General features: G+C 63.1%; 53 protein-coding genes and 2 pseudogenes (2 of these 55 only partly in view). 34 read left to right on the top strand and 21 right to left on the bottom strand.

The annotated features are described in order from the left end of the window. Positions 1–44, bottom strand: the 5' portion of a protein-coding gene (gene petA / locus NKJ28_RS09835; protein WP_023674218.1) for a ubiquinol-cytochrome c reductase iron-sulfur subunit. The gene continues 466 nt to the left of window position 1, outside the view; only the first 44 of its 510 coding nucleotides appear in the window; its start codon is at positions 42–44; the stop codon falls past the left edge of the window. Between the two features lie 430 nt (positions 45–474). Here petA and NKJ28_RS09830 point away from each other — a divergent pair, with 430 nt between their 5' ends. Together NKJ28_RS09830 and NKJ28_RS09825 are read left to right on the top strand one after the other, a co-directional pair. Continuing rightward, positions 475–1,059 carry a glutathione binding-like protein gene (locus tag NKJ28_RS09830; RefSeq protein WP_352635277.1) on the top strand — a complete coding sequence of 195 codons (585 nt, stop codon included), beginning with the start codon at positions 475–477 and terminating at the stop codon, positions 1,057–1,059. 341 nt (positions 1,060–1,400) lie between these two features. Further along, positions 1,401–2,465: an alpha/beta fold hydrolase gene (locus tag NKJ28_RS09825; protein ID WP_023674221.1), complete on the top strand. Its 1,065-nt coding sequence runs from the start codon at positions 1,401–1,403 to the stop codon at positions 2,463–2,465. 77 nt (positions 2,466–2,542) lie between these two features. Here NKJ28_RS09825 and guaD read toward each other — a convergent pair whose 3' ends face one another. The 8 genes from guaD to add form a co-directional block, all read right to left on the bottom strand. Then, a complete protein-coding gene (guaD, locus tag NKJ28_RS09820) occupies positions 2,543–3,910 on the bottom strand; it encodes a guanine deaminase (RefSeq protein ID WP_023674222.1) in 1,368 nt (455 codons plus the stop codon). A gap of 100 nt (positions 3,911–4,010) precedes the next feature. Beyond that, complete coding sequence (locus tag NKJ28_RS09815; protein ID WP_023674223.1) at positions 4,011–4,874, bottom strand: aromatic ring-hydroxylating oxygenase subunit alpha; 864 nt, start codon at positions 4,872–4,874, stop codon at positions 4,011–4,013. Positions 4,875–4,897: 23 nt separating this feature from the next. Beyond that, a complete protein-coding gene (locus tag NKJ28_RS09810) occupies positions 4,898–6,298 on the bottom strand; it encodes an 8-oxoguanine deaminase (RefSeq protein WP_023674224.1) in 1,401 nt (466 codons plus the stop codon). Positions 6,299–6,305: 7 nt separating this feature from the next. Then, positions 6,306–7,241, bottom strand: coding sequence for an ABC transporter permease (locus tag NKJ28_RS09805; RefSeq protein WP_023674225.1), 936 nt, complete (start codon positions 7,239–7,241; stop codon positions 6,306–6,308). Between the two features lie 10 nt (positions 7,242–7,251). After that, positions 7,252–8,304, bottom strand: a complete 1,053-nt coding sequence (locus NKJ28_RS09800) for an ABC transporter permease (RefSeq protein WP_352635274.1) — start codon at positions 8,302–8,304, stop codon at positions 7,252–7,254. A gap of 2 nt (positions 8,305–8,306) precedes the next feature. Beyond that, the gene (locus tag NKJ28_RS09795) at positions 8,307–9,911 is read right to left on the bottom strand and encodes an ABC transporter ATP-binding protein (protein ID WP_051406067.1); all 1,605 of its coding nucleotides are present in this window, start codon (positions 9,909–9,911) and stop codon (positions 8,307–8,309) included. A gap of 116 nt (positions 9,912–10,027) precedes the next feature. Then, the gene (locus NKJ28_RS09790; protein ID WP_031211089.1) at positions 10,028–11,149 is read right to left on the bottom strand and encodes a BMP family ABC transporter substrate-binding protein; all 1,122 of its coding nucleotides are present in this window, start codon (positions 11,147–11,149) and stop codon (positions 10,028–10,030) included. A 27-nt stretch (positions 11,150–11,176) separates the two neighbouring features. After that, a complete protein-coding gene (gene add / locus NKJ28_RS09785; protein WP_023674229.1) occupies positions 11,177–12,217 on the bottom strand; it encodes an adenosine deaminase in 1,041 nt (346 codons plus the stop codon). 223 nt (positions 12,218–12,440) lie between these two features. Here add and NKJ28_RS09780 point away from each other — a divergent pair, with 223 nt between their 5' ends. The 21 genes from NKJ28_RS09780 to NKJ28_RS09680 all read left to right on the top strand — a co-directional run bounded on the left by NKJ28_RS09780 (position 12,441) and on the right by NKJ28_RS09680 (position 35,193). Next, positions 12,441–12,743, top strand: a complete 303-nt coding sequence (locus NKJ28_RS09780; protein ID WP_352635271.1) for a hypothetical protein — start codon at positions 12,441–12,443, stop codon at positions 12,741–12,743. 23 nt (positions 12,744–12,766) lie between these two features. After that, positions 12,767–13,462: a Rieske 2Fe-2S domain-containing protein gene (locus NKJ28_RS09775; RefSeq protein ID WP_352635269.1), complete on the top strand. Its 696-nt coding sequence runs from the start codon at positions 12,767–12,769 to the stop codon at positions 13,460–13,462. After that, positions 13,459–14,094 carry a glutathione S-transferase family protein gene (locus NKJ28_RS09770; RefSeq protein WP_352635267.1) on the top strand — a complete coding sequence of 212 codons (636 nt, stop codon included), beginning with the start codon at positions 13,459–13,461 and terminating at the stop codon, positions 14,092–14,094. The genes NKJ28_RS09775 and NKJ28_RS09770 overlap by 4 nt, the downstream gene beginning before the upstream one ends. 36 nt (positions 14,095–14,130) lie before the next feature. Next, positions 14,131–15,933, top strand: a complete 1,803-nt coding sequence (locus NKJ28_RS09765) for an adenine deaminase (RefSeq protein ID WP_352635266.1) — start codon at positions 14,131–14,133, stop codon at positions 15,931–15,933. Beyond that, on the top strand, positions 15,934–16,854 hold the full coding sequence (locus tag NKJ28_RS09760; protein ID WP_352635264.1) for a LysR family transcriptional regulator: 921 nt from the start codon (positions 15,934–15,936) through the stop codon (positions 16,852–16,854). 90 nt (positions 16,855–16,944) lie between these two features. Beyond that, positions 16,945–17,445 (top strand): thiamine pyrophosphate-binding protein, encoded by a 501-nt coding sequence (locus NKJ28_RS09755; protein WP_352635262.1) that lies wholly within the window; start codon positions 16,945–16,947, stop codon positions 17,443–17,445. Continuing rightward, positions 17,442–18,050: a thiamine pyrophosphate-dependent enzyme gene (locus NKJ28_RS09750; protein WP_352635260.1), complete on the top strand. Its 609-nt coding sequence runs from the start codon at positions 17,442–17,444 to the stop codon at positions 18,048–18,050. The genes NKJ28_RS09755 and NKJ28_RS09750 overlap by 4 nt, the downstream gene beginning before the upstream one ends. A gap of 7 nt (positions 18,051–18,057) precedes the next feature. Then, positions 18,058–19,623, top strand: coding sequence for a GMC family oxidoreductase (locus tag NKJ28_RS09745; protein ID WP_352635258.1), 1,566 nt, complete (start codon positions 18,058–18,060; stop codon positions 19,621–19,623). A gap of 39 nt (positions 19,624–19,662) precedes the next feature. Next, positions 19,663–21,036 (top strand): amidohydrolase family protein, encoded by a 1,374-nt coding sequence (locus NKJ28_RS09740; RefSeq protein ID WP_352635256.1) that lies wholly within the window; start codon positions 19,663–19,665, stop codon positions 21,034–21,036. A 14-nt stretch (positions 21,037–21,050) separates the two neighbouring features. Further along, entirely contained in the window at positions 21,051–21,917 is an 867-nt protein-coding gene (locus tag NKJ28_RS09735) for an aromatic ring-hydroxylating dioxygenase subunit alpha (protein WP_352635254.1), read from the top strand. Continuing rightward, complete coding sequence (locus NKJ28_RS09730; RefSeq protein ID WP_352635252.1) at positions 21,914–25,063, top strand: molybdopterin cofactor-binding domain-containing protein; 3,150 nt, start codon at positions 21,914–21,916, stop codon at positions 25,061–25,063. The genes NKJ28_RS09735 and NKJ28_RS09730 overlap by 4 nt, the downstream gene beginning before the upstream one ends. Beyond that, entirely contained in the window at positions 25,060–25,548 is a 489-nt protein-coding gene (locus NKJ28_RS09725) for a (2Fe-2S)-binding protein (protein ID WP_352635250.1), read from the top strand. Before NKJ28_RS09730 ends, NKJ28_RS09725 begins: the two co-directional genes overlap by 4 nt. Continuing rightward, on the top strand, positions 25,545–27,050 hold the full coding sequence (locus tag NKJ28_RS09720) for an aldehyde dehydrogenase family protein (protein WP_352635248.1): 1,506 nt from the start codon (positions 25,545–25,547) through the stop codon (positions 27,048–27,050). The genes NKJ28_RS09725 and NKJ28_RS09720 overlap by 4 nt, the downstream gene beginning before the upstream one ends. A 207-nt stretch (positions 27,051–27,257) precedes the next feature. Further along, positions 27,258–28,430: a galactonate dehydratase gene (dgoD, locus tag NKJ28_RS09715; protein WP_352635246.1), complete on the top strand. Its 1,173-nt coding sequence runs from the start codon at positions 27,258–27,260 to the stop codon at positions 28,428–28,430. Positions 28,431–28,435: 5 nt separating this feature from the next. Beyond that, the gene (locus NKJ28_RS09710; protein WP_352635244.1) at positions 28,436–29,212 is read left to right on the top strand and encodes an SDR family oxidoreductase; all 777 of its coding nucleotides are present in this window, start codon (positions 28,436–28,438) and stop codon (positions 29,210–29,212) included. 30 nt (positions 29,213–29,242) lie between these two features. Continuing rightward, positions 29,243–30,226, top strand: coding sequence for a substrate-binding domain-containing protein (locus NKJ28_RS09705; RefSeq protein ID WP_352571183.1), 984 nt, complete (start codon positions 29,243–29,245; stop codon positions 30,224–30,226). Between the two features lie 97 nt (positions 30,227–30,323). Next, positions 30,324–31,844 carry a sugar ABC transporter ATP-binding protein gene (locus NKJ28_RS09700; RefSeq protein ID WP_352635242.1) on the top strand — a complete coding sequence of 507 codons (1,521 nt, stop codon included), beginning with the start codon at positions 30,324–30,326 and terminating at the stop codon, positions 31,842–31,844. Then, positions 31,841–32,842 (top strand): ABC transporter permease, encoded by a 1,002-nt coding sequence (locus tag NKJ28_RS09695; RefSeq protein WP_352635240.1) that lies wholly within the window; start codon positions 31,841–31,843, stop codon positions 32,840–32,842. Before NKJ28_RS09700 ends, NKJ28_RS09695 begins: the two co-directional genes overlap by 4 nt. A 2-nt stretch (positions 32,843–32,844) precedes the next feature. Continuing rightward, positions 32,845–33,645, top strand: coding sequence for a FadR/GntR family transcriptional regulator (locus tag NKJ28_RS09690; protein WP_352635238.1), 801 nt, complete (start codon positions 32,845–32,847; stop codon positions 33,643–33,645). A gap of 5 nt (positions 33,646–33,650) precedes the next feature. Next, positions 33,651–34,526 (top strand): aldose 1-epimerase, encoded by an 876-nt coding sequence (locus tag NKJ28_RS09685; protein ID WP_352455822.1) that lies wholly within the window; start codon positions 33,651–33,653, stop codon positions 34,524–34,526. A gap of 202 nt (positions 34,527–34,728) precedes the next feature. After that, complete coding sequence (locus tag NKJ28_RS09680; RefSeq protein WP_352635236.1) at positions 34,729–35,193, top strand: cupin domain-containing protein; 465 nt, start codon at positions 34,729–34,731, stop codon at positions 35,191–35,193. A 65-nt stretch (positions 35,194–35,258) separates the two neighbouring features. Here NKJ28_RS09680 and NKJ28_RS09675 read toward each other — a convergent pair whose 3' ends face one another. From NKJ28_RS09675 to NKJ28_RS09650, 6 genes are all read right to left on the bottom strand, one after another. Further along, positions 35,259–35,762 carry a sarcosine oxidase subunit gamma family protein gene (locus tag NKJ28_RS09675; protein ID WP_352635234.1) on the bottom strand — a complete coding sequence of 168 codons (504 nt, stop codon included), beginning with the start codon at positions 35,760–35,762 and terminating at the stop codon, positions 35,259–35,261. Then, on the bottom strand, positions 35,755–38,706 hold the full coding sequence (locus NKJ28_RS09670) for a sarcosine oxidase subunit alpha family protein (RefSeq protein WP_352635232.1): 2,952 nt from the start codon (positions 38,704–38,706) through the stop codon (positions 35,755–35,757). The genes NKJ28_RS09675 and NKJ28_RS09670 overlap by 8 nt, the downstream gene beginning before the upstream one ends. Beyond that, positions 38,703–38,984, bottom strand: coding sequence for a sarcosine oxidase subunit delta (locus NKJ28_RS09665; protein WP_352635230.1), 282 nt, complete (start codon positions 38,982–38,984; stop codon positions 38,703–38,705). Before NKJ28_RS09665 ends, NKJ28_RS09670 begins: the two co-directional genes overlap by 4 nt. A gap of 13 nt (positions 38,985–38,997) precedes the next feature. Next, positions 38,998–40,254 (bottom strand): sarcosine oxidase subunit beta family protein, encoded by a 1,257-nt coding sequence (locus tag NKJ28_RS09660; RefSeq protein WP_352635228.1) that lies wholly within the window; start codon positions 40,252–40,254, stop codon positions 38,998–39,000. 10 nt (positions 40,255–40,264) lie between these two features. After that, positions 40,265–41,413 (bottom strand): M24 family metallopeptidase, encoded by a 1,149-nt coding sequence (locus tag NKJ28_RS09655; RefSeq protein ID WP_352635226.1) that lies wholly within the window; start codon positions 41,411–41,413, stop codon positions 40,265–40,267. A 74-nt stretch (positions 41,414–41,487) separates the two neighbouring features. Then, on the bottom strand, positions 41,488–42,678 hold the full coding sequence (locus NKJ28_RS09650; RefSeq protein WP_352635224.1) for a M24 family metallopeptidase: 1,191 nt from the start codon (positions 42,676–42,678) through the stop codon (positions 41,488–41,490). 237 nt (positions 42,679–42,915) lie between these two features. Between NKJ28_RS09650 and ehuB the strand changes: the two genes are divergently transcribed. Genes ehuB through NKJ28_RS09625 form a run of 5 tightly spaced genes read left to right on the top strand, consistent with a single transcriptional unit; the run spans position 42,916 to position 46,728 of the window. Continuing rightward, a complete protein-coding gene (ehuB, locus tag NKJ28_RS09645; protein ID WP_023717021.1) occupies positions 42,916–43,785 on the top strand; it encodes an ectoine/hydroxyectoine ABC transporter substrate-binding protein EhuB in 870 nt (289 codons plus the stop codon). Between the two features lie 54 nt (positions 43,786–43,839). Next, entirely contained in the window at positions 43,840–44,568 is a 729-nt protein-coding gene (gene ehuC / locus NKJ28_RS09640) for an ectoine/hydroxyectoine ABC transporter permease subunit EhuC (protein WP_352635222.1), read from the top strand. After that, complete coding sequence (gene ehuD, locus NKJ28_RS09635) at positions 44,565–45,224, top strand: ectoine/hydroxyectoine ABC transporter permease subunit EhuD (RefSeq protein WP_023674259.1); 660 nt, start codon at positions 44,565–44,567, stop codon at positions 45,222–45,224. The genes ehuC and ehuD overlap by 4 nt, the downstream gene beginning before the upstream one ends. Further along, the gene (ehuA, locus tag NKJ28_RS09630; RefSeq protein WP_352635220.1) at positions 45,221–46,000 is read left to right on the top strand and encodes an ectoine/hydroxyectoine ABC transporter ATP-binding protein EhuA; all 780 of its coding nucleotides are present in this window, start codon (positions 45,221–45,223) and stop codon (positions 45,998–46,000) included. The genes ehuD and ehuA overlap by 4 nt, the downstream gene beginning before the upstream one ends. Beyond that, positions 45,997–46,728: a GntR family transcriptional regulator gene (locus NKJ28_RS09625; RefSeq protein ID WP_352635218.1), complete on the top strand. Its 732-nt coding sequence runs from the start codon at positions 45,997–45,999 to the stop codon at positions 46,726–46,728. The genes ehuA and NKJ28_RS09625 overlap by 4 nt, the downstream gene beginning before the upstream one ends. A gap of 125 nt (positions 46,729–46,853) precedes the next feature. Here NKJ28_RS09625 and NKJ28_RS09620 read toward each other — a convergent pair whose 3' ends face one another. Beyond that, entirely contained in the window at positions 46,854–47,285 is a 432-nt protein-coding gene (locus NKJ28_RS09620) for a VOC family protein (RefSeq protein WP_352635216.1), read from the bottom strand. Between the two features lie 93 nt (positions 47,286–47,378). After that, positions 47,379–47,615: a helix-turn-helix domain-containing protein gene (locus tag NKJ28_RS09615; protein ID WP_352635214.1), complete on the bottom strand. Its 237-nt coding sequence runs from the start codon at positions 47,613–47,615 to the stop codon at positions 47,379–47,381. A gap of 27 nt (positions 47,616–47,642) precedes the next feature. Here NKJ28_RS09615 and NKJ28_RS09610 point away from each other — a divergent pair. Continuing rightward, a pseudogene (locus NKJ28_RS09610) lies at positions 47,643–47,888 on the top strand (adenylate cyclase); the annotation flags it as partial. A gap of 42 nt (positions 47,889–47,930) precedes the next feature. Here NKJ28_RS09610 and NKJ28_RS09605 read toward each other — a convergent pair. The 4 genes and pseudogenes from NKJ28_RS09605 to NKJ28_RS09590 form a co-directional block, all read right to left on the bottom strand. Then, positions 47,931–48,701 (bottom strand): annotated as a pseudogene (locus NKJ28_RS09605) (tetratricopeptide repeat protein). A gap of 276 nt (positions 48,702–48,977) precedes the next feature. After that, positions 48,978–49,169 carry a hypothetical protein gene (locus NKJ28_RS09600; RefSeq protein ID WP_502902171.1) on the bottom strand — a complete coding sequence of 64 codons (192 nt, stop codon included), beginning with the start codon at positions 49,167–49,169 and terminating at the stop codon, positions 48,978–48,980. A 273-nt stretch (positions 49,170–49,442) separates the two neighbouring features. Next, positions 49,443–49,835 (bottom strand): GFA family protein, encoded by a 393-nt coding sequence (locus tag NKJ28_RS09595; RefSeq protein ID WP_352571209.1) that lies wholly within the window; start codon positions 49,833–49,835, stop codon positions 49,443–49,445. A gap of 167 nt (positions 49,836–50,002) precedes the next feature. Further along, positions 50,003–50,851 (bottom strand): beta-keto acid cleavage family enzyme, encoded by an 849-nt coding sequence (locus NKJ28_RS09590; RefSeq protein ID WP_023674267.1) that lies wholly within the window; start codon positions 50,849–50,851, stop codon positions 50,003–50,005. 96 nt (positions 50,852–50,947) lie between these two features. On the opposite strand from NKJ28_RS09590, the gene NKJ28_RS09585 reads away from it, so the two are divergent. The 5 genes from NKJ28_RS09585 to NKJ28_RS09565 all read left to right on the top strand — a co-directional run. Continuing rightward, a complete protein-coding gene (locus NKJ28_RS09585; protein WP_023674268.1) occupies positions 50,948–51,853 on the top strand; it encodes a MurR/RpiR family transcriptional regulator in 906 nt (301 codons plus the stop codon). Beyond that, complete coding sequence (locus tag NKJ28_RS09580) at positions 51,850–53,181, top strand: aspartate aminotransferase family protein (RefSeq protein WP_352635211.1); 1,332 nt, start codon at positions 51,850–51,852, stop codon at positions 53,179–53,181. Before NKJ28_RS09585 ends, NKJ28_RS09580 begins: the two co-directional genes overlap by 4 nt. A 93-nt stretch (positions 53,182–53,274) precedes the next feature. Next, positions 53,275–54,228, top strand: coding sequence for a TAXI family TRAP transporter solute-binding subunit (locus NKJ28_RS09575; RefSeq protein WP_352635415.1), 954 nt, complete (start codon positions 53,275–53,277; stop codon positions 54,226–54,228). A gap of 56 nt (positions 54,229–54,284) precedes the next feature. Further along, the gene (locus tag NKJ28_RS09570; RefSeq protein ID WP_352635209.1) at positions 54,285–56,885 is read left to right on the top strand and encodes a TRAP transporter permease; all 2,601 of its coding nucleotides are present in this window, start codon (positions 54,285–54,287) and stop codon (positions 56,883–56,885) included. A gap of 88 nt (positions 56,886–56,973) precedes the next feature. Next, positions 56,974–57,314 carry the 5' portion of a DMT family transporter gene (locus NKJ28_RS09565; protein ID WP_352635207.1) on the top strand. It continues 565 nt past the right edge of the window, so only the first 341 of its 906 coding nucleotides appear in the window; the start codon lies at positions 56,974–56,976; its stop codon lies off the right edge, out of view.

Here is a 57,314-nt window from a genome sequence, read left to right as displayed (position 1 = left end):
AGGTCGGCCATGATGGCGACTCCTATTGTCGGAAGCTGCGTCATCGCGTTGGTGGCAATCGAGCAAAAGCAGACCACGGCTTTCGCGTTTCCAGTCTGCTCGTGCCGCGCGGAATATGCCGGCCGAGGCCGGTGTGAGCCATCGTGCCAACGGCACGTGCGTCCAATACTTTCGTTTAGGATTTCCTGAGCGAAGGACTGGCCGGGCCGGCGATGTTGCCATCATGGAAGGTTCTGGATTCCTCCAGATAACCGTTGGCCGCTGAGCTGGCATACGTCCCAGCATTGCGCACGGCGATCCAGAACTTCACCCCGACCATACCTCGGCATAGGCACGTCTAGCTGTCGGTGTCGTAGTCGTCGTCTCCGCCAAGTGCGAGTTTCTGGAGCGGTTGTCTCGCGTGGCGCGGGGCAGGTTTTTCGCTCGGCGACGACCAATTGCGGGATTCAATCGGGTTTAGAAAAGGGAAAAGCGGTGAAACTCTACTACAGCCCTCTCGCCTGCAGCCTGGCGGACCACATCGCTCTGGAAGAGGCCGGTGTTTCCTTCGAGCGCGAAAGTGTGAACCTCAAGACCAAACGGACAGGCTCCGGGGATGATTTCACAACCGTCACGCGCAAGGGCTATGTTCCAGCCCTCGTGCTGGATAGCGGCGAAACGCTGACGGAAAATATCGCCGTCCTCGACTGGATTGCGTCGCAATACCCGCCACTGGGAGTGGCGGGGCCGTTGGGCCGTACCCGCCTTCTCGAAGCGCTGACCTATGTCTCAACTGAAATACACCGAAGCTTCAAGCCGATGTGGCACCAAAGCAGCGCTGCCGAAAAGGCCAGGGCGAGCGCGACGATTACGAGCCAACTCGAGTTCTTCGCTGACGGGCTCGAGACCGACTATCTGTTCGGCGACAAACCCGGCGTCGCGGATTTTTATCTTTTCGTGATGCTGCTTTGGGCGGCCCGCTTCCACGTCCCTGTTCCCGCGCCTTTGCAAGCCCTTCGCGTCCGAATGGCTGCCCGACCGGCCGTGCGCATCGCAATGGATCGCGAGGGCCTCGTCTGAAGCCGAGGGCGACTTCGAGCATAAGATCAGATGCAACATGTCCTCTCGCCCAAACAGAAGATCAGGAGTCATTCTCATGCTGCCGTTCCTTCGGATGCTACATCCAGCCGCTTCCAAGCGCGGCGACGGCCTAAGTCTCGAATTTCTGAGGAGGGAAATCGAGGAAACGCTTGACCTGACCGGCATTCAATCAGAGTTCGCCGCACTGCCTCCTGGCCGAGTGGTTACAATGGTTGGTCCGCCGCCCGCAGTCACCATCGAAATAGGCAACATTTCCGGTCGGCCGATGAGGCGGGCGGGTCCGGTCGTTCCTGCTTGTTGGTCATTACAGAGGCTTCATCATGAATGCGAGTAAGGGTCCCGAGACGGTCGATCATCGCCGCCGACGCATTGTTGGTGCTGCGGCAGTGACGTTCGCCGCCACCGAACTCGGCTTGAGCGTGCCGGCAAAGGCGGCAGCCGCTAGGACGGTCGAGGCGAGGGCATCTGCTACGCAAACCACGCAGAAATCATTCGGCTCGCTCGGGCAGGTCAATGCCGGAAATCTGAGCGTCGGATATGCGGAGCTGGGGCCCGCCGAAGGTGCCCCAGTGATCCTGCTTCATGGCTGGCCTTATGACATTCACACCTACGCCGATGTCGCTTCCCTGCTTGCCGCAAAGGGGTACCGCGTGATTGTGCCCTACCTGCGCGGCTACGGCACTACGCGCTTCCTGTCGGACGAGACGATGCGCAACGGCCAGCAGTCGGCGCTCGCCGTGGATACGATCGCCCTGATGGATGCGCTGGGGATCGAAAAGGCCACGATCGCCGGCTGCGACTGGGGCGCTCGAACGGCCAATGTCGTTGCCGCGCTCTGGCCTGAGCGTTGCAAGGCGATCGTCTCGGTGAGCGGCTATCTCATAGGAAATCAGCAGGTCGGCATGGTGCCGCTGCCACCGGAGACGGAGCTTCAATGGTGGTATCAGTATTACTTCGCCACGGATCGCGGCCGCGCCGGCTACGAGAAATACACGCGCGATTTCGCCAAACTCATCTGGCAACTCGCTTCGCCGCAGTGGGATTTCGACGATGACATCTTCCAGCGCAGCGCCGCAGCACTGGACAACCCCGATCACGTCAGCATCGTCATTCACAATTACCGCTGGAGGCTCGGGCTGGCACAGGGCGAGCCGGAATATGACGTTCTGGAAAACCGGCTGGCCGAAGCTCCCGTGATCACAGTGCCGACCATTACCCTTGAGGGTGATGCCAATGGCGCACCCCATCCCGACAGCAGTTCCTACGCCAAGAAATTCTCGGGCAGATACACGCACCGGATCATCACCGGCGGTATCGGCCACAACTTGCCTCAAGAAGCCCCGCAAGCCTTTGCCCAGGCTGTTATCGACGTCGGCGAATACTGATCAAAATCCATGACGTGCCCCGACCGTAAGGAATAACACGGGAAGATTCCTGGTTCTCGGCACAGCCTCCCGTCCGCTTAGGCGAGAACAGCTCTCCCGCCGACCCAGACCGACGCGATGTTGGCCCTGGAAGCGGAGTAGACGATCTTCTGAAGGATGCCGTCGCCGTCGTCGAGTTCGTCCCACAGGTGAATTGTGCCTCTGGGCGCGGCGGTGTCGACCAGGATCGCATCGAAATGGTAGCCAGGCGAGAATCGCCCCACAGGCAAGCCGAGTGCCGCGCCACCGCCTGCCGTCGCCAGGTGGAAGGACTCGCGAAAGTCGACGCGTGCTGTTCCGGCCGTGCCGCGCGTCTCGGCCGCTAGCGCCGGGTCGGTGCCGGTTTCCAGCATGCGCGACGACATGACCGTCGCGCGCATCGCATCGAACATCGAGGCGCTCGGTCCCCCGGAAATGTCGGTGCCGAGCCCGACCTTGACACCCTTCTCGAGGGCCGCCCTCAACGGGAACACGGCGCCTGCGAAGTAGGCGTTGGAGACGGCGCAGTGCGCCACGGCCGCCTTGCGCACGCGGATCGTCTCCATGTCGGCAAGCGTAATGAAATTGGCGTGCGCGAGCACGCTGCCGGCGCGCAGCAGGCCAAAGCGATCAAGGCTAGACGTGTCGCTGATCCCGTGGCGCTGCAGCACGTAGCCATGCGCCCAGTCGCTCTCCGAGCAATGCGTCTGCACATGGCAGCCGCATTCCTGCGCAAGCGTGCCGAGCCCTTCGAGGGCGGCGTCGGTACAGGAGGGGATGAAGCGCGGCGTAATGACCGGCTTTACCCGTCCCGTGGCATTGTCTGGATGCCCATGCACGTAGTCGATCAGAGCGCGCGTGCCATCGATGGCCTCGTCCGCCGAGGTATCGCGATAATAGGCCGGGCACTCATCGGGATTGTCCATCGCCACTTTGCCGACCAGCGCACGTTGCCCGCGTTCGAGGCAAATGTCGACGAGCAGCCTTGTCGCGTCCTGGTGGATGGTTGCGAAGTAGAGCGCTGTGGTCGTGCCGTTAGCGATCAGGTCGTCGACCAGCAGGCCGTAGCTGCGCCGCGCGAAGGCGAGATCGGCGTAGCGCGCCTCCAGGGGAAACGTGTGTTTGTGGAGCCAGGCCTCGAGCGGCACGTCCAGAGCCCGGCCGAGCTGCGGATATTGTGGCGCGTGCACGTGAAGATCGACGAAGCCGGGCAGCAGATAACTCTGCGCCGGCAAGGTCGCCAGCGAACCGGTTCGGCGCGCGGCCTCCAGCGCCTCGTCATAGCCGGCATCATGCGGATGCAGCACCGAGGCGATGATGCCTGATTGATCGATTGCGATCAGGGCATGGCGCAACTCTTCCACGAGCCCGCGCTCCGGAGCGTGAAAGCCGCTGGCCAGAAGCGTCTTGCCGCTCAGGTCGCTCACCTGTCCTCCGCCGAAGAACAGCTACGCACTGCCGTCGCGAAGCGCCAGAGCGCGATTGCCCGTCCGTCGATGCCGATGACAATAGCGGAAGGGCTGCCGCTCATGCGGCTTGCGCCGTCGTGCCGTAGGTGATGCCCTTCTCCTTCAGCCAGCGGCGATAGGCGATCGACGAGCCGTCGGCCCGCGTCGGGATTTCCGCGCGCGGCTCGAGCGGCAAAAGAAGTGGCCGTTGGTTCTCCAGGATGATGCGGTCCTGCAGGAAGATAAGCTGCTGGAACTGCACAAGTTCGGTCGTGGTCGATACGTCGTCGATCAGGAACATGACGGGGTGCGCGCGGCAGCGGTCCGGATCGAGGGGCTGCACGAACAGACAGATCACGTCCCACCGGGTAGCCGCGTTGGGGCAGGTCTTGTAGAGCATCACCGCGAAAGGATTGGCGACCCGGTACATGTATTGGGTCATGATGCCGCCGGTCGCCGAGAGTGCCGCCTGCGGCTGGAAGAATTCGCAGTTGGTCGCCCACACCTCATCCACGTCGCGGCGGATTTCGGTTGTGTAATGCCGCACTTCCGTGTGCGGCTCGGCGCCCAATATGTCGGTATGGACGAAGGGGAAATGCGCCATGTCGAGGAAATTCTCGACGATGCGCAGGCCGGACGCCTTTACCGCGATCGCTCCGCAAACGACAGGCCGGCGATCGTCCTCATAGGCCTCCGGGATCGACAGCACATCGCCGGCCGGCATGCCGAGCGTGATCCATAGATAGCCGTAGCGTTCCCTGGCCGGGACTTGGCTGCCGTCGCCGGCACGCGACACATTGACCGCGCCTGCCGTATCGCGGGCTACCAACAGATCGATGCCCAGAAGCCGGTTCGCCATCGTGCCGACCGGAATCTCGTTCAGCGCGTCAATGCAATACCATTGATCGAGGGCCGCCTGCTCCGCAGCTCGCTTAATGGTCATTGTTGCGTCCTTCCTGTGCTATCTCACTGCCGATAGATGCGGTCCATCACAGCCCGGTGGTCGGCCATCGCCGCCTCGACATCGAAAGAGGCGAAGTCACCTCTCGCGATAATCTGCCGGCCGTTGATGTAGGAATAGTCGACCTTGAAGGGTCCGCAAAGCACCAGCGCGGCGAGCGGGTCGCGCTCGGTGCCGGAAAGGCCGAGTTGGCTGCGTTTGACCGCGATGAAGTCGGCGCACATGCCGGGCGCGAGATGGCCGATGTCATTGCGACCGAGCAGGGCAGCGCCGCCGCGCGTCGCCATTTCGAGGGCCTCGCGCGCGGACAGCGCCGTCGGCGTGCCGCCGAAACCGCCGCGGCCGCCGGGCTTTTCGGAGAGGTAGTGGTGCGGCGCGACACGCTGAAGCATCAGCGCCAGCCGCGCTTCCATGAACAGGTTCGACGTGTCGTTCGAGGCCGAGCCGTCGACGCCAAGGCCGACCTTCACGCCCTTGTCAAGCATCTCGCGGATCTTCGCGATGCCCTGGCCGCAGCGCATGTTAGCCGACGGGCAATGGGCGACCCCGGTGCCGGTTTCGGCGAAGCGGTCGATCTCGTCGCTGGTCATGAAAATCGAGTGGGCGAACCAGACGTCGTCACCGAGCCAGCCGACGGATTCGGCGAACTCGACCGGCCGCTTGCCATAGATTTCGAGGCAGTACTTCTCCTCGAAAAGCTCTTCGGCAAGGTGCGAATGCAGGTTCACGCCCTTGTGGCTGCGCGCCAGCGATGCCGCATCGCGCATCAACTCCGGAGTCACCGAGAACGGCGAGCAAGGAGCCAGGATGATTCGGCTCATCGAATGTCGCGACGCGTCGTGATAGCTGCCGATCAGCCGTTCGGCATCCTTCAGGATATCCTCTTCCTTTTCGACGCAGCGATCCGGCGGCAAGCCGCCCTGGCTTTCGCCGCGCGACATGGCTCCACGCGCAGCGTGGAAACGCAGACCGATATCGCGGGCCGCACCGATCGTCGCGTCGAGCGTGCAATTGTTGGGCAAGATGTAGAGGTGATCGGAGCTGGTCGTGCAGCCCGAATGGATGAGCTCGGCCATCGCTACGCGCGCCGAGACGCCTATGGCATCGTCGTCGAGCTCGGCCCAGATCGGATAGAGCGTCTTCAGCCAGACAAGCAGCTCGTCGTTCTGAGCCATCACACGGGTGAGATTCTGGTACATATGATGATGCGTGTTCACCATGCCCGGCATGACCACATGGCCCGATAGGTCGAGCACCTCGTCGGCACTGGAGGCACTGAGTTCCGCGGTGGTGCCGACCGCTTCGATGACGTTGTCGTCGATCAACAAGGCGCCGTCGGAAATCTCGCGGCGCGTACCATCGAAGGTGGCGAGCAGATCGATGTTCTTGACAAGCAGGCGGGGCATGATGGTCTCAACGCATGTCGCGGAAATAGGGTTCGCCGAGAGCAGCCGGCGCGGCCATTACCCGGCGCATGCGCTGCCAGGCAAGCACCGGCACGATGATCAGGGCGATCGTGCCGAGATAGGGCAGCATCGACAGGATCGGCGCCGCGATCGGCCAGTTGCGTGCTTGGCCGACGAAGCCGAGAGAGGTGATGAGACCGAACAGCAGAGCGGCCAGCACGGCGTTGAGGGGCCGGTAGCCTGCGAAGATGACGAGAGAGACGGCAATCCAGCCGCGGCCGGCCACGACGCCTTCCGACCAGGAGGGCACGAAGGCAAGCGTGAGGTAAGCGCCGGCGCCGGCCGCCAGCGCCGAGCCCGCGGCGACATACCAGAAGCGGATGCTTTGCACCGAAATGCCGGCGGCGTCGGCTGCCGCGGGGTTTTCGCCCACCGCGCGCATGTTCAGCCCGTGGCGCGTGCGGAACATGATGTAGTGCAGCACAACCGGCAGGACGATGTAGATCAGGTAGACAAGGATGTTCTGCGTGAAGATCGCGCGACCGAGCAGCGGGATGTCGCTAAGATAGGGAATAGCGATCGGCGCGAAGGTCGCCGGCGCCGGCATGCCGGAATAGGCGCGACCGATCGTTGCGGCCATGCCGGTGCCCATCAGCGTCAGCGCCAGGCCGCACAACACCTGGTTCGCTTTGACGACGACGGTGCCAAGAGCGAAGACGCAGCCAACGAGGAAACCGACGGCAAGCGCAAGGACGAAGCCGAGCATAGGGTGCGGCGTGGCGACGACGACCGCGATGCCAGTGATTGCACCGAGCGCCATAAGCCCTTCGACGCCGAGATTGACGACACCGGCGCGCTCGGAGAGCGTCTCGCCCAGCGCCGCCAGCGCCAGCACGCCGCCGGCGAGAATGGAGGTCTGGATCAGTCCGGCGATCATGTCCATGGGTGTTTCCTCAGCTCGCGACCGGTTCGGTCCGCGTGATGCGGTAGTGAGCGAGTTCGTTGCCGATCGCCGTGAAGAACAGGATCAGTCCGGTGATGGCGAGCACGGCCGATACGGTGATGCCTTGCGTTTGCAGGATGATGCCCGAATTCAGGATGACGCCCATCAAAGCCGCGCCTGCGAGCACGCCAAGTGAGGAACCGCGCGCCAGCACCGCGACCATGATGCCGAGATAGCCGAAATTGTTGGAGATGCCGCCCTGCAGGCGATGCACCGTGCCAGCTACTTCCAGCATACCGGCGATGCCGGCGATCGCTCCCGACATCAGCAGGACGACGATCAGGCGGCGGCGGAACGGCATGCCCGCATAAAGCGCCGCGCTCGGGTTCGACCCAGCGACCCGCACCTCGTAGCCCCAGCGCGTGTAGTTGAGCAGTCCTGCGATGACAAAAGTGAGCAGGATCGCCAGCGGGAAACCGTAGTGCACGATACCCCAGAATTCAGGCACGTCATGCGGCAGACGTGCGGTGGTCGCGAGCGCATGGCCGCTCGGGTCGAGCCATGGTCCGGTGGCGACGTAATAGACCATCAGCGTCGCCACGAAATTCAGAAGCAGGGTGGTGATGAGTTCGCTGACATCGGCGTAGGCGCGCGCCAGCGTCGGCACCAGTATCCAGAGCAGCCCGCCGAGCGCGCCAGCGGTGAACATAACAGGCAGGATCAGCCAGGTCGGGCCGGGAATGAACAGCGCGACCGCCGTGGCGCTGAAGGCGCCGGCATAGAATTGGCCCTCCGCGCCGATGTTCCAGGCGCCGATTCTCAGCGCTACCCAGACCGACAGGCCGGTCAGGATCAGGGGAGTGACCAGAAGTCCGACGTCTTCCAGCCCGAAGCTCGAGCCAAAAGTCGAGCTGAGCACCTCCCAGGCGAGTTCGACGGGAGCATTGCCGCGAGCGGCCAGAACCAGGCCGGCGACCCCCAGCGCCAGCACGATCGCCAGGGCACGTGCCGCAAAGGCAACGGAGGGCTGCGCGGATGGAACGCGCTGAAACTTGATCGCCAAGGTCAGTGCTTCCCGGCAGCGGCCTGGGCGCCAGCACTGGACCGCATCTGCCCGCCCATCATCAGGCCGATTTCCTCGATGTCGGTGGAGGCAGTCTCCACCGCGCCCATGATCTTGCCATGGAACATCACGGCGATGCGATCCGACAGGTTGAACAGCTCTTCCAGCTCCTCGGAAATGAAGAGCACACCGACGCCGGCATCGCGCAATTCGACGAGGTAGTGCATCATCGTGTTGATCGCTCCGACATCGAGGCCGCGGCTCGGATAGGCGGCGATCAGAACCTTGCTTGCGATGCGCATCTCGCGGCGTGCGACGAGGCGCTGCTGATTACCGCCGGAAAGGTTGCGCATGGGCATGCCGAAATCGGGCACCGCAACGGATGCCGCTTCGGCGATCGTGCGTGCGAGAGCAGCCGCAAGGCGCGGTCGGAACACGAAGCCTTTTGAAACAGGCGCCGTCGCATATTCGCGGATTATGGCGTTGTCGGTGATTGAAAGCGCCGGCGCCAGGCCGCTGTGCAGCCGGTCTTCGGGAATGTGGCCGACGCCGAACTTCGCGTAATCGACCGCGCCGGCGGTCGTGACGTCCTTTCCGCCGAGCAGTATCTGGCCGGAATGGATCAGCCGTAAGCCGGTGACGGCCTGGGTCAGCTCCTTCTGGCCGTTGCCGGCCACACCGGCGATGCCGACAATCTCGCCGGCATGGATGTCGAGCGAAACCTCGTCGAGAAGGATGCCGCCCACGTCGTCACGCGCGACGACAGATTTGAGGCTGAGCACCGGCTCGGCGGAGATGCCGGCCGCGCCTGGCTGCCTGGCACGCAGATTGCTAAGCACGATCTCACGGCCAACCATCAGGCGCGCCAGCATCTTCTCGCCGCAGTCCGCAGTCTTTTCGGTGGCCACCTTGCGGCCGCCGCGCAGCACGGTGATGCGGTCGGATATCTCCAGCACCTCGTCGAGCTTGTGGCTGATGAAGACCACCGCATTGCCCCGGGACACGAACTGCTTGAGCGCCTTGAAGAGCTCGCGCGCTTCCGCCGGAGTAAGCACTGCAGTCGGCTCGTCGAGGATCAGAACGCGAGCGTTGCGCGCGAGCACGCGTAGGATTTCCACGCGCTGCTGCTCGCCGGTCGAAAGATCGGCGACGCGCGCGGATGGCCGTACCGCGAGGTTCAGCTTCTCGGCCAGTGCGGCAGTCCGCGCCTCGAGCACCGACGAGCCAATACGCTTGGGCGTTTCGGACCAGCCGAGATGAATATTCTCGGCGACCGTGAAGGCGGTCACCAGCTTGAAATGCTGGTGGACCATACCAATACCGGCGGAGATCGCATCGACTGGAGATGCGAAACGTTTGGCATAGCCGTCGACGACGATCTCACCGGCATCCGGCTGATAGATGCCGGTGAGGATGTTCATCAAGGTCGACTTGCCGGCGCCATTCTCGCCGAGCAAGGCGTGGATCTCCCCCGGCATCACGTCCAGGTCGACATCCTGGTTGGCAACGACGCCGGGGAAATATTTGCTGATGCCCTTGAGCAGCACGAGCGGCGGCGCGCCGGAGCCAGGCTCGTAACGCCCCGGGGAGGTGGACGGCACCTCCATGCCGCCGTAGCGGTGCTCACTCGAAGCATGATGAACTGGAACAAAATCATTCATCCCGCTTAGCTCTTTGCCTTCTGCCCGCATAGTCTATCCGAAAACTCTGCAATCTTTCGGGATCACGCTTGGAGGCCGCTGACGCCTTCGATCGACCAATCCCAGTTGTAGAGTTCCTCTTCGGTCATGCGATGGCCGGCAGCCACCTTGACGTTGCCCTTGGTGTCCTTGATCTCGCCCTCGAACGGGCTCCAGCCGCCGAGAATCTTGTCGCGCACGGCATCGGCCTGCTTTGCGACCTCGGTGGGCACCGTCTCGCCCCAGGCATCGCGGTCGATACCGCCGCCCATCGGCAGGATGGTCTGCGAGGGCGTCCACTTGCCTTCGAGGCGCAGGCGCACCTGGTCGACATAGAATTTCTTGAAGTCGATGGCGATCGAGGAGACGTAGGCCTTCGGCCCATAGCGGCGGATGTCGGTATTCCACATCACGGCCTTCGCGCCGCGCTGCTCGGCCACCTGCAGATAGCCTGCTTCGTCCATGATGCCGAACAGAAGGTCGGCGCCGTTGTCGATGAGTGCGGTGCCGGCCTGGGTGGCAGCCTGCGGATCGAACCACGAATTGATGACGATGGTCTGCATCGTGGCGTTGGGATTGACCGAACGGGCGCCCATCAGGAAGGCATTGGTGCCGGAAAAGACCGACGGAACAGGGAAGGAGGCGACGTAGCCGAGCTTGCCGCTCTTGCTCATCAGGCCCGCGGCGACACCGGTGACGTAGGTCGGGTACCAATGGGCGAGATAGTAGGTCGAGAGATTTTCGAGCGGGTTGCGGCCATCGCATTCATAGAAGGCGACGTCCGGCGAACGCTTGGCCACGTCGTAGAGGAAGTCGCCATAGTTGGAGGTGGCAAACACCATGTTGGCACCTTCCGAGACGAACTGGCGGAAGGTGCGGGTCGCGTCGGCCGAATAGGGGATGCTTTCGACGAACAGCGTCTTCAGCTTCGGGAACGCTTCCTGCACGGCCTTCATGCCCTGGTCGTGGCTCCAGGTCCAGCCTTCATCGGTCACCGGACCGGTGTGGCCGAAGGCGATGACCGCGTTTTCCTCGGCGACGGCGGCGAGCGGCGTCTGTGCATGGGCGGGCGTGATAAGGCCGGATTTCGGCAGGAGCAGCGAGGCGCCGGCTGCGGCGCCCATGTTGAGGAAGCCTCGGCGGGAGAGATTGCGCAGGTCGATCATGCTTCGGTCCTTTGTTCCGTGTCGTGTTCAGTTCGGGAGAGACAGTTCGGTTTCCATGAGGCGGTCGATTTCTGCCGACCAGTCGGCCAGCCATGCCTGCTTGATGTCGTCGTCGAGCCATGCTGCGGACAGGCCAGCCAGCGCGATCCGCTTCAGTGCCGGCGGCCCGAGCGCAAAATTTTCGGCGATCAGCGCGTATTCGCGGTCGAGTGTCGTGGCGAACATGGGCGGATCGTCGGAGTGGATCGTCACGGTAAGCCCGGCCTCGATCATGCGGCGGATCGCGTGGTCTGGCGCGGAAAGGTCACGCCAGACGGTGGTGGCCAGCGTCGTGCTCGGACAGCAGGTGAAGACGATGCCCATCTCCCTGCACTGTGCCATCAGCGCCGGGTCGTCGACGACATGGTAACCGTGGTCGACCCGTCCCAGGCCGAGAATGTCGATGGTGTCGCGGACGTAGCCCGCCGGGCCATCCTCGCCCGCATGGTTGGTGACATTGAGCCCGGCAGCCCGCGCTCGCTCGACGATGCGCGCAAACATCGGCGGTGGGTTCGGGCGTTCGTCGTAATCGAAGCCGATGCCGATCACCTCAGCCGGGCGCTCGGCCAGAACCATGTCCAGGAAGCGCTCGCCACCTGCCGCGCCGAGCGGCTTCGCATGCGCCGGTATCAGCTTTGCTATAAGCCCATAGCGCTCCTTTGCGCGGTGAAAGCCGTCGAGGATGCCTTCGAGCATAGTCGAATAGGCCACGCCATGAGCCAGATGCGCATGCGGGCTGAAGAACAGTTCGACGTAGCGCGCACCGGCCTTCGCGCAGCGCTCCAGTGCCTCGAAGGTGATGCGAGAGAAATCGTCCGCAGTCCTGATCGAGGCGCAAACCAGATCGTAAATCTTCAGGAAATCCAGCAGGTTGCCGTAGCTGTAGAGCTCCGATGTCGATCTGCCGTCCGGCAGCGACACCGCGTTTAGCGCCGCCAGCTCGGCGAATGTCTCTGTGGAGACGGCACCCTCGAGGTGCAAGTGCAACTCGACCTTGGGTATAAGCTGAATGAAACTTGACAACGACATCGACGCTCACCCGCCCGGACCGGCAATCCCAAGCCGCACCTGGTTTTCTTGGGCGACGGACGGCTGCCGAGTTGTTCGATAATCGCGGTTTTTTCCAACTGTCCGATCACCTGATACGCAACAGATGTCAGGGAAACGGGGCTTGCACAAGCCAAAAAATGATGCCTAACTAGACACATTCTAAAACTGCTTAAAAAATGTGCAGCCCGGGAGAAATATAGGCATGAAGCACCTACCGGAAGCGCAGAACCTTGCGCCTCCGCCTCAAACAACGCGCCTGCGCTTCGTCGGCCAACTGGTGTCGTCGAGCTTTAGCGAGTTCGCCGACAGGCGTGCCGCTCGGCTCAATCTCGATCTGCTGGTGCACGAAGCCGCGGACGATTTTTTTGTCGTCCAGGTTTCGGGCCAGCCCGATCTCATCGATGCCTTCGAGATGGCATGTAGCCTGGGACCAATCGACTGTCTGGTAATGGACTGCGAACGGGCCGAAATTCGGGAATATTCCAGGGGGAAAGACGCAGAATGACGATACAGGCTGGATGGCACCCAGTGGCGCTGTCGGGATCGATCGAGCCGGGCAGTTCGGCCGGGATCCGCCTTGGCGGAAACGAGCTGGTGGTGTGGCGCGACAACAGTGGCGCAGCGCATGTGTGGGAGGATCGCTGCCCACATCGCGGTATGAAGCTGAGCTTCGGTTTTGTCCGCGGCGATCATATTGCCTGTCTTTATCACGGCTGGCAGTACGATTCGGCCGGCCAGTGCCGATACATTCCGGCCCACCCCGATCTCAGGGTGCCGGCGTCCATTACCGTGTCGGTCTACAGCACGGCCGAGGCGGCTGGCATGATCTGGACGACGCTGGACCCGGCAGCAGCATTGCCCGAACTGCCTGCCTTGCCAGAGGAGGTGGTGCCGGTCCGCAGCCTGTATCTCGACAGTCCCGCCGCAATGGTGATCGATGTCGTGAGGGCCATGCCGCCCAGGCCCTTCTCCCGCGGATCCGGGCTCGCTGATCTGAAGGCGCTGAGCGGGATGCTGTTCAGCCTGACGGTCGGCAAAGAGACGCTGCTTCTTGGCCTGCAAGAGCTGACCGGCAAACGATCGGCCCTGCATGTCGTGATTGACGGACCGGCGGCAAAATATGCCGGCAAGGGACAGGAGCATTTCTTCGCTTGGACGAGCGAGCTGCGTCATCATCTCGAGGCCGGGCGTACCGGCGCGACCTCGACGACGTTGGCCGCATGATGGCGAGGATCACGCTCTACAACTACGAGCTGGACGAAAACTGCTACAAGGTGCGGCTGGCGCTTTCCATGCTCGGCCTGGAATGGCAGACCGTTGCAGTCGATGCATTTCCGGGGGCGGAGCAGAAGACGCCGCCATTCCTGGCCATGAACCCGGCGGGCAGCCTGCCCATTCTCCGCGACGACGAGATGACGATGTTCGGCGCCGAGTCCATCATCGCCCATCTGGCGCGCAGCCGCGATTCAACGGGTGCATGGCTGCCGGCGGATGGTGCGGATTTCGCCAAGGTGATGCAGTGGCTTTTCTTTGCTGCCGGCGATCTCGGCGTTGCCGGCGCCGCGCGCCGCCATGCCATGTTCGGTGCCGCCGGCGACGAGGCTGCGCTGCGTGCCGGTGCCGCGCAAGCGCTCCGCGCCATGGACGACCATATGACCGCGCGGGGTTTCGAGAAGAAAGAATGGTTCGCTGCGGACCGCCCGACCATCGCCGACATCGCGCTTTTTCCGGCGTTTGCGCTGAGCCGCGATTTCGGCGTCGACCATGACGAGTATCCGGCGCTGCGCCGCTGGGTGCGTCGCTTCCGCGCGCTTCCCGGCTTCATGACCATGCCGGGCATTCCCGACTACCATTGACGCCCAACATCCAACGAGGACGAGGCTAGCAACAGAATGACCTCTCTCACGCGCTTTTCCGTCCAGCCGCTCTCGTCCATGACCCGGCGACTGGCCGGTGTCGCTTCCGGGCGAGCCGATCCAGATCTGGTCATTGCCGGCGCACGCGTATTGTCGACCTATTCGGAGCGCATTCTTCCAGGCCGCGAGATCTGGCTATCGGGAGGACGGATCGCCGCCGTGAAGCCGGCCGGCACTTATAAGGGCGGCAGCGCCAGGATATATGACGCCAGGGGCGGCATCGTCGCCCCCGGCCTGGTCGATCCGCACATCCACATCGAATCCTCGATGGTGACGGCCTGCGCCTATGCCGAGGCGGCGCTGCTCAACGGCACCACGACCCTCTTCTGCGACAGCCACGAGATCGGCAACGTCATGGACGTTGCTGGCATCGAGGCGATGCTGGAGGACGCGCGCCTGGCGCCGTTGTCCATTTTCCTGACGGTTCCGAGCACCGTCCCGGCAACTTCGCCGTTGCTGGAAACGGCCGGTGGCGACCTGACAGCCGAGAAGATCGGCGCATTGTTCGACAAATGGCCGGAAGCCGTGGCGCTCGGCGAGAAGATGGATTTCGTGCCAGTGGCTATGGGCGATGAACGCAGCCATGCCATCCTCGCTGCGGCGCTGAAACGCGGCCGCCCGGTATCGGGACACGTCTATGGACGCGAATTCGTGTCGGCCTATGCAGCGTCCGGCGTCACCGACAGCCATGAGGCGATCAACCACGAGATCGCCGACGACATGCTCGAAGCCGGCATCTGGCTGTTCCTGCGCGGCGGCCCGCCGACGACGCCGTGGCACAGCCTGCCCGCAGCGATCAAGACGATCACGGAACTCGGAGCCTCGCACAAGCGCATCGCGGTCTGCACCGACGACCGCGATGCTGACGACCTGATGCTCTTCGGCCTTGACTGGGTGACGCGCGAGGCGATGAAGGCCGGCATGACGCCGGAGCAGGCCTGGTCTATGGGCTCACTGCATGGCGCGACGCGCTTCGGCATGGAAGGCGAAATCGGAGGCCTCGGTGGCGGCCGCCGTGCCGACCTGGTGCTGCTCGACGACGGCTTCGATCCCGTCAGCACGTGGTATGGCGGCGAACTCGTCGTCGATGACGGCAAGATCACGCCGCTGCTCGACCAGGCCCTCTCGACCCGCTACCGCTATCCGGACACGGCCTACCACACAGTGAAGCTGCCGAAGCAGATCAAGCTGACGCCGGACCTGCCAACCGCCAAGGTGGTGGCGCATACCATCCGCACCGAACTGCCGGGGATCACGCTCGGCCATCAGAAGATCACGCTCGATCCGGCCAACGACTGGCAGAACCATTTCGACCGCCACGGCCTGTGCTTCGTCACCGTGGTCGAGCGACATGGCAAGTCGGACGGCAACGTCGCCTACGGGCTGCTCAGCAATTTCAAGCTGCGACGCGGCGCCGTCGCATCGTCCGTCGGCCACGACAGCCACAACATCATCATCGCCGGCCTCAACGAGGCCGACATGCAGGTGGCGCTGCGGGCGATCGAGGAAACGCAAGGCGGCGTCTGTGTCGTCGTCGACGGCAAAGTGACTGCCATGGTCGAACTGCCGATCGCCGGTCTGCTGTCCGACAAGCGCGTCACCGAGGTCGCAGAGGAGGTGAAGATCCTCAAGCGGGAATGGGAGGCGGCCGGCTGCTGCATTCCCTATATGGGCTTCAACCTCATCCCGCTCTCGGTCATCCCCGAAATCCGCATCACCGACAAGGGTCTCGTGCTGGTGCCGGAAATGGAGATCGTCCCCGCCTTCGAGGCCACCTGAGTGGATCCCTTCCGACTCGGCCTGGTCTCACCGCGCATCCACTATTTCCAACTGGTTGCGCGGCTGGGCTCGGTTCGCCAGACCGCGCAGGCGCTCAACGTGGCGCCATCCTCCATCAGCCGCGTCATCAAGGGTCTGGAGGACGAACTGGGCACGCCGCTCTTCGAGCGTGTGCGTCAGCGACTGAAACTGACCAGCGCAGGCGAGCTTCTGCTCTACCACGCGCGTCAGAGCATCACCGAGTTGGCCCGCGCCTCGTCCGAGATCAATGATCTCAGTGGCCTCAACCGCGGCTCGTTGTCCGTGGCAATCGTGGAGAGCGCGGCGCGCGGGCTGGTGCCGAACGCGCTGAAGGAATTCTGGAAACGCCACCCGCAGATCTCGGTCGATGTGCATGTCGCCGGGTCGCAGCGGGCCTGCGATGCAGTTGCCGACGGCGAATGCGATCTGGCGCTTGCTTTCGACGTGCGCGTGCCGCGCAACGTGCGCAAGATCGCGAGCACGCCTCTGCCGCTCGGCGTCGTCGCTCATCCGGACAGCCGCCTTGCCGGCCGCAAGGAAGTGAAGCTGTTCGATCTTGCCGGCGAACAGGTCATCGTCTCGGACAACAGCCTTGCTTTGGGCATTTCGATCGACGATGCGATCGGGCGCTCCATGATCGACATCACGCGACGGTCGCGGACCAACTCGATCGGACTGATGACCGAGATGGTGCGCCTCAACCTCGGCGTGGTGCTTCGCACCAAGCTCGGCATCGAACCGGAAGTGGCTGACGGATCGCTCGTTTTCGTGCCGTTGCGCGATTCGCGCATGAACCCGCACCGGCTGATGCTGCTCGCCCGGCTGGAACGCGAAATGTCGGATGCGGCCTCCGCATTCGCGGCGCTGCTGGCCCGCATGGTCGAGGCGTTGCATGGTTAGTTGTTGCATTTTGCGCATCGATATAGAGAGTAATTTGTGCCTATCTCGAACAACTGAGCTTTGCGAGACTTCCCGGCCGAAGGGGATGTCATGAAGCAGAGTGCGGTCGACGCGGTCATTCGGGGGCTTAAGCGGGCGGGAGTGAGCATCGTCTGCTACCTGCCCGATTCGCTGTTCAAGGAGCTCTACCCGGCCCTTGATGCCGATCCGGATATCCGCACGATCCGCGTCACCAACGAGGGCGAGGGCGCAGCGATCTGCGGCGGGGTCTTCCTGTCGGGCAAGCGCGCGGCGCTGGTCATGGAAAACTCCGGCTTGCGCGCCTCGGTCGAGCCGCTGGCCCGCATGGGCCTCGGGGCAGGCATCCCGGTCGTGATGCTGATGAGCTATCGCGGCGAGCTCGGAGAGAACAACTGGTGGGCAATCCCGCATGGCATCACCATGGAGCCGGTGCTGAACGCGCTGCGCGTTCCGTACCGGATCGTCACCGAGGAGGCGAAGATCGAGCGCGCCATCATCGACGCCTATTCCTGGTCCTATGCGTCCTATTACCATTCGGCCGTGGCGCTTGGCGGCGAGGTGGTGCGATGAAACGCTTCGACTGCATGAAGGCGCTTGCCGCGCGGTTGAAGGATGAGTTGGTGATCCTTTCGCTCGGCGGCAGCGTCGACGAGTGGTACAACGCCGCGCCGCATATGCGCGAAGCGAGCCTGTTCCAGCAGCAACTCGGCTGCGTCACGCCGCAGGCCTTCGGGCTCGCCGCCGGCCTGCCGCACCGCCGCGTCGTTTCGCTCGATACGGATGGCGGCCTGCTCTTCAATCTGGGCATCCTGGCCACGCTCGGCAACGAACAACCGAAGAACCTCTTCATCGTGGTCTGGGACAATGAGTGCTACCAGTCGATCGGCGGCCCGCCGACGCATACGGCGCTGGGCCGCGTCGACCTTGCCGCGATCGCGCGCGGCGCCGGCGTCGAGAACGCCCATACGGCGCGCACCGTGGAGGAGTTCGACGCGCATTGCGCGAGGGGGCTCGCCTTGGACGCTCCCTATGTGGTGGTCGCCAAGGTCTCGGGAACGGTTCAGCCGGACATCAAGCGCAAACACAGCGACGGCCGCGAGGACAAGTATATCTTCGTCCGCCACGTCGAGGCGAGCGAAGGCATCGTCATCATGGGCCCGAGCGAGCACAACTGACGAGATCATGGGCACCCTCGGACCTGTCGTCCCCCGACGCGCGCTGAAACCCAGCTACGACTACGTCGTGGTCGGCTCGGGTTCCGGTGGCTGTGCGGTGACGCGGCGGCTGGTCGATGCCGGTGCCGACGTCCTCCTGATCGAGGCCGGCCCGACGAGTCTTGGGATCGTGGAGGCCGACGACCCCGGCCAATGGGTGCCGCTTGGCCGCGGCACCTATGACTGGGGCTATGACTATGCTCCGACACCGCGCGTGAACGGCCGTACCATCGGCATCCCGCGTGGCCGCCTGCTGGGCGGCTCAAGCGCCATCAACGCGATGATGTGGTATCGCGGCCACCCACATGATTACGATGCCTGGGAGGCTGGCGGCGCCAAGGGCTGGAGCTTCGCCGACGTGCTGCCCTATTTCCGGCGCTGCGAGGACTGGCGCGATGGTGCAAGCGAGTTTCGGGGTGCGGGTGGTCCGCTCCGTGTCGAGCGGCCGGCGGCACTGCACCCGGTCGCGCAGGCGCTGATCGATGGCGCGGCCGAGATCGGCATCCCCGTAATCGACGATCCCAACGGCCCCAGCAACGAGGGGGCGACCGCCGCGAATTTCAACATCTGCGACGGCAAGCGCTGGAGTTCGGCGACGGGCTATCTCGTGCCTATACTCGATCATCCGATGCTGACGGTGCTGACCGGTTCCGCGGCCATCGGCCTGACGGTCGAAGGCAGCCGATGCGTCGCGGTCCAGCACCTAGTCGGTGGCGAAATCCGCGAAACACGCGCGCGCGAGAGCATCGTGCTCGCGGCCGGTGCCATCGACACGCCGCGCATGCTGATGTTGTCAGGCATCGGCGATCCGCTCGAACTGAAGCGCCTTGGCATTGCGCTCGTTTGCGCCCTGCCGGGCGTCGGCCGGAATCTTCAGGATCATCCGCTGGCGCAGGCCTGCGTTTTCCGCGCGAAGCGCCCGATCGGCCCAATAATGGGCAATGGCGGCGGCTCGATGGTGAACTGGAAGTCGCGGCCGGACCTGCCGCAGCCCGACCTGCACGCCTTTCCGGTCCAGGGCAACAGCGCCGAACCGGCGATCCGCGCGCGCTACGATCTATCCGGCGATGTCTTTTCCTTCGGTACGGGTCTCATGCGCTCGAAGAGCGTCGGGCACTTGAAGTTGCTCGACGGCAAGCCCGGCGGGCCGCTCGAAATCCAACCGAACTTTCTGGCGGAACCGGAAGACCTCGACGCCATGGTCACGGCGGTCGAGATGGTGATGGAGATGGCGGCTGCAAAGGCGAACGCCGGTGTCTTCCGCAACTTTGCCGCACCCGACCGCCGACTGACCCGCACCGAGACCATTGCCTTTATCCGCGACGCGTGCTCGACCTTCTTCCACGTCTGCGGAACCGCCAAGATGGGCGACGACGCGATGGCTGTCGTCGACAGCCGCCTCGCCGTGCACGGGCTGGATGGGCTGCATATCGCCGACGCCTCGGTGATCCCGACGATCCCGACCTGCAACACCCACGCGCCCGCCACTATGATCGGCGAGCGCGCCGCCGATTTCCTGCTCGCGGCAGCTTGAGGATGTCATGAACGACAGAACGCACACGGAGCACTGGCGATGACACGAAGCCTCATCCTTGCGGCCGACACGCTGCTCACTATGGATGAAAATAACCATGTGTTGCCTGACGGCGCCGTGCTGGTCGAGGATGGCCGTATCGCCGCGGTCAGTGCGCTCGCTGCACTGCGTGCGGCGCATCCGGCCGTGGCCGTGAAGAAGCTCGACGATGCCGTGCTCATGCCCGGGCTGGTCAATGCGCATGCACATTCCGGTTTCCTGCGCGGCACGGCGGAGCATCTGCCGGTGTGGGACTGGCTGACGCTCCACATCAATCCGATGCATCGCGTGCTGCAGCCGCACGAGGCCGAGGCGGCGTCACGGCTCTGCTATGCGGAATCCGTGCTCGGGGGCACGACGACCGTCGTCGACATGTGGCGTTTCATGGAGGGCAGCGCCAGGGCGGCCGAGGCGATCGGCAACCGCCTCATCGCCGTGCCTTATGTCGGCGAGCATCCGGACTACGACTACTTTGACACGCTCGACATGAACGAGGCGATGATCGAAGGCTGGCACCGCAAGGCGGGCGGGCGCATCAATGTGTGGGTCGGGCTGGAGCATCTGTTCTATGCGGACGAGGCCGGCCAGCGCCGGGCGATCGACCTCGCAAGGAAATACGAGACCGGCTTCCACACCCATTGCAGCGAGGCTGAGATCGAGATCGCGGAATTTGAGCGGCGTTACGGCAAACGCCCGATGTTCGCGCTGGATGACCTTGGCTTCTTCGAAACCCCGCGCGCCATGATCGCCCACGCCGTCTGGCTCGACCGGGACGAGATCGAGCTTATTTCGAAGCGCCGCGTCTCGGTCGCCCACAACCCCGTTTCCAACATGAAGCTGGCGAGCGGCATCGCGCTGGTGGCCGAGATGCTGAAGGCCGGCGTGTCGGTTGGCATCGGCACGGACGGCGAGAAGGAGAACAACAATTTCGACATGTTCGAAGAGATGAAGGTGGCTTCGTTGCTAGGCAAGCTGAAGGACCTCGACGCCGCCGCAATGGATAGCTGGCAGGTGCTGCGCATGGCCACGATCCTTGGTGCAAAGGCGATCGGCCTCGATCATGAGATCGGCTCGATCGAGGTCGGCAAGCGTGCCGACATCATCGCGGTCCGCACCGATACGCCGCGCATGACGCCGGTCTTCCGCGACGGACCCTATTTCAATCTCCACCACAATCTCGTCCACGCCGTGCGCGGCAGCGACGTGTCCCTGACGATGGTCGATGGCGAGATCCTCGTCGAGCACGGCGTGCTGCGCACCGGCGACCTGCGCGAGATCATTGCCGAAATCCATCGCGTCGCACCTGGCCTGTTCGCCCGGCGCGCCGCCTTCCTCGCCGAGAATTCCGGCGGCAGCCTGCAGTGGACCCAATAAGGCGAGCCCCGGTCATGAAGACGACGGACAAGGCGGCACTGGACGACTGGTACGCGGTGGAGACGGCGGCCGATCTAGGTGGCGCGCCAAGCCGCACGCGGCTGCTCGGACAGGACATCGAACTGGTCCGTGACGCCGCGGGCGCAATTACCGTCCGGGAGGTCCTGGACGACGGCGGCCGCGGCCCCGCGCTGCCCGTCCGGCAGCGCTACGGCTGCGTCTGGACCACGCTGGGCGAGCCCGGGAAGGAAATCTTCGAGATCGCCGAGGCATCGGAGCCCGACCGGCGCTACGTGCCCTGCGGCTGGGTGATGATGCGGGCTTCGGGTTTGCGTGTCGTGGAGAACTTCCTCGACATGGCGCACTTCCCCTTCGTGCATACCGACATTCTCGGCTCGGAGCCGCACACGGAGGTGCCGGCCTATCTGAGCGAGATACGTCGCGAAGTGGACGAGGTCTGGGCGACCAATTGCACGTTCTTCCAGCCACGCATCGCCGCCACGGAAAGCTCCGGCGCGTTTGTGCATCTGACCTATCGCGTGCCGAGCCCATTCGTGGTGATGCTCTATCGCGTGTGCCCCGTGGCGCCGGACCGGCTCGACGCGATCGCGCTGTTCATTCAGCCCATCGAGGAAGACCTCTGCCGCGCCCAGCCGGTCATGTATCTGGTCGATTCCGCTTCGACGCAGACGGCGTTGCTCAACTTCGAACAGGTCATCTTTCTGCAGGACCGGATCATCGTGGAGAACCAGCGACCGCTGCGCCTTCCACTCGAGCCACGGATGGAAATCCCGACCCGCGCCGACAGTTCCTCCATCGCCTACCGCCGCTGGCTGAAGGAAAGGGGCATCCGTTTCGGCACGGCCGCCGGAGCCACATGACCGAGCTGGGTCTCCAGGTGCTTCGCCCGACCTCGGTTGCCGAGGCGCTGTCATGGGCAGGCGAGGGCGCGTCGCAACTGGTCGCCGGGGGCACGGCGCTGCAGCTCGGCTGGGCGACGGGCCTGCCAAAGCCGCGGCGCCTTATCAGCATCAGCCGTATCGCTGGCCTGAAGGGCATCCAACCGGCCGGCGACGGCTTCCGCATCGGCGCACTGACGTCCCTGGGTGCCTTGGAGCGCGACCGGGCGATAGGCGAGACTTTGCCTCTGCTCGCAGCCGCCGTCCGCGCCACGGCGGGACCGGCCGTCCGCAATCTCGCGACACTGGGCGGCAACGTCGCCGGGCGCACGGGTTGCCTTCTGCCGGCGCTGCTCGCGATCGACGCGAAGCTGGAGATCGCCTCACCGGCCGGACACGCCGTCGTGCCGCTCGCGCAATGGCTGGCCGACGCACCGTCAGCGGGCCTCATTGAGACGGTCATCGTTCCACCGCAGCCAACCGCCGCTCGCTGGACCCATCGCAAAGTCGGCCTGCGCGCCGCCTTCACCCCAAGCATGGCCGGTGTCGCCGGGGTGATCGAAACGGCGGACGATCGTGTTACGATCGCGCGGCTCGCGGCCAGCGGCGGCGGGCAAGCGGCCCGCCTTGGCCACGCTGAAGCGCTGCTTATCGGCCGCCGCCTCCAGGAGATCGATTGGGCCGAGCTGCACGCTGCAATTCTCGAAGAGGCGCCGGCGATCGACGATCTGTGGCGGTCCGGCCGCTATCGGCGCAGTGTCGCGGCGAATGCGCTGGTCTTCGGGCTCGGCGGCAAGTTGTCCCAAGGAGCACATTCGCCGCGCCGGCGGACCGTGCCGTCCGGAAAGCCGCCTGCCGAGGTTCTTGTGTCCCGGTCGCAAACCGGCGCACGCTGGCACCAGCGGCCGGACGTTGCGCCGAAAATCGCCGGCAGGCTCGAATACCTGACCGACCATCGCGAGCCCGCCATGCTGGTCGGGCGCATTCGGCGTGCCGGCATTCCCCATGCAAGGATCGTTTCCATCGATACGAGCGCGGCCGAGGCGCTGCCAGGAGTCGCAGCGGTTGTCACGCACCGCGACATCGCCGGCAGCAATGCCTTCGGCATCGTTGTGCAGGATCAGCCTGCACTGTGCTTCGACAAGGTCCGCTATTTCGGCGACGCTGTTGCTGCCGTTGCCGCTGTTGACACGAAGACGGCCGAACGCGCGCTTGCTCTCGTCAGCGTCGAATACGAGCCGCTGCCAATTGTGAGCGATCCCCAACAGGCACTCGCCGCTGGAGCCGAGCCGGTCCACGCCTCCGGCAATCTGCAGTGCAGCTTCGAGTTCACGCGTGGCGATGCCGCCGCGACTTTTGCCAAGGCAGCTCATATCGTCGAGGCTGTCTACGAAACGCCACGCCAGATGCACGGCTTTATGGAGACCGAGGGCGGCTACGCTTTCGTCGGTACGGATGGTACCCTGAACGTCTTTGCCGGTGGGCAGCATGGCCGCCGCGACCGCATGCAGCTCTCGCGCATCCTCGGTATGCCGCAAGAGCGGATACGGGTGGTCACCAGCCCGACTGGCGGCGCATTCGGCGGCAAGGACGAGCTGACCGTGCAGCCGGCCCTGGCCCTGCTGGCGCTGAAGGCCGGACGCGCCGTGCGGCTGCATCTCGACCGGGCGGAATCCGTCATCGCGGGCACCAAGCGCAATGCCATGCGCATCCACATGCGCACCGCCTGCGACGCCGAGGGTCGTCTGCTCGCCCAGCAGGTGGATGTGATCGCGGATGCCGGCGCCTATGCGTCGCTCGGTCCGGGCGTGCTTGAGACGGCGCTCGAACATGCCTGCGGGCCATATGTCGTTCCCAACGTCCTCAGCTCGGGCAGGCTCGCCTACACCAATAACGGCGTCTGCGGCGCGTTTCGCGGCTTCGGTGCCAACCAGATGGCCTTCGCGGTAGAGTGCCAGCTGGACCGGCTGGCCGAAGCCGCCGGCATCGACATTCTCGAGATACGGCGCCGCAATCTGCGTCAGCCTGGCGCGCGCGGTCACCTCGGCCAGCAGGTCGCGCCGTCCGAACGTTTGGCCGAGATGCTGCAAGCCGCCGCTGCTGACCCGATCTGGGCCAAGCCGCGTGGTCCGTCGTTCGACGGCTGTGAGACGATCGGCGTCGGGATGGCGATGAACTATCAAGGCAACGGACTAGGCACGCTGCCGCCGGACCCGGCCGGAGGCGCGTTGCGCTTGGCTGCGGATGGCATGATCGAAGCTCTCTACGGCCTGGACGAGATGGGACAGGGCCTGCTCACCTCGGTCAAGGCCGCCGTAGCCGGAGCGCTCGGCTGCGGTCGCGACGATGTCCGGCCGGTCACCGGCGATACGGCGGCGACGCCCGAATCCGGTTCCTCTACCGCCTCGCGCGGCACTCACGTGGTCTGGCGGGTCGCGGCAGTCGCCGCACCAGCTTTTGCGCGCGACCTGCTGGCCGCAGCGGGCCAACTGCTTTGCCGTGAAGCCGGGACGCTGGCGCTGGGGCCCGGCGGCATCGTCGAGCGACATTCCAACAGCGGCTCACTGCTCATGAGTTTCACCGAGCTTGCCAAGGCGTTGCCTCCGGACGGGCTGCCAGCTGCTGCCGTCAGCTTCGAGTTTCCGAAATCGGACTACCTGAAAGGCAATGCACGCCTGATCTTCGCTTTCGGCGCGACACTGGCGCGCGTTGCCGTGAGCCGCATCACCGGACAGGTACGTGTGCTCGACCTCCATCAGCACACCGCGGCCGGACCGATGCTCGATGCTGCCGCCTATCTTGGCCAGATCGAAGGCGGCGGCGTCCAGGGGCTGGGCTTCACCCTCACCGAGGACGCGGCGATGCGGGATGGCCGGTATCTTGCCGGGAACCTCGATTTCTACACGCTGCCAGGCATTGCCGACACGCCGGAAAGCCTCGCGACCTTCGCGTTGGAGGATCTGGACGAGGACGACCCGTTCGGTCCGCGCGGAGTTGGTGAGCTTGGCATTGGCGCCGTGACGCCAGCCATCGTCAACGCGATTGCGGACGCCACAGGGGCTTGGCCCGAGCGCATCCCGGTCGATCCTGAATGGGTACTCGACGCCCTGCAGAGGAGTGCAGCGTGAGTGCCGAGATCGCGATTACCTTTAACCTCAACGGCTGCCGCCAGGCGCTGGCTGTGCCCGCTGAGTTGCGCCTGATCGACCTGCTGCGCGATCATTTCGGCATGACTGCCGGCAAGATGGCTTGCGGCATCGGCCGCTGCGGCGCTTGTTCCGTGCTGATGGACGATCGCGCGGTCAATGGCTGTCTGCTCATGTCGTGGCAACTCGACCGGGCCACCATCATCACGCCGGAGGGTTTCGACGACCTTCCCGAAGCTATTGTCCTGCGCCAGGCCCTGGCGGCCGAAAACGCCTTCCAGTGCGGCTACTGCGCACCCGGCATCACTGTTGCGCTGACCGCTCTGCTGCTGGAGAATCCGGCTCCCGACGAGTCTCAGATCCGCACTGCGCTCGAAGGCAATATCTGCCGCTGTACCGGCTATCATTCCATCATCCGCGGTGCTCTCGCGGCGGTCGAGGCGCTCGCTTGCGGGGTACGGACATGACGGTCATCATTCGAAACGGTGCAGCCAGGCATGCAGGCGTCAAGGCGTTCCTGGCCAAACCCAGAATGCGGCACCTGATCGGCGGCGGCTGGTGCGACGCCAGCGATGGCGCAACCTTGCCCGCGACCGATCCTGCGAATGGCGACACGCTCGCGCTGCTGGCGCAAGGCACAGCCGATGACGCCGGGCGCGCCGTTGCTACGGCGCGTGCTGCTTTCGAAGGCGAGAGCTGGCGCGACATGACACCGTCGGCACGCGGCAAGCTGCTGTGGCGCATCGCCGACCTGATTGAACGCCATGCCGATGAGCTTGCAGAACTCGAGACGCTTGACCAAGGAAAGTCGCTGAAGACCTCACGCTTCGCCGAGATTCCCGCCTCGGCCGAGCAGTTCCGCTATTTTGCCGGTTTTGCCACGAAAATCCTCGGCACGACCATCCCCACCTCCATCAGCTACCAACCGGTGGGCAGCAAGATTTTCGCCTACACGGTGCGAGAGCCGATCGGTGTCGTGGCAGCCATAACGCCATGGAATTCGCCGCTGCTTATGGCCTCGATGAAGCTCGCCCCGGCGCTTGCCGCCGGCTGTACGATCGTGCTCAAGCCAGCTGAGGAAACGTCGCTCACCGCGCTCAGGCTCGGCGAACTGATGATCGAAGCCGGCTTGCCGGACGGCGTCGTCAATATCGTGACCGGTCTCGGTGAAACCGTGGGCGCAGCATTGGCTGCAGATCCCGATGTCGATAAGGTCGCCTTCACCGGCTCGACGGAAGTCGGAAAGATGATCGTCTCCGCAGCGCGCGGCAATCTGAAGAAGCTGACGCTCGAGCTGGGTGGCAAGTCGCCGGCCATCATCATGCCCGATGCAGACATGGGGCTCGCAATCCCCGGAGTGGCTCGGGGGATCTTCGCCAATGCCGGCCAGGTCTGCGTCGCCGGCTCGCGTGTCTATGCGCATCGCTCGATCTACGACCGTCTGGTGGAGGGGCTGGCGGAAGAGGCGCGAAAGCTGCGTCTCGGACACGGGCTTGACCCGGATACCGACCTTGGTCCGCTGGTCAACGGAACCCAGGCTGCGCGCGTCGCCTTCTACGTCGGCGATGGTGCCTCCAGCGGCGCCGAGATCATCGCCGGCGGCCGGCGCTTCGACAACTTCTTCGAGCCGACCGTGGTTACCGGCGTTCGCTCGGACATGCGCATGATGCGCGAGGAAATCTTCGGCCCGGTCGTTGCCGTGACACCGTTCGATGACGTCGCGGAGGCGTTAAGCCATGCGAACGACTCGCCCTACGGCCTCGCCGCAAGCGTCTGGACCCGCGACCTTTCCGCTGCGCATCGCCTTGCCGCACTTATCCGGTCGGGCACCGTCTGGATCAATTGCCATTCCTACTTCTCGCCGGAATTGCCGAAGGGCGGCCACAAGCAATCCGGTTGGGGCTATGAGAACGGCGCACCGGGCCTGGAGAACTATCTCGAGACGAAAACGGTCTGCGCGGTGATTTAGCCGCGCCTTTCCCGCGATATTCGTGGATCGGCGGCTGACAGCCCTTCCATCGGCGGACAAGGATTGATCGAAAATTGCTCGGATCCTCCTGAGGACCAGTTCCTTGGCGGCGCTGGTCCACATCGACGTTGCGCTTGACTCGTCCATATTATCCATAATAAATCATACATATTGCCATGAAAAAAGACGGCAGGTCTGGGAGGACCAATGAAAATCACGGCCATCAAGGCTCGCGTCTGCAATGCGGAAATGCGCAACTGGGTCTTCGTTCGGGTCGAAACCGACGAGCCCGGGCTGTTTGGCTGGGGTGAGGCAACGCTGGAATGGAAGACCCGAGCCGTCGTTGGGGCGCTTCAAGACCTTGAGGCCCTGCTCATCGGGCAAGATCCGCGCAACGTGGAGCAGTGCTATCAGATACTTACGCGGCACGGATTTTGGCGTCTCGGCGTCGAGGGAATGTCTGCCGTCAGCGGCATCGAGATCGCGCTCTGGGACATCCTGGGCAAATCATTGGGCGTCCCCGTCTGGCGCCTTCTGGGTGGCCAGGTTCGCGACTATCTGCGCACCTATACGCATCTCGGCCTCGGGGACATGAAGGCGGTCTATGAGACCGGATCCGCGGTCGCGATCGTGGAACGCGGACGCATCGTGACGCAGGCAGGCTACGACGCTGTCAAGGTCGTCTGCATTCCCTACACCCACTACCTATCGCCTGCGAAAGCCGTTGATTCTGTCGCCAACATGGTTGGCTCACTTCGCGAGGCCATAGGTCCGGACATCGACATCATGGTCGATTTCCATGGACGCCCTGCATCCGTTAACGCTGCGATGGATTACCTCAGAGCAATCGAGCCGGCCCGCATCATGTTCGCGGAAGAACCCGTGCCGCCCGAAGATGTTGCCGGACTGGCGCATATCACGGCGCGATCGGCCGTGCCGATCGCTTCCGGCGAGCGGCTGATCGGACGTCGCGAATTCACGCACTCGATCGCAGCCCGTGCCTTCAACATTGCCCAGCCTGATATCTGCCACACTGGCGGTCTGCTGGAGACAAAGAAGATCGCGGCCATGGCGGAAACGGCAGGCATCGGCCTTGCGCCGCACAACCCGCTCGGTCCGATCGCTGGCGTCGCTGCTCTTCACTTCGGCATATCGACGCCAAACGTCGTCATTCAGGAGGAGATGTCCGGTGCCGTCGCCTGGTACGACGAGGTCGTTACCTGGCCAATTCGGCGTAAACCAGGCCGCTGGGACCTGCCCGAACTGCCGGGCCTTGGCGTCACCGTCAATGAGGACGTCATCGCGCGTCACCCCTTTAAGCAGGAAGTGCTGCATGCCCGCAATGCCGTCATGCCGGACGGCACCGTGGTTGACTGGTGAATGCAATGGCAAGCCGGCTGCAAGGAAAGATCGCAATCATCACGGGCGCCGGCCAAGGCATCGGTGCCGCCACCGCCCGCGCCTTTGCAACACATAGGGCAAAGACCGTCATTGCTGAACTGAATGCGGCAAGCGGGAAAGCGGTCGCCGACGAATTGCGTGCCCAGGGCGCGGACGCCCTGTTCATCGAGACGGACGTCACCGACGCATCCGCAGTCGCGGACATGATCGCGCGGACGATCACGGCCTATGGCGGCGTCGACATTCTGGTCAACAATGCCGGTGCCAACGTCTTCTACGAACCACTGATGATGCCGGATGAGGAATGGGAGCGCTGCCTCAAGCTCGACCTCCAGGCCGCGTGGTTCTGCGCCAAGGCGGTTTTGCCGACGATGCTGGCGAAGGGCTCGGGGTCCATCGTCAACATAGCGAGCTGTCACGCCTTCCAGATCATTCCCCATACGTTTCCGTATCCGGTCGCCAAGCATGCACTTTTGGGCCTGACCCGTTCGCTGGCCATCGAATATGCCGCACGCGGTATCCGGGTGAACGCGATCGCCCCCGGCTACATCGAGACGCCGATCGCGGAAGCCTACTGGAACACATTCCCGAACCCCGCCGAGGAGAAGCGGCGAGCCTACGACCTCCATCCGCCCAAGCGTATTGGCCGGCCGGACGAGGTTGCAATGACGGCGGTTTTCCTCGCTTCGGACGAAGCGCCGTTCATAAATGCCGAGACGATCACCATCGATGGTGGGCGCTCGGTTCTCTACCACGACTAGCAACCAATAGAGCTCTCAGGGAGGATATTCATGAAAACCACAACAAAGGCTTTGGCGACATTTGCGGTATTGGCTGCCGGACTGATGAGTGGCACAGCAAGCGCAGACGACATCAAGATTGGCTACATCAACAAGATGGGAGACCACCCATGGTTCGTCGCCGAAGTCGGCGGCGCCAAGAAAGCGGCTGAGGCGGCAGGGGCCGCGTTCGTGTCGCAGGACGTTCAGTTCGACGCCAATTTGACGATCACGACCTTCGATACGATGGTCGGCGATGGCGTGAAAGGCATCGCCATCGTTGTCCCCGACAAGGCGCTGGGACCGGTCATCGCGGAGAAAGCAAAGGCCGCAAAAATTCCCTTGGTGGCGGTGGACGACGATATCTACTACCAGGATGGCACCCAGGTCCCCTATGTCGGCATGAATGCTTACAATATCGGTGCGCGGGTGGGCGAAGAGCTTGCCAAGCTCTACAAGGCTGAAGGCTGGGCGGGCAAAGAGGTGCGCATCGCCTCGATCGAGGACCGCAAGGCCGATACCTGCATGCAGCGCAACAAGGGCGCGGAAGAAGCGTTCCTGAAGGCGGTGCCCGATTTCAAGCCGGGCAGCATCGTTCGCGTCCCCTACGACAATACGATGGTCAACGCCATCGATGTGATGACCACCACATTGACGGCCAATCCCAGCGTCACGAACTGGATATTCTATTCATGCAACGATGACGGCGTGCTGGGTGGTGCGCGAGCACTGGAGAATGCCGGCTATTCCGCAGACCAGGGCATGGGGATCGGCATCGACGGGAGCCGCGCCTGCGATGCCTTCGGATCCGGAAAGCCCTCGGCGTTCCGTGGTACGATGTGGCTCAATTCGGAAAATCATGGCGCGCTGGCGGTGAAGATTCTCTTGGCCTCCATCAAGGACGGAACGAAGCTTCCCGTTCAATCCTTCACTGACCCGGAATACATCACCGCCGACAATTTTGCGTCGGACTACAAAGCCAAGCTCTGCCACTGAACCAGATATTCGTCATGCGCCGCAGTGCGCATGACGCTCTTTGGGCCGGCAGTTCGTCGGCGGGCACACGGGATCGATCCTCGGGAGTGAGCTTTTGATGCAATCGGATTTCTTCTCGCTCGACAGGATATCGAAGCGCTTCGGCGTCGTGCAGGCGCTCGACAATGTCTCGATTGCCTTTCGGCCAGGAGAGGTGCTTGCCCTGGTTGGCGAGAATGGCGCCGGCAAGTCGACAATGATGCGAATTCTCGAGGGCGTGTTCGCACCGGACACCGGCACCGTGCTGCATGGCTCCACGCCGATCGTTTTCAGCGAACCGCGCGACAGCCACAGAGCCGGAATACGCGTCATCCATCAGGAGCCGGAGATCGTTCCGAACCTGACCGTGGCCGAGAACATTTTCGTCGGCGAACTGCCGCGGCTGGCAGGCGTCCTGCTCGACTGGCACAGGCTCGAGGACCAGACCGATAAGGTGCTTGCGACCTTCGGCATGCAGCAGGATATGCTGCCGCGTCAACTCTGCAGCACACTCGGTCCGGCACAGCGCCAGATGATCGAAATCATGCGCGCCATACGTGCCGGCGGCCGGCTGATCGCATTCGATGAGCCGACCTCGTCACTGACCGACGACGAAGCGCGCCGTCTGTTTTCAGTAATTCGCCGGCTGCGCGGCGAGGGCACTTCGATCGTCTACATCTCTCACAGGCTGAACGAGGTCATCGACCTTGCGGATCGCATTGTCGTGTTGCGGGACGGCCGGCTGGTCGATGATTCCCCCGCTGCCGGTGCCAGCGAGCAGACCATAGCCAAGCTCATGGTGGGCCGCGACATCGCCGATCTGTTTACGCGCGAGACGTGGCAATCGGGGCAACCGTTGCTGGAGGTGACGGGCCTGACCACCGACCACGTCACCGATGTGAGCCTCAAGGTCCGCCGTGGCGAGGTGCTCGGCATTGCCGGCCTTATGGGTGCGGGTCGATCCGAACTGGCAAAGGCGATTGTCGGCTATGATAGGCGCGTCGACGGAACCATAACGATGAATGGTGTGCCCGTTGGCCCCAACAGTCCGCATGCAGCGATCGTGGCGGGCATCGGCTTTGCCCCGGAAGACCGCAAGCACGAGGCGCTGCTGTTGTTCCGAAGCATTCTTGATAACGCCTCGCTTTGCGTGCCCGACAGAACGTCGACCTTCGGCTTCTTCAACCGGCGCAAGGCACTGGAGATCGTCTCACCGCTTGCAGCAAAGATGTCGATCAAGACGCCCAACCTCGACGAACAGGTTTCGAAATTATCCGGTGGCAACCAACAGAAGGTCGTTCTCGCGCGCTGGCTTGCGCGGCAGCCGATGCTTCTCATCCTCGACGAGCCGACCCGCGGCATCGACATCGGCGCCAAGGCGGAAATCTATCGCCTGATCGACGAGCTCGCCGCCAGCGGCATCGGCATAATCCTGATTTCCTCGGAAATGCCGGAACTGATCGGGCTGGCCGACAGGGTGCTTGTTATGGCTGGAGGCCGGATCACGGCCGAACTTTCCCGCCCTGACATCGACGAGGCCACGATCCTGAGACATGCCATGCCTCAATCTGCAGCATCGCTTGGAGGACAAATTCAGTGAACAGCCTTGAGCTCAGGACAGCAACAACGCAAACCGGCAAAAGGCGCGCTTCCTTGCGCATCGCAGAGCGCATCGGCATTCACAACATAAGCCTTCTTATTGCTCTCGCCATTCTCGTGCTCATTTTCGGCACCCTGAGAGGCGACGTGTTCTTCTCCAGCCGAAACCTGCTGAACATCGGTCTAGGCATTACCATCCTGGGCGTTCTGGCGATGAGCCAGACCGTGGTTATTGTCGCCGGAGGGCTCGATATTGCCGTCGGCGCAATTGTCGGTCTGACCACAGTATCGACGGCAATGGCCATCCAGGCCACCGGATCACCCGCCGCTGGCATTCTTGCCGGCCTGGTCCTGGGCGGTCTTGCCGGCCTCGTGAACGGCATCATCATCACCTATGGACGGGTCAACGCTGTCATCGCGACTCTCGGTACGATGGCGATCTTCCGCGGCATCGCGTTCATCATGTCCGATGGGCAATCGATCGCGATTTTCAGCGACACTTTCCGCTTCATCGGGATCGGACGAATCCTCGGCCTGCCTCTGCTGATCTGGATTCTCTTGCTGACCGCGATCGTGTTCCATCTCTTCCTTGCCCGCTCGATCGTTGGCCGCAACATCTATGCCCTGGGCGGCAATCCCGTTGTCGCACGCTTCTCCGGCATCAACATCAACCGCTACCGCGTCGGCATCTACATCATGAGTGGAGTGGCGGCCGGATTGGCCGGGATTCTGTTGGCTGCCCGTACCGGCTCCGGGCAGCCCGTATCCGGATCCCAAGGCCTGGAACTCGAGGCCATCACAGCGGCCGTTCTTGGTGGCTGCGCCTTGCAGGGCGGCAAAGGCACGATCGTCGGCGCACTGCTGGGCGTCGCCATCATTGGCGTCCTCAACAACGGAATGATACTGACGTCCGTGCCAACCTTCTATCAGTTGCTTGCCAAGGGCTCGCTGCTGATACTTGCTGTGGTAATTGCCGAGTACCACTTGAACAGGACATGACGATGGACGCGGCGATCGCTTCGACTGGCCAAGGCAAGCAGGACATTCCTGCCGCAGATGGCACCACGTCATCGCTCAAGGATCGCATCGCACGCGATCTCGGACAGCGCATCCTCGCCGGCTCCTACGCCCAGCACTCCGTCCTGCCGACGGAAGCCGAGCTTTGCGTTATCTACGGGGCGAGCCGCACCGCGCTTCGCGATGCTCTTCTGACGCTTTCGGCGAAAGGATTGATCGAGGCGCGCAAGCGGGCCGGGACGCGTGTGCGCGTGTCGAGCGAATGGAACAGGCTGGATGCACAGGTTCTGGAATGGATGCGCGATATCGAGCCCGATCTCGATTTCGTCCGCGGATTGATCGAGGCGCGGCTGGTCATTGAACCCGCTGCCGCCCAACTTGCGGCCAAGATGGCGACGTCAGGCGATCTCGCAGTCATCGAAGCGGCCTATGAAGCCATGCGCATTGCTCCGCAGGACGATCTCGCTGCGTGTCTCGATGCCGACGTCAAGTTTCATACCGCCATCCTTTGTGCCAGCCGCAACCCGGTGTTCGCCAATCTCGGCAATATGCTTGCGGCCGCCCTCAGCTTCTCCTTCCGCTTGACCACATCGGCCACCGCTAATTACCAGCAGACGCTGAGCGCGCATGGCGACGTGCTGGAGGCAATCAGGATGCGGAGGGCCGACGATGCACACGATCAGATGAAAGCGCTCATCGGGATCGCGTCGAACGACCTTCTTGCAGTGGCTCGCAAAGGCCGCCATCAACAGCCGATCGCCGCTGCCAAGGCCGATACCGTCTGAAGCGGATGGTCGGGACGATCAAGATCAGAAGCGGAGACCTGTCTGCTGAAATCGTCCCATCGCTTGGGGCAGGTCTTGCGAGGTTCGACTATGGGCGCGTGCCGCTCTTCAGGCCTTGGCCAAACGGCGGGAGCAGCAAACCGCTCGACCTTGCCTGCAACCTGCTTTTGCCATGGTCAAATCGCATCTCGGGCGGCGGGTTCACATTCGACTCCAAATTCCTCGAACTGCCTGCCAATGTTGCAGGCGAGCCCTTTCCCATTCACGGCAATGGATTTTCGAGCGAGTGGGACGTCGACAGCGTAACGCAGGACAACGCAAAGCTGTCGCTCATCAGCAACGGGCCCGGCCCATACCGATATCGCGCCGACGTGAGCTACGCGCTGGCCGGACAGGGGCTCGAGCTGAAACTTCGCATCGTCAATCGGGCCTCGATCAGATTGCCGTTCGGGCTTGGCATCCATCCATGGTTCCCGAGAACGGCACGAACCGCGCTTCATGCGCCGGCCTCGCAGGTTTGTCTCGAACTGCCCAACCACCTCCCTGAACGGTTTGTGGATGTCAAAACCCATCCCGATTGGAATTTCGGCGCCCCAGTCGTATTGCCGAGTGGATGGATAAACAATCTGTTTGCCGGTTGGAACGGCGTCGCTACCATATCGTGGCCGGAGCACAGTTGCAGCCTGCGGATTGAAGCTTCATCGCCCTTGAATTTCTACCTGGTCTATTCGCCATCGGACGAGAGCGACTTCTTCTGTTTTGAACCGGTCAGTCATGCTGTCGATGCTCACAATCGTGGTTCGATCGACAAATGGAATGGACTGTCGGTGCTTGGGCCCGGCGAGAGCCTGGCAGCCCGTTGCAGCTTTGCCGTCAGTTAGGCGGACCTCTGCGGCGCCCTCGAATTGGCGGATGTCGGCCAGCATGTCCGGTGAGAACGAAGCCGGCTTTTCGTCCAAACGGAGCTTGGGAAGAGGGAACTCCGGCGACCGCGAACCCGTGAGCCAGTTCGACGTTTGCCGGACGTCGCTGCGCAGCTCGACTGCTTGACGGCCCACCAAATGTGCCTGGCAGGATGGATCAATGACGGATGTTGAACCAAAAGAATTCGTGCTCGCAGGCATCGTCATGAAGCGACTGGTTTCCGGCGAACAGACGGGAGGCTTGTTTAGTCTCTTCGAAAACAGAAGCGACGGGCACACGAAAACGCCAATCCATGTTCATGCGAATGACGACGAGACGGTCTACGTCATCGAAGGGCACTTGACCGCAATTGTGGACGGTGTGGTCCGAACGCTCTCGCCCGGCGAGAGCATGTTTTTGAAGCGGGGCATCCCGCACCAGCTTATGAATCCCGGCAATCAGCTCGTTCGCTATATCCTGATAGACACGCCAAGTGTGTTCGAGCAGTTTCTCGCCGAAGGTGGCCATGAACGCAGCAAGGGAGAGGTGGTCGGGCCGCCGACGCCTGCCGATATCGAGCGGCTCAAAGTAGCCGCGCCGAAGTTTGGGATTACGCTTCTGCAAGACTGGCCGGCAAGAGAGTAGATGGCTTCGTGATGGCGGCTTGGATCGCCGCTAAAGCCGGCCCTTGCCCGAGGAACCGGTATTGGCTAGCCGCCGGCAATCCAATCCGAGAGGCTGCGGGCAAAACTTCGCGGCACGATGAGTTCGCACGCGGTCTCGCCGGTGCGCAGGAAGAGCACGGGCACGTGATGGAAGGATGTTTGCACGGCGCGGCCCGGAGCGGCGGTCGGCGCGTGCCAGTCGACGGCAATGCAGCCGGACAGAAGCCTTGCGATACCAGGGCCGGCCATTTTCAAACGAACACGACCTTCCCCGAGGGGCACGGAACAGCCGAGATCGGGGTCGACGACAAGGGCTGGCGCTTCTGTGCCTTCGTCGAGAGCCAGCCAAAGGCGGCGAGGTGCAACGCGGATGGTTAAAAGGCCCTTGTGGCGAACGGTCTCTCCGACCGAAGCGGGAAGTTTCGTGTTGAGCGACGCCGAGACGCTCTTTTCGAATTGTCCCAGTGTCGCGTCCCAGCCCTCGATCTGGATAAGCGGACAATCCGCCACGGACAGGCTGAAATCCCGAGAAGAGGTCAAGCTAGCCATGCAGCCGTTCTCCCTGCGGATCGATGAATACCGGCGAGACAACGCGGGCGCGAACCGTTTCGACCTTCATCGGATAGACCGCCACGACCTCGCTTCCTTCTGCCGCGACGTCACCGGCAAGCAGGGCCAACCCGACATAATGGCCGCGTTCGGGGCTGAAAGTGACGGAGGTGACACGACCGCGCCCATGGCCATAGGGTTTCTCATCCGGCAGGAACAGGATGGCGCCGCCGCGCAGGCGTTTTCCGTCCTCGATGCATTCCAGTCCGACCAGACGCTGCCGGTTGGGCGCCCGGAGGGCAGGGCGCCGTCGCAGGACGTCGCCGACGAAGCCGCTGCGTTTGCCGGCCATGCGACCGAGGCCGAGGTCGTCGAGCGTCGTGCGTCCATCGATCTCAGGTCCGGCGACATGGCCCTTTTCGACGCGCAGCGCGCCGAGGGCCTCGACGCCGTAAGGCCTCAGGTCGAGCAGTCTGCCGGCTTCGAGCAGACGGCTCCAGAGCTGTTCACCGGCAGTGGCGCCGACATAGATTTCGTAAGCGCGCTCGCCGGAATAACTGAGACGCAAGATGCGGAGCCCACGGCCCTCCCACTCGCTTTCGAGTAGTCCCATGTGCGGAAGTGCCTCATCGGAAACGTCAAGGGCAGGAAAAGCAGCACCGAGGATTGCGCGGCTGTTAGGCCCGGCAACCGACATTGCCGCCCATTCATCGCTGACCGAGGTGACGGCCACACGCAAATCCGGCCAAGCCGTGTCGAGCAGGAATTCGAGACGCGACAGCACATCGGCGGCCTTGGCGGTCGAGGTCGTCATGAAGAACCGGTTTTCCGCCAGCCGCGTCGTGGTGCCGTCGTCGAAGACGATACCGTCGTCGCGCAGCATGATGCCGTAGCGGGCGCGGCCTACCGCCAGTTTGGCAAAGCCGTTGGCGTAGACGCGGTCGTGGAAGATTGCCGCATCCGGGCCCTGGACGTCGATCTTGCCGAGCGTGGAGATGTCCATCAGCCCCGCGGCCTGGCGCACATTCCGCATTTCAGCGACATACGCGTCGTTCACGTCACGTCCCGACTGCCGGTAGAAATAGGGCCGCATCCAGAGCCCGACCTCGAGCATCTCGGCGCCGTTTGCCATGTGCCAGTCGTGCATCGGCGTGCGGCGGATCGGCTTGAAATGATGGCCGATGGCACGTCCAGCAAGCGCGCCGATCGCCACGGGCGTATAGGGCGGCCGAAAGGTCGTGGCGCCGGTCTCGGGGATTGTTGCCTTGCGCAGGGCGGCCATCGCGGCAAGTGCGGCAAAATTGCTGGTCTTGCCCTGGTCGGTGCCCATGCCGAGCGTGGTGTAGCGCTTCAGGTGCTCGACCGATTCATAGCCCTCACGATGGGCGAGCTCGATATCCCCGGTCGTCACGTCCATCTGGAAATCGACGAAGGCCTTTCGTCCAACGGAAGGGATCTCGCGAAGTGAACTCGTGGCGGTCTCGTCGAGATCGAGTTTCGACGGAGCGGGCACCGGCGCCGACTTGCCGCAGGAGGCTGCGGCCTCGCTACCGGCGCGATGACCATCGTCGATGGCATCGGCCGTCGCATAGGTTCCCATCATCGCGCCGGCGCCGAACCGGCCGGCCGGAAACGAACCCGGCACGAAGCCGTCGATGTCGTCGCGGTAGGTGGGCTTGCTCCCCAGGTGCGAGGTGAGATGCACAGTTGGCGACCAGCCGCCGGAGATGCAGACCAGGTCACAGGCGGCCGAGGACTGGCCGTCCGGCCCGTTGAGCGTTACACGTCTGACAGCATGGCCGCCGTTAAGGTCGACGATGCGCGTTGCGGCCCGTACCACCACGCCGAGCCGTGCGGCTTCCGCGGCAAGTGCTGCGGGCGGGACGGCGCGCAGATCGGCAACCGTCACCTCCGCGCCGGCTGCGGCATAGTCGAAGGCGGTGCGCCAGGCACCGTCATTGGTGGTGGCGACAATGATTTTCTTGCCCGGCAGGACGGCGAAACGGTTGAGATAGGTCCGGGCGGCCGAGGCAAGCATCACGCCGGGCCGGTCATTATTCGAGAACACGATCGGCCGCTCGATGGCGCCGGTGGCGAAAACAATCGAGCGGGCGCGCAGCATAGTGACCGTTTGGCGGGCCTCGCCATTCGGCTTCGGATCGGTTGGATCGCGCTGTTTGACCAGTCCAAGGACATTGCCGTCATAGCTGCCGAAAGCGGTCGTCCGCTTCATCAGCGCGACGGTTTCGAAGCCCTCCAACTCGGCCTCGGCCTGCCTCAACCATCCAGCCGCTGCGCTGTCGGACGGTTCCGCCAGAAGCTGGCCGCCAAGCAGGAAATCCTGCTCGATCAGCGCAACCCGCGCCCCGACCGCGGCCGCTGCCCGCGCCGCCGACAATCCCGCCGGGCCGCCGCCGACAATGGCGACATCGGCGAAGGCATGACGAACCTCATAGCGGTCGGGATCCGAGCCGGTGCCGGCTCTACCCAGGCCGGCCGCCTTGCGGATGAAATGTTCGTAGAACATCCAGGCGCGGCGCGTCGGGCCCATGAAGGTCTTGTAGTAGAAGCCGGCGGACAGAAACGGTGCCAACAGCCCGTTGACGCTTTGCACGTCGAAGGCAAGCGATGGCCAGCGGTTCTGACTCTCCACGACCATGCCGTGGGCGAGTTCCAGTGTCGCCGCCGGCAGGTTCGGCTCGCGCCTGCCGGCGCTCCCGAGCGTAACCAGCGCATTCGGCTCTTCGGGCCCGGCGGAAAAAATGCCGCGCGGGCGATGATATTTGAAGCTGCGCCCGACCAGGGTAACGCCGTTGGCGAGCAGCGCCGAGGCAAGCGTGTCGCCGCGATACCCAATCAGCTTGCGGCCGTCGAAGGTGAAATTGACCGGCACCTCGCGACGGATACGGCCACCCACTCGCAGGCGTTTGCGGTTCGAACTCATGCCGGTTGTTTCCTGACAGTCGATTTCCTGGCGAAGTCGACGGCTGCGATCGCGTGGTTGCGTGTGTCGCGTTCGACCACCATCCATTGGCGGCAGCCGGTCACGTGCTGCCAGAATTCGCGGTGCTGGCCGGCCGGGTTTGTCCTGATATAGACGTAACGATACCAGGCCTCTGGATCGGGATCGTCATGGGCCGGACGCGTGACCGAGGCATCGCCGCCGTAGCGGAACTCGTCATGATCGCGCGGGCCGCAGCAGGGGCATTCGATGCGCAGCATTTTGTCCCGCCTCCTATTGCAGCCAGGCGGAAGGGCCGACACCGGCCTCATCGAGCGTGTGGCCGGTGCGGAAACGATCGAGCCCGTAGGCCGCGATCAAGGGATGCGGCTTGCCGGTGGCGATCGTGTGGGCGAAGCACCAGCCGGAAGCCGGCGTCGCCTTGAAGCCCCCATAGCACCAGCCGCCATTGAGATAGAGGCCGTCGATCGGCGTCGGGCAGATGATCGGGCTGGCATCGGGAGTCATGTCCATGACGCCGCCCCAGTGGCGCAGCAGGCGGACGCGCGAAATGCACGGCATCAATGCAATCGCCGCCTCCGCCACCTCGCGAACGACGCCGAGATTGCCGCGCTGGGCGTATGAATTGTAGCCGTCGAGATTGCCGCCGAAGACCAACCCGCCCTTGTCGGACTGGCTGACGTAGAAATGGTCGGCGCCATAGGCGACGACGTGATCTACCAGCGGCTTCAGCGGCTCGGTGACGAAAGCTTGCAGGACGTGGCTTTCGATCGGCAGTTCAAGGCCGGCCTTGGCACCGAGCACGGATGTATGACCGGCAACAGCGAGGCCGACCTTGCCGGCGCCGATCCGGCCTTTCGTCGTTTCGACGCCGACGATACTGTCGCGGTCGCGGAGGAAGCCGGTCACTTCGCAGTTCTGGATGATGTCGACGCCATGGCCGTCGACGGCGCGCGCATAGCCCCAGGCGACGGCGTCGTGGCGCGCCGTGCCCGCCCGGCCCTGGAAGATAGCGCCATGGATCGGAAAGCGGGCGGTGTCGGAAAAATCGAGATAGGGCACGAGACGGCGCACCTCGTCGCGGTCGAGGATATCGGCATCGATGCCGTTCAGCCGCATGACATTGGCGCGGTGGCTGAAGCCGTCGAGCTGATCGGCCGAATGCGCCGTGACGAGCTGGCCGCGCTGCGAGAACATGACGTTGAAATTCAGCGCCCGCGACATGCCCTCCCAAAGCTTCATCGAGAATTCGTAGAACTGGGTGTTGCCATCGAGCAGGTAGTTGGAGCGGATGACGGTAGTGTTGCGGCCGACATTGCCGCCGCCGACATAGCCCTTTTCGAGCACGGCGACGTTGCGGATGCCGTGGTTCTCGGCAAGGTAGAAGGCGGTAGCGAGGCCGTGTCCACCGCCGCCGATGACGATCACATCATAGGACGGTTTTGGCTCCGCCGCACGCCAGGCGCGCTGCCAATTCTTCTGGCCGGACAGCGCGTTGCGGAAAATCGAGAGTGCCGAGTAGCGCGCCATGCGTGCGGGCCTATCGAACGATCGGGCCGGCCGGCGTGCGGGTGAGCACTTCAGCGCCCGCATCGGTCAACAGCACCGTGTTGGAAACGAAGTCATCGCCGCGACCGGTTCCCATCAGCCACGACAGGATGTGGAAGCTCATCCCGGTCTCGATCTCGAGGTCGGAATCGTGCCTCAAGCCCGTCACCGAATTGCCGCCGGTCCATGATGGTGGCTGGCCGGCACCGACAAGGTAGCCGCAGTGATGGCGGCGATAGTGGGAAAGGCCGGCCTCGTCGGCGACGGCCTGCCAGGCGGCGTAGACATCGCGCGCCTTGGCGCCCGGCCGCAACGCCTCGACGACAGCGTTGAACGCCTTGGCGGTCACTTCCGCCATTGCGGCGTCTTCGTCGCTGATGTGGCCGATACGAACGAGCCGGCCGAGCGGGGCGTGGTAGCGCGAGATGCAGCCGGACAATTCGACAAAGACCGGCTCGCCCTTGCGGTAGATCCCGTCGCCCCAGGTCGTGTGTTCTTCACCCAGGCGCGCGGCCGGGCGGATGAACGGTCCGAAGCCCGGCGCATGACCGCCGGCGCGGATCATTGCCGCAACACATTGGGCGGCGACCTCCTGTTCGGAAGCGCCATCCGAGATCGCGGCGATCGCGGCACCGGCACCGGCGTCCGTCACCTTGGCGGCCCGCCGCATCAGCACTTGTTCGTCGGCGCTCTTCACCCGCCGCATCTTGTCGATCAGACCGGAGACATCGCTCCACTTGGCATCGGCTTGCATCTGGAGTGCCACGGCAAGTCCATGGCTAAGGCCGGCCGTCCAGTATTCGAGACCGATCCGCTTGCCGGACAGGCCGAGCTCCGCAAGCACCCGCGCGGCAAGGTCGGCCGCCGTTTCGCTGTCGGAGTGACCACGGAATTCCGCTGCTTTCACCTGCTTCTCGATCGTCACCATTTCCATCGAGCGGGTGACCAGGACGGGTCTTTCCTGGAGCGGAACGATCAGCAGGTGAGGGGCAAAATACCCCCAGTGATCGAGCCCGGTGAGATAGAAGACGTTCTCCGGCGAGGCGAAGACCGCCGCGTCGAGCTCGCGCTCAACCAGTGCAGCACGGACCTTGGCCAGGCGGCCAGCGATTTCGGCTTCGGAAAACGGATTGCGGTCCATCGGGCGTCCTCGTGCTTGTTGCCGGCTTGGTGGCGGGCATGGTCTTTTCGGCAGCCGGTTTCCCGGCCGCCATGTCAGTCGATGACGACGAGTTCGCGCGCCACGTCGCAGAGGCGTTCGCCGCCGCGATCCGTGACGACGAAGGATTCCGAGATGGCGATGCCGAAATCGTCGAGCCAAACGCCGGCCATGAAATGGAAGCACATCCCGGGCTGCATCTCGGTAGTATCGCCGGGACGAAGGCTTGCGGTGCGTTCACCCCAATCGGGCGGATAGGCGAGCCCGACCGGATAGCCGACGCGGCTTTCCTTCTTCAGCCCGTTCTTCCTCAACACTGCCTGCCAGGCGGCTTCCACCTGTTCGGCGGTGTTGCCGGGGCGCGCCTTCTCGAGGCCAGCGTCGACGCCCTCGACGATCGCCTTGGCCATGTCGAGGATGGCTTGCGACGGCTTGCCGAAATGTACCGTCCGGGTCAGCGCCGCATGATAGCGGCGGCGCACGCCGGCGATCTCCAGAATGGCGAGGCCGCTGTCCGGCAGCGGCGCGTCGGACCACGTCAGATGCGGCGTGCTGGTGCCCTCGCCAACGGGCATCAGCGGACAGATCGCGGCATAGTCGCCGCCCGCTCCGGGCACGCCCATGATCTGTGCGTGATAGATTTCGGCAATGACATGGTTCTGCGGCACGCCAGGCCGCATTTTCCCGATGGCGCGGTTCATGGCATGCGTGCAGATCGCACCCGCCTCGCGGATCAGCACCAGCTCGGCCTCGGATTTGACCAGCCGCGCCCAGTTGACGAGATCGTGGTTGTTGGCGAAGTGCGCGTCGGGCAGCCCTTGGATCAGATGGGCGTGGCAGCGCGCCGTATAATAATGCGCGTCCATCTCGACGCCGATGCGGGCTTTTCCCCAACCACGCGACCGGATCAGTTGGGCGAGTTCGTCATAAGGGTGTTCGACGGGCTGTTGCACCAACCGTTCCGAGAACGGCACGATGTTTGTCTCGGGCAGGCCGGTGGTCAGGCGTGCGCTCTTGGCATCCTGCGCCCTGCCGAACCAGATCGGCCGGTCTTCCTCCAGATGGACGAGCACGCACTGCGGAACGTAGAACGACCATCCATCATAGCCGGTCAGCCAGCACATGTTGGCGGGATCCTGACAGACGATGAGATCGAAGCCGGCTTGTTGCATGCGTGTCTTCACGCCGGCGAGGCGCTGCCGATACTCCGCTTGCGTGAATGTCCCGAAGCCGTTCGCGGTCGCCACCGAAATCCTGCCTTCCAGGTACGCCGTTTGCCTTTTGTAAATGGCAACTAGGCCAAATTGTGCACAACTCGACGTCAATTTGCTGGCTAACTGCGAATTATCGCCGAATTTCCATGGTTTCTATATCTCTGCTTGCGAAATGTCTAGGGCAGTTGTATACGTCTGATCTAGCAGGCGTCGACCTCGAAGAAGGCCGCGCCCTGGGAACCATCCACAGTTGTCCAATGGGAGAAAAGCATGCTCAAATCATCGATATCGCGCCGCATGGTCGTGAAGGCGGCTGCCTGCATCGCGCTCGCCGCGACGTCATTGACGTCGTTGTCCGCTCACGCGGAAACCACCCTCGAACGGGCCAAGAAGGACGGCTACATCCGCGTCGGTTTCGCCAACGAGGCGCCGTTCGGTTACGCCACGCCAGACGGCAAGCTGACCGGCGAGGCCCCTGAAGTCGCCAAAGCGGTGCTCGCCAAGATGGGCATACCGCAGGTCGACGGTGTTTTGACCGAATTCGGCTCGCTCATTCCGGGTCTCAAGGCCGGCCGCTTCGACATCATCGCCGCCGGCATGTTCATCACTCCGAAGCGCTGCGCCGAGATCAACTACTCCGAGCCGTCCTACGGCATCGGCGAGGCCATGCTGGTGGCAAAAGGCAATCCGAAAGGCATCAAGGATTTTTCCAGCATCAAGGACAATCCGGATCTCAAGCTTGCCGTGATGGCCGGCGCCGTCGAAGGCGGCTTCGCCAAGGAAGCGGGCGTTGCCGGTGGGCAGATCGTCTCCTTGCCCGACCAGTCAAGCCTGGTCGCCGCCGTCCAGTCGGGCCGCGCCGATGCAGCCGCGCTGACCGCTCTTTCGATCGCCGACATGGCCAAGAAAGCCGACGGCGTCGAATCGACCAAGCCCTTCGGCGAGGTCGCCGGCAAATCGGTAAAAGGTCATGGCGGCTTCGGCTTCCGCAAGGAAGACACCGACCTGCAGGAGGCTTTCAACGCCGAGCTGAAGAAGTTCCTCGGTTCGCCGGAGCATATCGCGCTGGTCGAGCCACTCGGCTTCGGCAAGGATTATCTCCCCAACAAGACCACCGCAGAGCTCTGCGCTGGCAAATAGGTTCCCAACTGCTGGCGGCGCGAAAGCGCCGCCCTTTTTCCTTGGGGGAATCGCATGGGTATCCGTACGCTCGTTGCCATGCTGGTCATCGCGCTTGTCGTGATCGGTGCCTTGGCAACACAGGAATCATATCAAGTGTTTATGCCGGGGCTGCTGCAAGGCGCGGTCCTGACAATCGAGATCGCCGTCCTCGGCAGCCTGCTCGCAATTGTCATGGGCGTGCTTGCGGCACTTGCAAGGATGTACGGCCCGACGCCGCTCAGATGGCTGGCCACGGTTTACGTCGAGATCTTCCGCGGAACGTCGGCACTGGTGCAATTGTTCTGGCTGTTTTTCGTGCTCCCGCAATTCGGCGTCACGATCAACGCATTCGTTGTGGCGGTGCTCGCGCTCGGCCTGAATGTCGGCGCCTACGGATCGGAGTGCGTGCGCGGCGCGATCCAGTCCGTCGCCCGCGGGCAGTGGGAAGCGTGTACGGCATTGAACATGAGCCGCCCACAGATGCTGCGCCGGATCATCCTGCCGCAGGCCTTTGTCGCGATGATCCCACCCTGGGGCAATCTGTTCATCGAGCTTCTGAAATCGACGGCGCTGGTCTCGCTGATCACGCTTTCGGATCTCGCCTTCAAGGCGCAGCAAATGAACCAGAACACGTTCAAGACCATTCCGATCTTCACCCTCGTTCTTTTGATGTACCTGGCAATGTCGCTGGTTGTGACCATCGGCATGCGGCTTCTTGAAGGGCGGGCGTCGCTCGGACTGGCGCGGGGGAAGGCGGCATGATCTGGGATTGGGGATTTGCCCTGGAAATCCTGCCGGTGCTTGCTCGCGCCGCCGTCATTTCCATCGAAGCGACGCTGATCGGCTTTGCGCTTGCCGCCTCGCTCGGCCTGGTGCTGGCCGTTGTCCGCATTGCGGTGCCATGGACCAGCTGGACGATTTCGGTGCTGGTCGAGCTGATCCGCTCGACCCCGCTGCTCATCCAGATATTCTTTCTCTATTTCGTCTTTCCGAAATTCGGTGTCGTGCTCGACGCTTTCACCGCCGGGGTGCTGGCCATCGGCATCCACTACGCCGCCTATTGCTCCGAGGTCTATCGCGCCGGTTTCGACAACATCCATCGCGGCCAGTGGGAAGCTTCGATCGCGCTCAATCTCTCGTCCTGGACGACGTTCCGCGACATCATCATTCCGCAGGCGATCCCGCCGATCGTTCCGGCGCTCGGCAATTATCTGGTGGCCTTGTTCAAGGAAACGCCGTTGCTTTCCGCAATCGCCGTGATGGAACTGATGCAGACCGCCAAGATCATCGGCTCCGAAACGTTCCGCTACACCGAGCCGATCACGCTGGTCGGCCTGTTTTTCCTTGCCATGAGCCTGGTTTCGGCGGCGCTCATCCGCTCCCTCGAAGGGCTGCTCAACCGGAGGACCACCCGATGACTGAACAACCGATGGTCCGCTTCGACAATGTATCGAAACGCTACGGCACGTTAACCGTTCTCGACGGGCTCAATCTCGAAATAGCGCGCGGCGAAAAAGTCTCGGTCATCGGTCCGTCGGGTTCGGGCAAGACGACGGTGCTGCGCATGCTGATGACGCTGGAGACGATCAATGACGGCGTCATCTGGGTCGAAGGCGAGCCGCTGACCCATGTGGAGAGGAACGGCAAGCTTGTTCCCGCCGATCTCGCCCACATCCGCAAGATCCGCGCCAAAATCGGCATGGTGTTCCAGTCGTTCAACCTGTTTCCGCATATGACGGCGATGCAGAACTGCATCGAGGCGCCGATAACGGTGCTCGGAATGAAGCGGGCGGACGCCGAGGCACGAGCGGCCGAGCTGCTGGAGCTGGTCGGTCTGGCCCAGAAGAAGGACCACTATCCGTCACAGCTTTCTGGTGGCCAACAGCAGCGCGTCGCCATCGCCAGGGCGCTGGCAATGCGGCCCAAGATCATGCTGTTCGACGAGGTAACGTCGGCGCTCGACCCGGAGCTTGTCGGCGAAGTGCTACAGGTGATAAGGCAGATCGGGCGCGAGCATGATCTCACCATGCTGATGGTCACCCATCAGATGGGCTTCGCCAAGGAGTTTTCCGACCGCGTTTGTTTCTTCTATCAAGGCAAGATCTGCGAGCAGGGGCCGCCAAGCGAACTGTTTGGTGCTCCCAAGAACGAGCGGACACGGCAATTCCTGCACGCTGTCCTGGAGGCTGGGTGACGATCGAGACAGAGGCCAAGCCGCCTACGACGGTGACCGCCGCGCCGCCGCGCCCGCTCTCCGCGCGGGAGCGGTTCGAGCGCATCTACCGGATATTGCGCGACCGCATCTGCCTGCTCGATTATGCGCCGGGAAGCCACCTTTCCGAGGAAGAACTTGCCCAGGAATTCGAGATCAGCCGCACGCCGGTCCGGCGCGTGCTGGCGCGCCTTGAATCCGAGGGTCTGGTTCAATCCGTCCACGGCGTCGGCACGATCGTCACCGACGTCGACATCGAGGAATTGCAGCAGGTCTATCATCTGCGCCTGGAGCTGGCGCTCCTCGTCGGCAAGCTTTCGCCGATCCCGCGCACGGCGGACGACCTCGACCGGATACGGGCGCTCATCGCGCGCTGCGATTCCGATATACTCAGTCCCGACCAGCGCGCTTTCCTGCGCCTCAACATGGATTTTTTCTACGAGCTCACGGCGATGACCGGCAACCAGCCACTGCGCGAGATCAGCGAGCGCCTGTATTTTCAGGTCGCGCGCGTCGTCCTGAAGCTGATGCCGCAATTGGGCCTTGTCGAGGAATTCACCGCGTTCCGCCGCGAAATGGAAGAGGTCCTTGCCGCCGCTGAGATCGGCGACTGGGAGTCCATCGGGCACATAAGGCGGGCGCATATCTCAATGAGCTTCCGCCGCATGATGCGTCACGCAGGCGAGGCGAATCTGGATAGAGCTACATAATCAGCGCTTAAGATTGTGCCGGTGGCCTGCCGTCGAACTTGCCTAGTTGCCAGGGAAAGCATGGCCGCCCGCCCGGTGCCGACAGAATTTGCCGGCACCGGCGAGACTGCAGGCCGGCGCCGCCCTTAAAGAGGATTCTCATTCGGTATGTTGGCGGGATTCCAGACAACCTCCCATAGGTGTCCGTTCGGGTCGCGGAAGTATCCGGCATATCCGCCAAAGAACGTGTCCCGGGCAGGCTTGATGATCTCGGCTCCGGCGCGGGCGGCCTCATCCATCACTTGATCGACTTCTTCGCGGCGCACAACGTTGTGGCCGATCGTGAACGAGGTCGAGGTAATCGGCGCCTTGGGCAGGCCGGTGTCGTAGGCGAGGTCGTCCTGAGCCCAGATCGCGAGTTTCAACCCGCCGGACAGCGTGAAGAACGCGACGGCGCCATGCTCGAACTCGCGGCCGATGATCCCTTCCGTCGGCAAGCCGAGACCGTCGCGGTAGAACGCGAGAGAACTCTCGAGGTCGGCGACAGCGATGGTCAAAACCGAAATGCGCGGTTTCATGGCAGTCTCCTTCGGTTGTCGGAGACACCAGAATAAAGTCGGGCGACCAGTGAAGACTTGAACAAAACGGCCAATGAAGAGCGCGACGTCGTTTCACCCGTTCTGCAGCAGGTGATGTATCTGTCGCGGGGTGCTTCCCGTCAGGCGTCGGCTCTCGCGGACAAGATGCGCCTGGTCGGCATAGCCCACCTCGGCTGCCAGCATGGCGGTGGAGCTGTTGGACTGGCTCGAAAGCCGCAGAAAGCGCTGGTAGCGGAGGATACGGTCAAGCGTCTTGGGGCCATAGCCGAAGCTCGTGTCGAAGCGCCGGCGCAACGTCCTTTCGCTCATCTCGAGCGCGCATCAACCAAGGGACGAGCGGCATTGTCCGACATCGCGGTCCTGGCCGGGCGGGTTGAGGAGGGTCTTGAGCACATTCGCAAGGCGTTTCGGCTGAATCCGTTGCCGACAAATTGGTATTATCTGGCGCTCGGCCAGGCGCAATATGCAGCCGGCGAATACGAAGCCGCTGTCGAGACACCGCGCCGGGACGAGACTTATCGTACAAGCTCACGCCGTTTTCCGGCGGCAAGCCTCGCCCAACTCGGGCGGCTCGACGAGGCCCCTCAGTTGATGCTTGATAACTATTTATAGATCGCGGACTGCTTACGGTGACGTTTGGGTTTTTGGCGACATACGGCCAAGTGCCTCTTTCGCCCCTTGGTAACCTTGTGCAGCAGAGCGCTTTAGCCACTCCATTGCAAGCGATGTGTCAGTCTCAACTCCAACACCCTTCAGATACATCAGACCTAGATTATATTGTGCCTTCGCATTATTTTGCTTTGCAGCCTTATTATACCAAAGGAACGCAAGGTTTAAGTTTTTATCCGTATCTGTTCCACTTAGATATATCGCACCTAAATTAACCTGAGCGTCGACGTTCCCCTGTTCTGCGGCTTTGGTGAGCCAAAAAATGGCGTCATTGCTGCTTTTTGGCACACCTTTACCAATGAGGTACACCTATCCGAGGTATTGCTGAGCTTCAGGTATTCCTTGTGTCGCTGCGCCATGCCAAAGTTCAGCTGCTTTTGCGTCGTCTCGCTGAACTCCCTTCCCCCAAGAATACAGAAGGCCGAGATTGACCTGTGCTACGGCCATATTTTGCTTCGCCGCCTTCGTCCACCATTCCGCAGCTTTGGAGTAATCCATCGGAACTCCGAGCCCTTTTGAGTACAGGAATCCCAAATTGAACTCAGCGATGGCGTCACCGTTTTCAGCAAGCTCTTTCCATTCGTTGTATGCAACTTGGTAATTACTCGCCTTGAAAGCAGCTTCCGCCTCAATAGCACCCCCTTGCGACGCAGTAGGAGAAAACAGAGCAATGACAAAAAGCAGACCCGAAAACCACAGAGATACGACAAACCGGGTTGACTTCATCATCTTGCCTCCGCTTGGCGACACATCTCCCGACCCCATGAGTTTGGCCGCCTGAACTCGGCGCGAATGACGAAAGCCGTGATTTAAACATTGCCGCTTACCGCTCATGGAACGCCCCATCAGTCATCTCCATCAGTGGATCGAGGAGGAATTCTAGCACGCGCCGGTCGCCAGTCTTCACTTCCGCCAGCGGCCCGGCGGCATCGCGCGTGGCGTCTTGTTTCGCGCTTGGCGCCTGCTGCACTTGACCAGCCGGTATCGCGTCATTGGACACCCTCAGAACCTTGCCATGCAGTGTACCGTAGGGAGTAAAGGGGAAACCTCGAGCTTGACGCGCACCTCCTGCCCTTCATGCACAAAACCGTTGTCGCGGTTGAGCAGCATCGCCTCGATCTCGAGCGCCGTGCCATCCGGCACGATGACCATCAGCTTTTGTCCGGTCTGCACCACTTCGCCTAGCGTATTCACCTCCAGCTGCTGCACGCGGCCGGCGACCGGCGATTTGAGCAGGCTGGAGCGCTCGAACAGCTCGGCCTAGCCAGATCCTGTTGCAAGACCCCGATCGAGCGGTCGACCTCGATCAGTTCCGTGGCGACCTTGTCGAGATAGGCCTCGCGGCGCGCGTTTCTGTGTGCCAAGCATCCTTATCGTCGCTTCGCGTTCAGCGATATGGCCCTCGTCAGACACCGCTGCCATCAGCTGGTCCTGCTCGCGCCGGCGCCGTCGCACCGTTCGTGCGACCTATTCCTCAAAGCGACCCGTGGCGTCACGATCGCGCTCGTATCGTCTGGTGAGCGGAAACGGCGGCAACCAGGACTCGCGTCGGATGATCCAGCTTTCGTAGGTTGGCATCAGTTGGTCAGGCGCATCAAGCGACCCTAGGTTTACTTCGATTTCGTCTGCGGTGCGTCCGAAAATGGAGGAGCCGCAGCGGGGACAGAAAAACCGCCCGGCGTAGTCGCGTGTTTCGCCGTCGATCGTCACCGCATCCTCAGGAAAAATCGCGGAAGCGTGAAAAAGGGCGCCATGATGCTTGCGGCAGTCAAGACAGTGACAAAGGCCGACCCGGTATGGGCGCCCCGACGCGATAATTCGGACGTTGCCGCACAGGCAACCGCCGGTGAATCGGTCCATGCTGCGTCTCCTCCAAAATCAAGCGGCCGGAATGGTTACAACGACCGGCACTGTTGTTGCAATCGCCGCGCCGCGGGCGGGGACACGTCGTTCTTCCGTGGCGATGACATTGCAGCCGCCTCTCTATGCCTTGCGCGAGCTTGCCGCCGAAAATAGGCTTTGGTTTGTCATATGGAACGAAACGGCGCGTTCCATTGAGCCGCCAACTCGGCGGCCGAGGCGATCTTGACGCCGCAGTCGGCGAGTATGCGTGCGACGGTCGCTACCAGTTCGGCGTTGGACGAGGCTATGCTGCCGTCCGGAAGGAAAAGATTGTTTTCGAAGCCGACCCGGACATGGCCGCCAAGCAACGCGGCGGCGGTCACGCACGCCGCTTCGTTGCGGCCGAAGGCGCAGACGCTCCAATGGTCGAAGCGCGGCATGTTCGCCGCAAGGAATGGCAAGAGATCGGCAGGAACGGACGTCTGTCCCGGCGTGTAGCGGCCCAGCACGTAGAGAACCGGTATGCTTGCCCAGGGGATCAGTCCGCGCTGCTGCATGTCCGAAAGCCTGACGGCCTCCTCGGGCGAATAGAGGATGATCTGCGGCGCAACCCCCTCGGTGTGCAGCCAGGCCATGAAGCGCACAAAGGCGAGTTCCGATCCGGCATCAGGAACGATTTCGCGAAGCGCCAGCGAGACAGCTTGCGGCTTTACATCTTGTACGACGGCCATCTGTTGGGCCGGCGAATAGATACCGAGCGCTTCGGAGGTGATCTGGATTACCAAGCGGTCGCCGGCAGCACCGCGGATGGCGGCGATCGCCTGGCGGTAGGCGTCGGCGTCGAGCAGATGATTGTCGCTTCTGTCACGGACATGAACGTGGATCATAGCCGCACCGGCATCGGCGCATTCCGCGGCCGTCCTCGCAAGTTCGGCTGGTGTCAGCGGAATCGCCGGATGGTCGGCCTTGCTGCGACGTCCCCCGTTCGGGGCGACGGCTATGGCGATGCGGTCGAGACCATGGGGCGGCTTCATGGGAACGTTCTGTAAGTGACAAGATGCATATGAATCAGTCTTTGATCACACTGAAACAGACGTTGCAATCGCTGGTCTGGCGAGCTAGCAATATCCATGGACCAGGAAGAGCTTGCTGGACAGATCGTCACTGCCTTCGACGGCATGTCGGCGCAGCTTCGGTCCGCTGCGCGCTATGTCCTTGATAAGCCGTATGATGTCGCGCTGTTGTCCATGCGCGAGCAGGCCCGGCACGCAGGAGTGCAGCCGGCGACGATGACGCGGCTGGCCCAGCATCTCGGCCTTGATGGCTACGAGGCGGTACGCGATATCTACGCCGCCGCGATCCGGGACGGCGAAATCGGTTTCGCCGGCAAGGCGGGCCTTCAGGTGGCCAGCCAAAAGCTCAAGGGCGACCACGCGCTGGCGGCCGATATTCTGGATTCGATTTCCAGCCAGCTTTCCCATCTCGCCGAAGGCAGGTCGATCGACCGTCTGGTCGAGACGGCCAGGGCGCTGAGTGCGGCAAGGCGCGTCTATTGCCTCGGCCTGCGCTCGAGCCACGCAGTCGCCTGGCATCTGCATTACATCCTGTCGCTGATCGGCGAGAAGTCGGTGCTGCTGCACGGCATCGGCGGAACCGATGGCGACGCTCTGGCCCATGCGACCAAGGACGACGTGCTGATCGCCGCCAGCGTCCTGCCCTACACGCGCTTCACCATCGAGCTTGTCGAGTACGCTGCCGGCCGCGGCGTACCGGTCATTGCGATCACCGACAGCGGGGTAGCGCCCTTGGCGCTGCTTGCCGATCACCTAGTCGTCGTGCCGACCGGCAGCCCGTCCTTTTTCCACACCATGACGCCAGCTTTCATCGTTGCTGAGGTCCTCGGTGCTCTTGTCGCAGGGCAGGCAGGCGAGGGCGCCGTTGAGTCGCTGCGACGTTTCGATGAGCAGGGCGCCGCTCTCAAGACCCATCTGAACCAACGTCCGCCGAAGAAAATGCCCATGAGGGACCGTCGATGACACACATTCTTCATCGAACCATCCACTCGACGCTGCCGGTCGCCATTCGCGGCCAAGGCATCGAACTGTTCGATGCCGAGGGCAAGTCCTATATCGACGCGTCGGGCGGCGCGGCCGTGTCCTGTCTCGGCCACGGCCATCCCGACGTGATCGCTGCACTGCACACCCAGCTTGACCGCATCGCCTACGCCCACACCAGCTTCTTCACCACCGAGGTGGCGGAGCGCTTGGCGGATCGGCTGGTCGAGGACGCGCCGAAAGGCTTGGACCACGTCTATCTAGTCAGCGGCGGCTCGGAGGCGGTCGAGGCCGCGCTCAAGATGGCCAGGCAATATTTTGTCGAGAAAGGCGAGCCGCAACGGCGCCATCTCATCGCACGCCGGCAGAGCTATCACGGCAATACGCTCGGCGCTCTCGCCACCGGCGGCAACGAATGGCGGCGCGCCCAGTTCAGGCCGTTGCTGATCGAGACCCACCATATCGACCCCTGTTACGCCTATCGCTATCAAAAGCATGGCGAAAGCGACGAAGCCTATGCGGCGCGCGCCGCCCAGCAGCTCGAAGACAAGATCCTTGAACTCGGCCCGGACGAGGTCATCGCCTTTGTCGCCGAGCCGGTGGTGGGTGCCACGCTCGGCGCGGTGCCGCCGGTCGCGGATTACTTCAAGCACATTCGCGCGATTTGCGACCGCTACGGCGTGCTGCTCATTCTCGACGAGGTGATGTGCGGCATGGGCCGTACCGGCACGCTGCATGCGTGCGAGCAGGACGGCATCGCTCCCGACCTGCTGACCATCGCCAAGGGACTCGGCGGTGGCTACCAGCCGATTGGCGCGGTGCTGCTCGGCCGGCATATCTTCGATGCCTTTGCCCAAGGCTCGGGCTTCTTCCAGCATGGGCATACCTATATGGGCCATCCAATGGCAGCGGCGGCCGGCCTTGCCGTGCAGGAGGTCATCCGGCGTGACGGTCTGCTCGACAACGTCAGCGCAATGGGCGCGCAGCTGGACGAACGCCTGCACCAACGCTTCGATAACCACCATCACGTCGGCGACATTCGCGGGCGGGGTCTATTTAGGGGAATCGAGCTGGTGGTTGATCGCGCCAGCAAGGAACCATTCGACCAGAGGCTTGAACTCAACGCCCGCATCAAGCGCGAAGCAATGGCCCGCGGCCTGATGATTTATCCGATGGCCGGGACGATTGATGGTGTGCGGGGCGTTCATGTGCTTGTGGCGCCGCCATTCATCATTTCCAAACAGGATATCGATCGGATCGTCGAACGGCTCGGTGAGGCGATCGACGCTGCGATCGCTTCAGCGGCCTGACCCGCACGACGCGGACCGCCTCAACCAGTTCCAACGCGTCATCGGCGACGGGCCGGGACACCCACCAGAGAGGTAGCAACCATGTACAGTTCAATGAAAACCCTGATCGGCGCGGCGGCCTGCATGCTGCTGGCGCTGCCATCCGTCGGAGCCGAGCAGCGCTTCGTCACGGTCGGCACCGGCGGGGTCACCGGCGTCTACTATGCCGTCGGCGGCGCCATTTGCCGGCTGATGAACAAGGACCGGCAGAAAACCGGCATCCGATGCTCGACGGAGTCGACCGGCGGTTCGGTCTTCAACGTCAACTCCATCCAGACCGGCGACCTCGATTTCGGCTTGACCCAATCGGACGTCCAGTACCAGGCCTATGAGGGGACCGGAAATTTCGACGGCAAGCCGTTCAAGGATCTGCGGGCCGTGTTCTCCGTCCATCCCGAGCCGTTTACCGTGCTGGCGCGGCCGGACGCCGGCGTCACCAAATTCGAGGATTTCAAAGGCAAACGCTTCAACGTCGGCAATCCCGGGTCAGGCACCCGCTCGTCCATGGAGGAGTTGCTCAAGCAGATGGGCTGGACGCTCGGCGATTTCTCGCTTGCCGCGGAGCTGAAGGCGGACGAGCAGGGCAGCGCGCTGTGCGACAACAAGATCGACGGTTTCTTCTACGGCGTCGGTCATCCTTCCGCCGCGATCCAGGATCCGACCACGGCCTGTGGCGCCAAACTCATCCCGCTGACCGGTCCGGCAGTGGACGCGCTGTTGGCAGCTCATCCGTACTATTCAGTCGCCACCATCAAGGGCAGCATGTACGCCAACAATCCGGACGACGTGACGACATTCGGCGTCCGCGCGACAGTGGTGACGAATGCCAGCACGCCCGATGAGGTGGTCTACGAACTGGTGAAGTCGGTCTTCGAAAATTTCGACGACTTCAAGAAACTGCATCCGGCTTTCGCCAATCTCGATCCCAAGGAGATGATCAAGACCGGTCTGTCGGCGCCAATGCATCCGGGCGCGGAGCGCTATTACAAGGAGAAGGGCTGGCTCTGAGGCCTTCAATGCGAGGCGCCACAGGCGCCTCGCATCGCAAATAATTGTGGGGAACGATGACAGATCAAAGCCAGCGGGCGGCAGGGCCTGACCAACCCGTTATCGACATTGACAAGCTTAGCGAGATCGTCGCCGAGGCCGACACCGGTGGGCGCAAGCCGACCGGCCGCACCGCGAAGCTGATCCTCGGCGTATCGCTGGCATGGTCGCTGTTCCAGCTCTGGTATGCCTCGCCCCTTCCGTTCATGCTCAATTTTGGTGTCGTCAGCGACGGCATCGCCCGCTCCATCCATCTGGCCTTCGCCCTGTTTCTGGCGATGCTGACGTTTCCGGCCTTCAAGACCTCGTCGCGCAGCCGGGTGCCGCTGCCCGACTGGGTGCTAGGCATCGCCGGGGCGGCGTCCGCCCTGTATCTGTTGGTCTTTTACAGCGATATCGCCCATCGGCCGGGCCTTCCTACTACGGCTGACCTGGTCGTCTCGATCGCCGGCGTCCTCATCCTGCTCGAGGCCGCCCGTCGCGCCGTCGGGCCTGCCATCACCGTCATCGCGGCGATCATGCTGATCTATATCTTCGCCGGGCCTCACCTTCCTGGCCTGCTCGGCCACAAGGGCGCGACGTTATCGCGCGCAGCCTCGCAGATGTGGCTGACGTCGGAGGGGGTCTTCGGTGTTGCCCTCGGTGTGTCCACCAATGTCGTCTTCATGTTCGTTCTGTTCGGAACATTGCTGGAGCGCGCCGGTGCCGGCGGCTTTTTCATCCAGCTTGCCTTCTCGCTGCTCGGCAAATACCGCGGCGGTCCGGCCAAGGCCGGTGTCGTCGCCTCCGGCCTGACCGGCATGATTTCCGGCTCGTCGATCGCCAATGTCGTGACCACCGGAACCTTCACCATCCCGCTGATGCGTCGCGTCGGATATTCTGCGGTGAAAGCCGGCGCCATCGAATGCGCGGCCGGCGTCAATGGTCAGTTGATGCCCCCGGTGATGGGCGCGGCCGCGTTCCTGATCGCGGAATATGTCGGCATCTCCTATGCCGAGGTGGTCAAGCACGCCTTCTATCCGGCGCTGCTGACCTACGGCTCGTTGTTCTACATCGTCGATATCGAAGCGATGAAGACGGGGATGAAGGGCCTGCCGTCACGCAGCACGCACTCCGCATTTCAGGGTGCGCTGCGCGGGCTGATGGGCATATGCGGTTTCATCATCCTCGCAGGGCTTGTCTATTACGGCATTGGCTGGACGAAGATCGTTTTCGGCGCGGCCGCGACCTGGATGATCACTGCCGCGCTGATCGCCGTTTACATCGGCCTTGTCGCCTACCGGGCGCGTTATCCCGACCTGCCGCTGGAGGATCTGGAGGGCGAGATCGTCAGGATTCCCCACTTCGGCGAGACGGCGCGCACCGGCCTACATTTTCTGCTGCCTGTGATCCTGCTGATCTGGTGCCTAATGGTGGAGGAGTTGTCGCCCGGCCTGTCGGCATTCTGGGGCGCTGTCGCCCTTATGGCGCTGATCGTCACGCAGCGGCCGCTCACCGCCTTTTTCCGCAAGGACCGCGCGCTGGCGCAGCATTGGCTTCACGGTTTCGACGATCTGGTCGGTGGGCTGTCCGCCGCCGCACGCAACATGACGACGGTCGGCATTGCCACTGCGACGGCCGGCATCATCGTCGGCACGGTTCTGCTCACGGGCATCGGGCTGGTAATGACCGAGCTGGTCGAATTCATCTCGGGCGGCAGCTTCATCGTCATGCTTTTGTTCACCGCGGTGATCTGCATCATTCTCGGCATGGGCATGCCGACCACTGCAAGCTATGTCGTGGTCGCCACCTTGATGGCGCCGGTCATCGTCGATTTGGCGGCGCAGAACGATCTTGCCGTGCCGCTGGTCGCCGTCCACATGTTCGTTTTCTATTTCGGGCTGATGGCGGACGTGACGCCGCCAGTGGGCCTGGCGGCTTATGCTGCTGCGGCAATTTCCGGCGCCGATCCGGTGAAGACCGGCATTCAGGGCTTCAAGTACGAGATCCGTACCGGCCTGCTGCCGTTCATCTTCATCTTCAACACCGGACTGCTGATGATCGATCTCGAAGGTCCGTTCGATTTCGTCGCGATGGTGGTGACATCGACGCTGGCCATGGTCTCGTTTGTAGCAGCGACGCAGAATTGGATGCTCGTGCGCAACCGCTGGTACGAGACGATTGCGTTGCTTGCGGCCTGTTTCATCTTGTTCAGGCCGGGATTGTTGCTCGATCAGGTGAGTGAACCGTATCGGGCAGTACCCGCCACCGAACTCAGCCGTATCGTCGACGAGACCGCCGAGGGAGGCGCGGTTCGCTTGCGCCTGACGACACTGAACCTCAACGGCGATGAGATATCGAAGCTGGTTCGACTGCAGCTCGGGCCTGCAAATTCATCGGCCGAACGCCTGAAGGCGGCGGGCCTGGACGTCAGTGCGCTTGGCGATAGCGTGACGGTCGGCGTCGTGCGACTGGGCAGCCAGGCGGCCAAATTCGGCCTGCAGCCCGGCGACGAAATCAACCAGGTGCTAGTCCCTGCGGAACGGACGTCGCGCTATTGGTTCGCCATTCCGGCTCTGCTGTTGCTCGGTCTCGTCGTCTGGGGTCAGAAGCGGCGAAGGCGGGCGGTTGGTCTGTAAACGTCTTGTGAGCGGAAGCGTCTTGGCCAGCATGTCGGTAACCAGAGAACCAAACGACGCCCCGGAGCCGGCTAACGCGGAAATGCGCATGGCGACGCGCGACCGCCCCTTCGAACCCGTCGACTACGGGCTTTACGCGCTGACGGTCATTGCCTGGAGCGCATCGTGGTTCGCGATCGAGCTTCAGGTCGGCAGCGGCGTGTCGAACGAGGTCAATCTGGTTTGGCGCTTCGCCATCGCCACGCTGCTGATGTTTGCCTGGGCAGGTTTTTCCGGCCGGCGGCTCCGCTTTTCGATCACCGATCATTTGCGCTTTGCTGTGCTTGGCATCCTCATCTTCTCGTCGAACTTCCTGTTTTTTTATTATGGCGCCGGCTATCTCGTCAGCGGCTTGCTCTCGGTCGTCTTCTCGCTCGCCTCGGTCATCAA

It is taken from the genome of Mesorhizobium sp. M0145, from assembly GCF_040322355.1.
In the GTDB taxonomy this organism is placed as follows: Bacteria; Pseudomonadota; Alphaproteobacteria; order Rhizobiales; family Rhizobiaceae; genus Mesorhizobium.
The sequence above is the reverse complement of the archived record's forward strand: the minus strand, read 5'-3'. Positions and strand labels throughout refer to the sequence as shown.

Excerpts from the sequence above, each read along its gene's own strand:
- NKJ28_RS09825 (WP_023674221.1), top strand. The coding sequence starts at position 1,401 with ATGAATGCGAGTAAGGGTCCCGAGACGGTCGATCATCGCCGCCGACGC.
- NKJ28_RS09815 (WP_023674223.1), bottom strand. The coding sequence starts at position 4,874 with ATGACCATTAAGCGAGCTGCGGAGCAGGCGGCCCTCGATCAATGGTAT.
- NKJ28_RS09810 (WP_023674224.1), bottom strand. The coding sequence starts at position 6,298 with ATGCCCCGCCTGCTTGTCAAGAACATCGATCTGCTCGCCACCTTCGAT.
- NKJ28_RS09805 (WP_023674225.1), bottom strand. The coding sequence starts at position 7,241 with ATGGACATGATCGCCGGACTGATCCAGACCTCCATTCTCGCCGGCGGC.
- NKJ28_RS09795 (WP_051406067.1), bottom strand. The coding sequence starts at position 9,911 with ATGGAGGTGCCGTCCACCTCCCCGGGGCGTTACGAGCCTGGCTCCGGC.
- NKJ28_RS09790 (WP_031211089.1), bottom strand. The coding sequence starts at position 11,149 with ATGATCGACCTGCGCAATCTCTCCCGCCGAGGCTTCCTCAACATGGGC.
- add (WP_023674229.1), bottom strand. The coding sequence starts at position 12,217 with ATGTCGTTGTCAAGTTTCATTCAGCTTATACCCAAGGTCGAGTTGCAC.
- NKJ28_RS09780 (WP_352635271.1), top strand. The coding sequence starts at position 12,441 with ATGAAGCACCTACCGGAAGCGCAGAACCTTGCGCCTCCGCCTCAAACA.
- NKJ28_RS09770 (WP_352635267.1), top strand. The coding sequence starts at position 13,459 with ATGATGGCGAGGATCACGCTCTACAACTACGAGCTGGACGAAAACTGC.
- NKJ28_RS09765 (WP_352635266.1), top strand. The coding sequence starts at position 14,131 with ATGACCTCTCTCACGCGCTTTTCCGTCCAGCCGCTCTCGTCCATGACC.
- NKJ28_RS09755 (WP_352635262.1), top strand. The coding sequence starts at position 16,945 with ATGAAGCAGAGTGCGGTCGACGCGGTCATTCGGGGGCTTAAGCGGGCG.
- NKJ28_RS09750 (WP_352635260.1), top strand. The coding sequence starts at position 17,442 with ATGAAACGCTTCGACTGCATGAAGGCGCTTGCCGCGCGGTTGAAGGAT.
- NKJ28_RS09745 (WP_352635258.1), top strand. The coding sequence starts at position 18,058 with ATGGGCACCCTCGGACCTGTCGTCCCCCGACGCGCGCTGAAACCCAGC.
- NKJ28_RS09740 (WP_352635256.1), top strand. The coding sequence starts at position 19,663 with ATGACACGAAGCCTCATCCTTGCGGCCGACACGCTGCTCACTATGGAT.
- NKJ28_RS09735 (WP_352635254.1), top strand. The coding sequence starts at position 21,051 with ATGAAGACGACGGACAAGGCGGCACTGGACGACTGGTACGCGGTGGAG.
- NKJ28_RS09730 (WP_352635252.1), top strand. The coding sequence starts at position 21,914 with ATGACCGAGCTGGGTCTCCAGGTGCTTCGCCCGACCTCGGTTGCCGAG.
- NKJ28_RS09720 (WP_352635248.1), top strand. The coding sequence starts at position 25,545 with ATGACGGTCATCATTCGAAACGGTGCAGCCAGGCATGCAGGCGTCAAG.
- dgoD (WP_352635246.1), top strand. The coding sequence starts at position 27,258 with ATGAAAATCACGGCCATCAAGGCTCGCGTCTGCAATGCGGAAATGCGC.
- NKJ28_RS09710 (WP_352635244.1), top strand. The coding sequence starts at position 28,436 with ATGGCAAGCCGGCTGCAAGGAAAGATCGCAATCATCACGGGCGCCGGC.
- NKJ28_RS09705 (WP_352571183.1), top strand. The coding sequence starts at position 29,243 with ATGAAAACCACAACAAAGGCTTTGGCGACATTTGCGGTATTGGCTGCC.
- NKJ28_RS09700 (WP_352635242.1), top strand. The coding sequence starts at position 30,324 with ATGCAATCGGATTTCTTCTCGCTCGACAGGATATCGAAGCGCTTCGGC.
- NKJ28_RS09690 (WP_352635238.1), top strand. The coding sequence starts at position 32,845 with ATGGACGCGGCGATCGCTTCGACTGGCCAAGGCAAGCAGGACATTCCT.
- NKJ28_RS09685 (WP_352455822.1), top strand. The coding sequence starts at position 33,651 with ATGGTCGGGACGATCAAGATCAGAAGCGGAGACCTGTCTGCTGAAATC.
- NKJ28_RS09680 (WP_352635236.1), top strand. The coding sequence starts at position 34,729 with ATGACGGATGTTGAACCAAAAGAATTCGTGCTCGCAGGCATCGTCATG.
- NKJ28_RS09675 (WP_352635234.1), bottom strand. The coding sequence starts at position 35,762 with ATGGCTAGCTTGACCTCTTCTCGGGATTTCAGCCTGTCCGTGGCGGAT.
- NKJ28_RS09670 (WP_352635232.1), bottom strand. The coding sequence starts at position 38,706 with ATGAGTTCGAACCGCAAACGCCTGCGAGTGGGTGGCCGTATCCGTCGC.
- NKJ28_RS09665 (WP_352635230.1), bottom strand. The coding sequence starts at position 38,984 with ATGCTGCGCATCGAATGCCCCTGCTGCGGCCCGCGCGATCATGACGAG.
- NKJ28_RS09660 (WP_352635228.1), bottom strand. The coding sequence starts at position 40,254 with ATGGCGCGCTACTCGGCACTCTCGATTTTCCGCAACGCGCTGTCCGGC.
- NKJ28_RS09655 (WP_352635226.1), bottom strand. The coding sequence starts at position 41,413 with ATGGACCGCAATCCGTTTTCCGAAGCCGAAATCGCTGGCCGCCTGGCC.
- ehuB (WP_023717021.1), top strand. The coding sequence starts at position 42,916 with ATGCTCAAATCATCGATATCGCGCCGCATGGTCGTGAAGGCGGCTGCC.
- ehuC (WP_352635222.1), top strand. The coding sequence starts at position 43,840 with ATGGGTATCCGTACGCTCGTTGCCATGCTGGTCATCGCGCTTGTCGTG.
- ehuD (WP_023674259.1), top strand. The coding sequence starts at position 44,565 with ATGATCTGGGATTGGGGATTTGCCCTGGAAATCCTGCCGGTGCTTGCT.
- ehuA (WP_352635220.1), top strand. The coding sequence starts at position 45,221 with ATGACTGAACAACCGATGGTCCGCTTCGACAATGTATCGAAACGCTAC.
- NKJ28_RS09620 (WP_352635216.1), bottom strand. The coding sequence starts at position 47,285 with ATGAAACCGCGCATTTCGGTTTTGACCATCGCTGTCGCCGACCTCGAG.
- NKJ28_RS09615 (WP_352635214.1), bottom strand. The coding sequence starts at position 47,615 with ATGAGCGAAAGGACGTTGCGCCGGCGCTTCGACACGAGCTTCGGCTAT.
- NKJ28_RS09595 (WP_352571209.1), bottom strand. The coding sequence starts at position 49,835 with ATGGACCGATTCACCGGCGGTTGCCTGTGCGGCAACGTCCGAATTATC.
- NKJ28_RS09590 (WP_023674267.1), bottom strand. The coding sequence starts at position 50,851 with ATGAAGCCGCCCCATGGTCTCGACCGCATCGCCATAGCCGTCGCCCCG.
- NKJ28_RS09585 (WP_023674268.1), top strand. The coding sequence starts at position 50,948 with ATGGACCAGGAAGAGCTTGCTGGACAGATCGTCACTGCCTTCGACGGC.
- NKJ28_RS09580 (WP_352635211.1), top strand. The coding sequence starts at position 51,850 with ATGACACACATTCTTCATCGAACCATCCACTCGACGCTGCCGGTCGCC.
- NKJ28_RS09575 (WP_352635415.1), top strand. The coding sequence starts at position 53,275 with ATGAAAACCCTGATCGGCGCGGCGGCCTGCATGCTGCTGGCGCTGCCA.
- NKJ28_RS09570 (WP_352635209.1), top strand. The coding sequence starts at position 54,285 with ATGACAGATCAAAGCCAGCGGGCGGCAGGGCCTGACCAACCCGTTATC.